Below are 56,055 nucleotides of genomic sequence, written 5' to 3'. Positions count from 1 at the left end.
TGCCCACGACCGACCACAGGGCCGCCGGCACACGCGTGGCGCGGGACGGCGGCGGCAGCGCGTCCCGGCCCCTGCCGCCGACGCCCGGCAGGACGAGTGCCGCCACCAGGAGCGCCACCACGAACAGGTTCGCCCCGACGGCCTGGACGAGCGGTCCCGCCCAGCCCTCCGGATGCAGCCGGGTCAGCTGCGCCTGGGCGACCCCGATCACGAGCGCCGCCCCCACCGCGACCGGCAGCGACCGCATCCGGGCGATCACCGCGACCGCGATCACCTCGACGACCAGCAGCGGCATCCCGAACGGGTCGAGCCGTACGTACGGGGCGAGCAGCACACCCGTGAGCCCGGCCGTGAACGAGCCGAACGCCCAGCCCGCCGCCGCGACCCGGTCCGCGTCGATCCCCGCCAGGACGGCGAGCGGGCGGTTGTCCACGACCGCCCGCAGCTCCCTGCCGAACCGCGTCCACCGGGTCACCGCCCCCACCAGACAGGCAAGCGCCACCACCGCCGCGAGCTGCGCCCACGGATCGTCACCGAGGAGCACGGGCGCGTCGTCCCGGGCCCCCGGGCCCCACAGCAGCACCGCCCCGCCGACCAGGAGGACGAAGACGCCGATCGTCGCCACCAGCGTCTGTGCCGGGCCGGCGCCAAGCAGCGCCAGAGGACGGAAGACACCCCGGTCGAGGATCAGCCCGATGCCCGGGGCGACCAGGAGCAGCGTGACCAGAGCCCCGAGGGGCAGCGGCCAGCCCCAGCCGACCACCAGTTGGCGGAGCACGTACGCGCCGACCATGGCGACGGCACCGTGCGCCAGGTTCAGCACCCCCGTCGCCCGGTAGGTGACGACCAGGCCGATGCCGGTGAGCGCGGCGGCGCTGCCGACCGCGAGGCCGGCGAGCGTCAGCTCGTACGTCAGGGAGGCCACGGCTCACACACCGGACAGGGGGAGAGCTCCGCGTCCCCCGCCTCCACCGCCTCCGCCCTGCCCGCCACCAGCGGGCAGTCCGGGCGGTGCGCGAGGGTCCCGCCCGGAACCCGGAGGAGCGGGCCGTCCGAGGACGGCGGGGGAGGCTCCTCCGCGTCGGGGAGCCGCGGCTCCGGAGGGCGTACGGGAAGCAGCGCACCCGCCCCGACGAGCACCGCGCCCGCCACGAGCAGCGCGGCCCCCGGCACCGTGCACGAGGCCAGATAGGGCAGCTGGCGCTCCGCGAAGCGCTCGCCGGAGATCCCGTACCAGCCGAGCACGCAGAGCACCGCGCCGCCGGCGGCCGCCGCGAGACCGCTCCACAGCAGGATCCGGGCTGTCGGCACGGGGCCTCCCTCGTCTCTTCCTTGCACTATGCCCCGATCCGTCCCACCCTGGAAACACCAGCCGCTCCGGACTGGGCGGGACCCTCGGTGGTGAGCCAGATGGTTGTCGTACGAAGCGGGGGACGCTCCCTGGCGGTCCTCGGGGCCGTCGCCGTCCTGGCCCTGGCGCCCGCCCTCACGAGCTGCTCGGACGACGAGGGGACGAAGGGCGGCGCGACCGTCTCCTCCACCCCGCCGCCCGCCATGACGGCCCAGCCACCGGGAGGCGGCACCCAGCCGGACGACCCCGCGGCGGCACGAGCCGAGATCACCGAGAACTGGACGGCCTTCTTCGACCCGAAGACCCCGACGGCCGAGAAGACCAGGCTGCTGGAGAACGGCGAGCGGATGGCACCCGTCCTCGCGGCCTTCGCCGGTGACAAGAACGCGGCGGCGACGGCGGCCGAGGTCAAGAACATCGACTTCACCTCGCCCGACGGCGCGAACGTGACCTACGACCTGCTCGTCGGCGGCAACCCCGCCCTGCCCGACGCGAAAGGCACGTCCGTCCTCCAGAACGACACCTGGAAGGTGTCCGTGAAGACCCTGTGCGGCCTGGTCGAGTTGAGCGGTGTCACCGTCCCGGGCTGCTGAGGCGGTCGCGGCGCTGCTCCTCGCCGTCCTGCTCGCCCTGCTCGCCGGGTGCGGCAGCCGGCTCCCGGAGCGCGCCTTCGAGACGCGGCCCACCGCCCACCCCTCCGGCGGTGAGCCGCTCCGCGTCGGGATCATCACCAGCGCCACCAGCTCCGTCGGCGGGCAGACCTTCACCGGCCCGCGCGACGGAGCCCGCGCCTGGTTCGACGCCCTCAACGCGCGCGGTGGCCTCGACGGACGCCGGATCGAGGTCGAGACCTGCGACGACGGCGGCAGCGGCGTCGGCAACAACGCGTGCGTGCACCGGCTGATCGACGAGCGCCGGGTCTTCGCCCTCATCGCCACCACCGCCCTGAACTACGCCGGTGCGCCCCTCGTCTCCCGGGCCGGGGTCCCCGACATCGGCGGACAGCCCCTCACCCCCGCCTACGACACCTATCCGCACCTCTACGGCATCTACGGCAGCTCCGCCCCGCGCACCGGCCGCGCGCCCGGCTGGGGCGGCACGCTCTACGGCGGGACCGAGGTCTACCACTGGTTCCGCGAGAAGCTGGGCGCGCGCACCGCAGCCGTCGTCTCCTACAACCAGGCCGCCTCCGCCGCCTACGCCCGGCTGGTCGCCCGCGGGCTGCGAGCCGAGGGCTACCGCGTCGTCGAGGAACAGGTCGACTTCGCCCTGCCCAACTTCCGCGCGGTCGCCGCCGAACTGCTGGCCGAGCACGCCGACCTCCTCTTCGACGCCATGGACACCCACGGCAACGTCCGCCTGTGCGAGGCGATGGAGGCGCTCGGGGTCCACGTCGCCGCCAAGGTGACGAACGCGCAGAACTGGTCCTCGGCCGTCGCCCGCGACTACGCCCGCGCGCCGGGCTGCCGGGCCTCGCTGTGGGTGACGGGCTCCAGCCGGAACCACCAGGACACCGGGCATCCGGCGGTCCGCGCCTTCCGTACGGCGATGGGCGACCGGCCGCTGTCGCAGTGGCAGCTGGAAGGCTGGGCGGCGGCGATGTGGTTCACCGACGCGGCCCGCTCCTGTCTCGCCCGGGGCGCGCTCACCCGCGGCTGCGTCGAGGAGTTCATGAACCGTCCGGAGCCGTACACCGCGCGCGGCCTGCTGCTCCCCGTACGGTTCGAGCACCTGGCGCGGCCGCCCGCCACCCGGAACACCTGTCTGTCCGTGGCCCGTTGGCAGGACGGGCGGGGCTGGGTGAGCCAGGGCGACATGACGGGGAACTGCGCGACCGTCCCCCAGCTCGGCTACCGGCCGTGAACGGCGCCCCCGTACCGGCAGTACAGTCGGGCACCGACCGACTGACTGACTGACCGGGGGGAACCGGCAGCGCGATGCGTATCTCCTTTCTGCTCCACAACGGCTACCACTACGGCGGCACGATCCGGACCACGTTCACGCTCGCCGAGGAACTGGCGGAACGCCACGAGGTCGAGATCGTCTCGGTGTTCCGCCACCGCGACCGCCCGGTCCTCGGCCTCCCCTCGGGGGTGACCCTGCGTCACCTCGTCGACCTGCGCAGGAACAGCCCCGGCTACGACGGCGACCACCCCGACTTCCACCGGCCCGCCGAGGTCTTCCCGCGCGGCGACGGCCGCTGGAAGCAGTACAGCGCGCTCACCGACGCCCGGATCGGGGAGTACCTGCGCGGGGTGGAGGCCGACGTCCTCGTCGCCACCCGCCCCGGGCTCAACGTGCACCTCGCCCGGCAGGCCCGGCGGGGGCCGGTCCTCGTCGGTCAGGAGCACCTGATCCTGGACGGCCACAGCTACCGGCTGCGCCGGGACATCGGCCACGAGTACGCGCTCCTCGACGCCGTCACCACCGTCACCGAGGCCGACGCCCGCGCCTACCGGCGGCTCGGTCTGACCGGCGTACGCGTCGAGGCCGTGCCCAACAGCGTGCCCGCGCCCTCCGTACCGCCCGCGGACCCCGGGTCGAGGAGCATCGTCGCGGCGGGTCGGCTGACCCGGGTCAAGCGGTACGACGTGCTGATCGACGCCTTCGCGTCCGTGGCCGCGGACCATCCCGACTGGACGCTGCGGATCTACGGCTCCGGGGACGCGGTCCAGGACCTCAAGGGCGCGCTGGCCCGGCAGATCAAGGACCGCGGGCTCGAAGGGCGGGCCTTCCTCATGGGGACGGTCACCCCGATGGAACCGGAGTGGGCCAAGGCCTCGATCGCCGCGGTGACCTCGCAGCGGGAGTCCTTCGGCATGACGATCGTCGAAGCGATGCGGTGCGGACTGCCGGTGGTCTCCACCGACTGCCCGCACGGACCGCGCGAGATCATCGAGGACGGGGTCGACGGGCGGCTCGTGCCGGTCGACGACGTGGCCGCCGTCGCGGGCGCGCTGCGTGAGTTCGTCGAGGACGAGGAACTGCGGGCCAAGGCGGGGCGGGCGGCGCTCGCCGCGTCCGAACGCTTCGACCCGTCGCGGGTCGCGGCGCGGCACGAGGCGCTGTGGTCGGAGCTGGTGGCGCGGGGGGCGGGGAGGAAGGTGCACTCGGCGGGGCGGGTCCGCCTTCACCGGGGGGTCGGGCGGGTGCTCGACGCGATCTACACCCAGAAGGCGCGCGCGGGCCGCCTCGCCCGCCGCCTCCGCTGACGGCCGCGTCGCGGGGCCCGCGTGCGCGGGCTGCGCCCGCACCCGGTGGGGCCCGCCCCGCCCCGCCCCGTGCGGGTCGCGCCCGCCCGGTGGGGGCCGCGTCCACGGCCTGCGCGGGCTGCGCCCGCACCCGGTGGGGCCCGCCCCGCCCCGTGCGGGCCGAGCTCACGCCCGTGAGGGCCGCTCACCAGCCCCCGTGCGGGCTGCGCCGCCGCCCCCGTGCGGACCCGCCCCGCCCCGTACGGGCTGCGGCCCCGGCCCATGTGGTCCGTGCCCCCGCCTCGGGCTGGGCGGTGCCCACCTGTCGTGTGGGCAATCGTCCCGCAGGGCGGGACGGGTGGGCACACGGGACGGCGCCCGAGGCGGCGCCTCCGCCTTCCGCGCCTGGACCCGCACCACGAACGGCGGTGCGGCCTGCGCGACTGGGTGCCCCGCGGAACTGCGGGAGGCGCGGGCTCACCCCGTCCCGGCGGTGCGGCGCCCGCGAGGGGGCTGGGAGACTTGGGGGATGTTGGAGACCTCCGCGCGGCTGTTGCGGTTGCTTTCGTTGCTTCAGGCTCACCGCGAGTGGTCCGGTGCCGATCTCGCCGAGCGGCTCGGCGTGACCCCGCGGACCGTGCGGCGGGACGTGGACCGGCTGCGGGAGCTCGGTTATCCCGTGCACGCCAGCCCCGGTACCGGCGGCGGCTACCAGCTCGGGGCCGGCGCCGAGCTCCCCCCGCTGCTGCTCGACGACGAGGAGGCCGTCGCGGTCGCGGTCGGTCTGCGGTCCGCCGCCGGGCAGGGTGTCGAGGGCATCGGCGAGAGTTCCGTACGCGCCCTGGCGAAGCTGGAGCAGGTCCTGCCGGGAAGGCTGCGGCGCCGGATCGGGGCGCTCAACGACTTCACGGTGCCCCTGCTGCGCACCCCGAAGGAGCGGGTCGACCCGGCGGTCCTCACCGAGCTGGCCAACGCCTGCCGGGACAGCGAGCGGCTCCGCTTCGCCTACCGTGACCACGGCGGCACCCCCACCCGCAGGACCGTCGAGCCGCACCGCCTGGTCTGCACCGAGCGGCGCTGGTACCTGGTCGCCTGGGACCTGGACCGGGCCGACTGGCGGACGTTCCGGGCCGACCGGATAGAGCCGGCCCCGCCGCACGGCCCCCGCTTCCCGCCCCGCGAGCCGCCCGCCGAGGACCTGGCCGCCTATGTGGAGAAGGGGGTGTCCCGTACCGCCTACGCGAAGGAGGCGACGGTCCGGCTCTTCGTCCCGCTCGCCGAGGCCGCCGCCGTCGTCGGCCCGCTGGACGGGGTCCTGACGGCGGACGGCGAGGAGGCGTGTCTGCTCAGGACAGGGGCGCACAGCCTCGACGTCATGGTGTTCCACGTGGCGTTCATGGGCTTCGACTTCGAGGTGGTCGACCCGCCGGAGCTCGTGGCGTCGGTGCGGGCGCTCAGGGACCGGCTGTCCCGGGCCCTCGACCGGACGGACGGCGCTCCGGCGGGCCGCTGAGCCCCACCTGCTCGTACTCTGCGGCCTCGAAGTCGTGCCCGGGCGGTGGGCAGAGGTCGCCCATGCGAAGGAGCGCCCGAAGCACACGGCCGCTGCCGCTGCCGCCGTCCCGTTGTCGCCGCCTCCGCCTCGCCCGCGCCCTCGTCCCGGCTCCGCGTCTCCGGGCGTTCGGACGGCGTAAGCATTGTGTAAGGGAAGAGTGCGTGCCTCGCGTGCGCGTCGCCGACGCAATTCGGGACGGGCTTGTGGGAAGAGGGAATTGAACGCGCCTTACCTGCGCTTCCGTACCCTTCGTGCGAACTGATGGCGGCCGTTCTGAATTACTGGAGAAACGACCGGAAACCCTCCCCGCGACGGACCGCGGGCCGGCCAAACATATGTCGAGAACTTGTGACACAAGCGTGACCGCCGAGGGACTAACGTGAGGTTCATGTCACCCACTTCGCGCACTCCCGAACCGCCCCGCGACGCTCCCGAGTCCTATGTGGGGCTCGACGCCGAAGGGGCCGAGCGGCTCGCCAGGGCCCGTGGCTGGAGCGTCGTCCGGTCGCTGCCGCCCGGCTCGATCATCACCATGGAGTACCTGTCCGGGCGCATCAACTTCGAGGTCGAGGACGGTTCCGTCACCCGCTGCTGGCTCGGCTGAGGAGCCGGCCGGGCCGCGGGACCGCATACGAAAGGGCCCCGGCCGCTGTGGCCGGGGCCCTTCCGCGTACGTGTCAGCCGCGGGTCGCGGGGGTGCGCCGGGCCCCGGCCACCCCCACGGGCTCCCGTGCGGGCTCGCGGACCGGTTCCCGGACCGGACGCGGGCCCCCGGAGGCCACGGGCAGCGAGGGCACGAGCCGGCGGCGGTCCCGCAGCCGCTCCCGGGCCCGGTCGCGGGCGGCGAGGATCCAGGCCTCCGCGACGGCCAGGGCCGGCTCGCACCAGGGCAGGGCGAGCAGGACGAGGAGCCCGGCGGCCCAGCCGAGCAGCACGTCGCTCAGCCAGTGCGTGCCCAGGTAGACGGTGGTGAGGCCGACGCCGAGCGCGACCACCGCGGAGAGGGCCGACAGATAGCGCCGGGCCCTCGGGGTGGTCGCCAGGTAGGCGAGGATGCCCCAGGTCACCACCGCGTTGGCGGTGTGGCCCGAGGGAAATATGTCGCCGCCCGCGAAGAGCTCGGCGGAGCCGACCTGCGTCGCGTAGTGAGGTCCGAGGCGGCCGAGTCCGAGCTTGACCGCGCCCACCGAGACGTTGAGCAGCAGAAGGGTGGCGCCGAGGCACAGCAGCGGGCGCAGGGTGTGCTGGCGCCAGGACCGCCATCCCAGCCAGGCGGCGACCATGACGGCCGTGGGGCCGCGCTGCCCGAGGACGACGTAGTAGTCGAGGAAGCCGTGGATCTCGGGCCACTGCTGGTACGGCCGGAAGAGCATGATCTTCCAGTCGAGGGTCACCAGCCACGTCGAGAGCAGCACGGCCACGACGATGGCGAGATAGAACGCCGACGTCCCGCCGAAGAGGGCGAGACGCGTGCGGGTCATCCGCGGGACCTCTATCTTCGGCGGTTCCGGCTCCCGGTCCAGCCGGGCAAAGATGTCGGTACGCACCCAATCGACGTTACAGGGAGTGAGAACCAGACCCGGGCGATCCGCTCCCTTCGTGATGACCATGTGATGTGGAGTAGGTCTCAGTGGCCGGTCCATTCCAGGCGTCCGTCGGGAAATCCGATGACCTTCCGCCCTATTGCCGCAGAGGGTCTTTCCGCAAGCGCGTTTGAACGCGGGGGAATTCCGTCAAACAGACGTCCGTGCGGAATTCCATGCGACGCGCGGCCCGCTCCGAGTGGCGTACGCCACACCGTGAGGCCCGCCGGGGTGAGAGCTGCGCCACGCGCTCGGGCCTTGAACTCGCGTACGCTGACGGCTCACTCGCCCGTCGATGCCGGGCCGCCCCGGGCCATACGCCCTGGTCACAGCCCACCGAGCGCGAGAGCTTCACTGGGAGGTACGGACATGTCGCGGACGAACACCGCCCAAGGGCGACCCCGTGCCGCCGTCGGCGCCAACCGCTGGGTCGTCCTCCTCGTCCTCTGCGTCAGTCTTCTCCTCGTCGCCCTCGACGCGACGATCCTCCACGTCGCCGTCCCCTCGCTCACCGAGGACCTGCGCCCCAGCTCCACCGCGCTCCTCTGGATCGTCGACGCCTACCCCCTGGTCTGCGCGTCGCTGCTGATCCTCTTCGGCACCCTCGGCGACCGGGTCGGCAGACGGAGGATCCTCCTCCTCGGGTACGCGCTCTTCGGCATCGCCTCGGCGGTCGCCGCGCTCGCCACCGAGCCCGCGGTCCTCATCGGGGCCCGCGCGCTGCTCGGCGTCGGCGGCGCGATGATCATGCCCGCCACGCTCTCCATCCTCCGGACCGTCTTCCCCGACCGGAGGGAGCGCGCCACCGCGATCGGCGTCTGGACGGCCACCGCCGCGATCGGGGCCGCCACCGGGCCGGTGCTCGGCGGCTTCCTCGTCGAGAACTACTGGTGGGGCTCCGTCTTCCTCATCAACATCCCGCTGATGGCGCTCGTCCTGCCGCTCGGCCGCCGCCTGCTGCCCGAGTCCCGGGGCGCCGCCGACGGTCCCTGGGACGTGCTCGGCGCGCTCATGGCCGCGGCCGGGGTCCTCGGCAGTGTCCTCGGGGTCAAGCACGCCGGGGCCGGCGACCCGCTGCTCGCCCTCCCGACCGCGGGGCCGCTGCTGCTCGGCGCGGCGCTCCTCGTCCTCTTCGTACGACGCCAGAAGCGGCGTCCGCACCCGCTGATCGACATCCGGCTCTTCTCCCGCGCCGCCTTCACCACCTCGGTCGGCTGCATCGTCATCGGCATGCTGGCCCTGGTCGGCCTGGAGCTCATCGCCATCCAGTACCTCCAGCTCGTCCTCGGCCTCAGCCCCCTGGAGACCGGGCTCCGGCTCCTCCCGCTGACCTTCGCCGCCATGGCGGCCGGCGCCACCGGCTCGTACACCCTGCGCAGGGTCGGGCCGCGCCGGATGGTCGGCTGGGGCTTCGTGCTCACCGCCGCCGCGGTGCTGCTGCTCACGCTCATGGGCCAGCACGACCGGCCGCTGCTGCTCACGGTCGGCTTCGTGCTGCTCGGCTTCGGTCTGCAGACCACGCTCTTCTCGGCGTACGAGTCGATGCTCAGCGAGGCGCCGCAGGGGAGCGCGGGCGGCGCGGCCGCGATCGGCGAGACCTCGTACCAGCTCGGCGCGGGCATGGGCATCGCGCTGCTCGGCAGCGTGATGAACGCGGCGTACGCCCCCGGGCTCGCCTCGGTCCCCGGAGTGCCCGCGGAGGCGAGCCGGGCCGCCGCGAACTCGCTCGGCGAGGCCTACAAGGTGGCCGACCAGCTCGGCGGCACGGCCGGTGACACCCTGCACGCGGCCGCCCGGCATTCCTTCGTGGCCGGTCTGCACCTCACGCTCGGTGTGAGCGCCGCGCTGCTCCTCGTCGGCGCGCTGATGGCCCGGCGGCTGCCGAAGGTCATGGAGTGCCCGGTGGACCCGGCGGATGCCTACGACGCGCTGGGAGCCGAGGGGACTCTCGTGGCCCCGGCGGGCCCCGAGCGGGATGTGGAGGCCCGGGGCGCGGCGGAGCCGCTCGCCCCGTCGGCTTCCCCGGAAGGGGCGGGGCCGCCGCGGGTGCCCGTGACGCGGGAAGCGGTCGAGTCCGCGGGCTCGGGACGCCCGGCGCACTGACCCGTCCCGGCGGACCCGCTCAGCTCTGGTTGAAGAAACCGTCCTGCCGACGGCGTCCCGAGTCCCCGGTGACGATCTGGGTGTCCGCGGGGGTCAGCAGGAATACCCGGGTCGCGACGCGCTCGATCGAGCCGCGCAGACCGAAGGCGAGACCTGCGGCGAAGTCGACGACGCGCTTGGCGTCGTTCGGCTCCATGGCGGTCAGGTTCACGATCACCGGAACCCCGTCCCGGAAGAGCTCGCCGATGCCCCGGGCGTCCCGGAAGCCGTCCGGGGAGACGGTGGCGATCCGGCGGCCCCGCTCCTCGGCGGTGTCCGTGGCCACCCGGACCCGGGGGTCCGTCACCCAGGCGTCGCCACCCTCGGCACCGTCGGCGTACTCGTCGTCGTAGTAACGCTCGTCGTTGTCCTCGACGAGTCCCAGCCAGGCACTCGCCTTGCGCACCGAACCCATGGACGCCTCCTTTCAACGCGGTCACTTGTGGTTCCGCATGTCCCTATCGTCGTCCATGATGCGGATCGCGCGCCAAGCAGATAGCCGCCGCGCAGGAGATTCGTGACGGTACTGGTGCAGAACGTGAGGGCCGTTTGCTGGCGATTCGTCAGGAAACTTGCGGTATGAGGGGCCTGACGGGGGGCCATGTAGCTGAAAATATGAAAGTCGGGCTGGAAGGGTGACGATGGGCGCGTACGGGTGAACGAACCCAGTCGCTACGATGCCGCGAGGCCGCTCGGCGGACCTTCACCCGCCACAGCCCACGACTCACGGGGGAGTCCTTGTTCGGAATCGTCAGACCCTGCACCCACCGCCTCACCGACGGACTCAAGACCGAGTGGATGGCCCACCTCTGCGGCCTCTGCCTGGCACTCCGCGCCGACCACGGGCAGTTCGCCCGCGTCGTCACCAACTACGACGGACTCATCGTCTCCGTCCTGACGGAGGCTCAGACCGGCGTGACCGCGGCGGGCCGCCGCACGGCCGGGCCCTGCGCGCTGCGCGCCATGAGGACCGCCCCCGTCGCCCGCGGCGAGGGAGCCAGGCTCGCCGCCGCCGTCTCGCTCGTTCTCGCCTCGGCGAAGGTACGGGACCACGTCGCCGACCGGGACGGCCTGTTGGCCCGTCGGCCCGTCGCCGCCGCGGCCCGCCGCGTCGCCCGCTCCTGGGACAGGGCCGGCGCCAGGACCGGCCGCGACCTCGGCTTCGACACCGCCGTCCTCGTCGACGCCGTCGACCGCCAGACCGGCATCGAGGCCCTCGCCGGACCCGGCACCCCCCTGCTCACCGTCACCGAGCCGACCGAGACGGCGACCGCCGCCGCCTTCGCGCACACCGCCGTCCTCGCGGGACGGCCGGAGAACGCGGCGCCGCTCGCCGAGGCGGGTCGCCTCTTCGGCCGCCTCGCCCACCTCCTGGACGCCGTCGAGGACCAGGCCGCCGACGCCGAGGCCGGTGCGTGGAACCCGCTCACCGCCACCGGCACCTCCCGCGCGGAGGCCCGGCGGCTCGCTGACGACGCCCTCCACGGCATCCGCCTCGCGCTGAAGGACGCCGAGTTCGCCGACGGCAAGCTCGCCCACGTCCTCCTCGCCCACGAGCTGCGCACCTCGGTCGACCGCGCCTTCGGCACGACCAGCTGCTCGCACGGGGCGCCGGGCGCGCCGCACGGTCACGGCCCGGTGCCCGGCAACCCGTACGCCCCCAACGGGCCGGTGCCCGGCAACCCGTACGCCCCCAACGGGCCGGTGCCCGGCAACCCGTACGCCCCCGGCGGACCCGGCGGCCCGGGCGGGCCCTACGTCCCCGGCCCCGGCGGTCCGGGCGGACCCGGCGGGCCGCTCCCGCCCGAGCCGCCGAACCGGCGACGCGGCCTGATAGCCGGCTGCGCCCTCTGGATCGGCCTGGCCTGCACCTGCCAGATGTGCTGCGGGAGCTTCGAGGACCCCTGGAGCCGCCAGCGGCGCGAGGGTCTGTGCCAGCAGTGCGACCCCGGCAGCTGCTGCGACTGCTGTGACTGCTGCAGCAACTGCTCCTCCTGTTGCGAGGGTGACGGCTGCTGCGGCGACTGCGGGGGCTGCGACTGCGGCTGCGACTGCTGACGGGCCGTCGGGGCCCCGGCGCCGCTACTTCTTCGGCGCCGGGATCTCCGGCGGGGAGATCCGCGAGGTCTCGATCCCGGAGGCCGTCACCCCCCACTTCCTCAGGATCCGGTCATACGTGCCGTCGGCCTTCAGACCGTTCACCGCGGCCTGGAAGGCCGGCGCGAGCGGAGTGCCCTTCTTGAAGGCGAAGCCGACGTCGAGGCGCCGGTACTCGTTGAGGAACTTCACGTTCTTCTGCTGCGTCACCGCGTACCGCACGCCGTTGATCGTGTTCATCACGACGTCGCTGCGGCCCTGCTGGAGCGACATCCAGATCGCCCCGGTCTCGCTGTAGACGTTCACCTCGTACGCCGGCTTCCCGGCCTGCGCGCACCGGCCCTTGTTCTTCTCCAGGGTCCGTTCGAAGGTGGTGCCGGCGTTCACGGCCACCTTCAGGCCGCACAGCTGCGTGAGGTCGGTGACCGCCTTCAGCGAGCTGTCGGCGCGGGCCGCGAAGCCCTGCCCGTCGTTGACGTAGGTCACGAAGTCGATGGTCCTGCGCCGCTCCTCGGTCACACCGAAGTTCCCGGTGCCGACGTCGTACTTGCCGCTGCCGAGCGCCGGCAGGATCGCCTCGAAGCCGACCACCTCGCGCTTCAGCTCCAGACCGAGGGCCTTCGCGACGGCGGCCGAGAAGTCGGCGTCCACGCCCACGACGGTCCTGCCGTCCGGCAGATAGGCCGAACTGGGCGGGGTCCCCACCGAGGCGGCGAGCGTCAGACTTCCACGCTGCCGCACGTCGGCGGGGAGCAGCTTCGCCGCCGCCTCGTTCTTCCTCACCGCCGCCACCACGTCCTCGGCCGGGAGCGCGCCCTTCGCCGCGCCCGGTGCTCCCGAGGCCCCGGCCGGGGCGGTCGCGGGCTCGCCGCCCGCGCAGGCGGTGAGGCCGAGCGTGGCCGCGGTGATCAGGGCGAAGGCGAGGGCGGTGCGTGTGGTGCCGGAACTCGTGCGCGTACTCATGGCTTCGGGGTCTCCAGGAATTTCTCGAACGGCAGCGGGCCGATCGACTCGGGATCGGCGGACACGTCGAAGAGCGGGCGGTAGCCGCTCGCCAGGTAGAGGCCCTTGGCCTCGGGCTGGCGCGGCCCCGTCGTCAGGTAGAGGCGGGAGTAGCCGCGGGCGGCGGCCTCCCGTTCGAGCACGGTGAGGACACGGCGGGCGAGGCCGCGCCTGCGGTGCGCCGAGTGCGTCCAGATCCGCTTCAGCTCGGCGGTGTCCTCGTCGTAGCGGCGGTAGGCACCGCCCGCGACGGGCCGGCCCTGCTCCAGGAGGAGCAGGAAGGCGCCGTGCGGCGGGGTGAACTCCGCCGCCGGGTAGCGGCTCAGATCGTGCGCGGAGCCGTACCGGGTCGTGTACTCGTACGCCAGTTCGTCGAGCAGCGGGCGTGCCAGGGGATCGGTGGTCGTGGTCCGGTGCACGGACAACGCAAAGGTCATGACGGTCCTTCAGGGCGAAGGAGGAAAGGAGAAGGCAGGGAGGGGCGAGGGGAGGGGAGAGCTCAGGCGCTCAGCGAGGGCCTGGGTGTGAAGGCGCCGCGGAAGACAGCACGCGGGCGGGGTGAAGCAGCGAGTCGGCTCAACAGGAAGAGGACCACACGCGACCGAAGTCGATGTGGGAGCGCGTGACCAGCTGCTGGGGATGCATGGCCCCAGTGGAACAGGCATCCGTTCCGGCGTCAACCACGATGAGACGTACGGCTCACAGTGCGGACACCCTTGACAGCGGGCCGTGTTGACCGCATAGCCTCGAAGGGCGGATAGGGCTGAGGGGCCCGGATCCGCGTTCAGCGCGTGTGAAGGCGCACCCCCGTGTTCGATCCGCCCCCTGGCATCCACGGAGCCCTCGCATGTCCGCGACCCTCGTGAAAACCCCTTCCACGGCCCCGCCGGCCGAACCGCCCCCGCGTATCGTCCCCGCCCGCCGCACCGGCCAGTGGACCGCGGCCGGCGCCGTCCTCGTCCTGCTCGCGCTCGCGCTCGTCTCGGTCGTCCGCAACAAGGCCTTCCAGTGGGACGTCGTCGCCGAGTACTTCACCTCGGCGTCCGTCCTGCGCGGCCTCGGCCTCACCCTGTGGCTGACCGCCCTCGTGATGGCCCTCGGCTTCGCGTTCGGCACCCTGCTCGCCGTCCTCAGGCTCTCCGCCAACCCCGTTCTCGGCGCCGTCAGTTGGGGCTACGTCTGGTTCTTCCGGTCGACCCCGATCCTGGTCCAGCTGCTCTTCTGGTTCAACATCGGCGTGCTCTACCCCCAGATCCTCGGCGTGAACACGGTCAACCTCCTCGGCCCCGTCGCCGTCGCCGTCATCGGCCTCACCCTGCACGAGGCCGCCTACGCCGCCGAAGTCGTCCGCGGCGGCATCCTCTCCGTCGACCGGGGCCAGACCGAGGCCGCCCAGTCCCTCGGCCTCGGCCGGTGGCGCCGGCTCTCCCGGATCGTGCTGCCGCAGGCCATGCGGGCGATCGTCCCGCCCGCCGGGAACATGCTGATCGGCACCCTCAAGGGCACCTCGATCGTCTCCGTGATCGCCGTGCAGGACCTGCTCTACTCGACCCAGCTCGTCTACCACCGCACGTACGAGATCATCCCGCTGCTGCTCGTCGCCACCCTCTGGTACGTCGCCGTCACCTCGGTACTCGGCGTCGGCCAGTACTACGTCGAGCGGCACTACGCCCGCGGAACGGCCGGTGCGCGATGAGTCCGCGCCCCTCCCTGGTGATCGTGGGCGCCGGGCCGCGGGGGACCGGCTTCCTCGAACGGCTCGCCGCCAACCTGCCCGGGCTGTACGGCGACGAGCCCCTCGACGTCCACCTCGTCGACCCGCACCCGGCGGGCCCCGGCCGGATCTGGCGCACCGCGCAGTCCCCGCTGCTCTGGATGAACTCCCAGGCCGAGGACGTCACCATGTTCACCGACGAGACCGTCGCCCTGGAAGGGCCCGTCCGCCCCGGACCCACCCTCGCCGAATGGGCCGGCATCGACGGCCGCGCCTTCCCCACCCGCACCCAGCAGGGCGCCTATCTGCGCTGGGTGTACGAGCGGGCCCGCGCCGCCCTGCCCGCCTCCGTCACCCTCCACGAGCACCGCACCACCGCCCTGCGGATCAGCGGCCCCCGCGACGGCCGCCAGCGGGTCCGGCTGGAGGGCACCGCCGTCCCCCTCCTCGCCGACCTCGTCGTCCTCACCGTCGGCCACCTCGACGCGGAACCCGACCGGGAGCAGCGGGAGCTGGCCGGCTTCGCCGCCCGCCACGGGCTCGTCCACCTCCCGCCCGACTTCACCGCCGACACCGACCTCGCCGCCCTCCCCGCCGGCGAGCCGGTCCTCGTCCGCGGCTTCGGCCTCGCCTTCGTCGACCTGATGGTGCTGCTCACCGAGGGCCGCGGCGGACGGTACGAGGGCGAGGGCGACGACCTCGTCTACGTGCCCTCCGGCAAGGAGCCGGTGCTGCACGTCGGATCGCGCCGCGGCGTCCCGTACCACTCGAAGATCGGCTACGTCCTCGACGGCGAACGGCCCCCGCTGCCCCGCTTCTTCGGCCCCGAGCAGACCGACGCCCTGCTCAGGCGGTCCGGGCCGGTCGACTTCCGGCGCGACGTGTGGCCGCTCATCGACAAGGAACTCGGCTGGGCCCACTACCACCGGCTCTTCTCCACCCACCCCGAGCGGACCGCGCTCCCCTGGAGCGACTTCGAGCAGGCCTACGAGAAAGCCCCGCCGCGCGGGGCCGAACTCGCCGCGGTCGTCGCCGCCGCCGTCCCCGACCCCGCCGACCGGCTCGACCTCGACGCCCTCGACCAGCCCCTGGCCGGCCTGCGCTACGACTCCGCCGAAGCCCTCCAGGACGGCCTGCGCCACTACATCACCGAGGACCTGACCCGCCGCCACGACCCCGCCCACAGCCCCGACGCCGCCGTCTTCGCCGGCCTGCTCTCCGTCTACGGCCAGCTCCTGCGCCTCGGCAAGCGCCTGGACCCGGGCAGCTGGTGGCACGGCTTCTTCAGCTATCTCGCCTCCGGGCCGCCCGGCCCCCGGCTCCGCCAGCTCCTCGCGCTCTCCCGCGCCGGCGTCGTCCGCTTCCTCGGACCCCAGGTCACCCTCGAGACCGACGAGGAACGCGGCCTCTTCCGCGCCGCCTCCGCCGCCCTGCCGGGGGAGTGGACCGAGGCCCGCGCCCTCGTCGAGGCCCGGATCCCCGACCCCACCCTGGAGCTCACCGGCAGCCCGCTGCTGCGCGCCCTGTACGAGGAGGGCACCAGGGCCACCAGCGGGGGTCTCCTCGTCGTCGACCCCGTCGACGGCCGGCTCCTGGAGCACGACGGGCGCCCGCACCCGCGCCGCTTCGCCCTCGGCCCGCACACCACCGCCCGCACCGGGAGCGCCTTCACCAGGCCCCGTACCGGCGGGGTCGCCTTCGGGCAGAACGACGCCACCGCGCGGGCCGCCCTGGCCTTCCTGCGCGACCGGGAGTGTCGGCTCCCCGCCCGGCTGAGCGCCTGACCCCGCGCCGCTCCTCCCGCCGCCCGACCCCTTCCCGAGGAACCGCCATGTCTCTCACCAGTACCGAAGCCGGTGTGAAGGACCCACCCGCCGCTCCCACCACGTCACCACCCGCCGCACTCGTGGTCGTCCCCGTGCGCCACCCCTGGCGCTGGGTGGCCGTCGCCGCTACCGCCGTCCTGCTCGTCCAGTTCGTCCACGGGCTCGTCACCAACCCCGGCTGGGAATGGGACGTCTTCGCCGCCTTCTTCACCACCGAGACGATCCTGCACGCCGTCTGGGTCACCCTCCAGCTCACCTTCTACGGCACCGCGCTCGGCTTCGCCATCGGCATCGTGCTCGCCTTCATGCGGCTGTCCGCCAGCCCGTTCCTGCGGTCGGTCGCCTTCGGCTACATCTGGGCCTTCCGCTCCATCCCGCTCATCGTCCAGCTGCTCTTCTGGTTCAACCTGGCCTACCTCTACAAGGAGCTGAGCATCGGCATCCCCTTCGGGCCGAGCTTCCTCTCCTTCGACACGATGGGCCTCGTCGGCGAGATGAGCGCCGCCGTCCTCGGGCTCGCCCTGCACCAGGCGGCCTACGCGGCGGAGATCGTCCGGGGCGGCGTACTCGCCGTCGACGAAGGCCAGTTGGAGGCGGCGGCCTCCCTCGGCATCCCCAGGCTCCGCCAGGTGCGGCGGGTCGTGCTGCCGCAGGCGATGCGCTCGATCCTGCCCAACGCCGCCAACGAGATCATCTCGCTCTTCAAGGGCACCTCGATCGTCTCCGTCATGGCGATCGGCGAACTCTTCTACCAGGTCCAGGTCGTCTACGGCCGCAACGGACGGGTCGTCCCGCTCCTCATGGTCGCCACCGCCTGGTACGTCCTGCTCACCACCGCGCTCTCCGTCGTCCAGCACTACGTCGAACGCCACTACGCGAAGGGGAGCGTCCGATGAGCTCCGTCACCAAGACCGCCGGCCGCGCCGCCGGCTCCGCCGAGGAGCCCGCCGAGGGGTCCGTCACCACGGCCAAGGTCGAGATCCGGGGCGTCCACAAGCGCTTCGGCGCCCTCCACGTCCTGCGCGGCATCGACCTCGACGTGCGGGCCGGCGAGGTCACCGTCGTCCTCGGCCCCTCGGGCTCCGGCAAGTCCACCCTGCTGCGGACCATCAACCACCTGGAGAAGGTCGACAGCGGCACGGTCGGCGTGGACGGCGTCCTCGTCGGCTACCGCCGCTCCGGGAACAAGCTCTACGAGCTGCGCGAACGCGAGATCCTCAAGCAGCGCACCCGGATCGGCTTCGTCTTCCAGAACTTCCACCTCTTCCCGCACCTCACCGTCCTGGAGAACATCGTCGAGGCGCCCGTCTCGGCCCTCAAGCGCCCCCGCAAGGACGCCGAGGCCGCGGCCCGGAAGCTGCTGACGCGCGTCGGACTCGCCGACAAGGCGGAGGCGTACCCCAAGCAGCTCTCCGGCGGGCAGCAGCAGCGGGTCGCCATCGCCCGCGCGCTCGCCCTGGAACCGAGCCTGCTCCTCTTCGACGAGCCGACCTCCGCGCTCGACCCCGAACTCGTCGGCGAGGTCCTCGACGTCATCAAGGACCTGGCCGCCTCCGGCACCACCATGATCGTCGTCACCCACGAGATCGGCTTCGCCCGCGAGGTCGCCGACACCGTGGTCTTCATGGACGAGGGCCGGATCGTCGAGCAGGGGCCGCCCGCCGAGGTGCTCGACAACCCGCGCCACGAGCGGACCCGCGCCTTTCTCTCCAAGGTTCTCTGACCTCTTCTCTCACACACCCATCAGGAGCACGCCATGAAGACCCGTCGCGCCGTCCTCACCGCCCTCGCCTCGCTCACCGCCCTCGGAGTCCTCACCGCCTGCGGCTCCGGCGACGCCGCCATCGGCGAGATCAAGCCGGAGGGCCAGAAGGACACCGGCATCAACGTCGGCCCGAACCAGAACCGCGTCCACACCGCCAAGGTCGACGCGATCGCGGGCAAGCTGCCCGAGTCCGTCCGCAAGAGAGGCACCCTCGTCCTCGGCGTCTCCGCCAAGAGCAACCCGCCGCTCGCCTTCCGCGCCACCGACGACAAGACGCTGATCGGCGTCGAGGTCGACCTCGCCACCCTCGTCGCCGACACCCTCGGCCTGAAGCCCGAGTTCAACCCGGTCTCCTGGGAGAACCTCTTCGTCGGCCTGGACAGCGGCAAGTACGACGCCGTCTTCTCCAACGTCACCGTCACCGAGGAGCGCAAGGACAAGTACGACTTCGCGACCTACCGGCTCGACGACCTCGCCTTCGAGGCGAAGAAGGGCTCCGGCTGGACCGTGAAGGGACCCGAGGACGTGTCGGGCAAGCGGATCGCCGTCGGCAGCGGCACCAACCAGGAGAAGATCCTCGTCGACTGGTCCCGGCAGAACGAGAAGGCCGGCCGCAAGGGCGTCGACATCAAGTACTACGACAACACCACCGACTACTACCTCGCCCTCCAGTCCGGCCGGATCGACGGCTACCTCGGCCCCAACCCCACCGTCGCCTACCACGTGGCCTCCGCCGGCCAGACCGAGGCCGTGGGCAAGTTCTCCGGAGCGGGCGCCGGGCTCCAGGGCAAGATCGCCGCCACCACCAAGAAGGACAGCGGCCTGGTCGCCGCCTACGCGGCCGCGATCGACCACATCGTCGAGAACGGCACCTACGCGCAGGTCCTCAAGCGGTGGGGGCTGGGCAGCGAGGCCGTGGCGAAGTCCGAGATCAACCCGCCCGGTCTGCCCCGCACCAAGAACTGACCGCCGCGGGCCGTCCCGTCCCGGGTGCGGGTCGCGTTCCGCACCCGGGCCGTGCCGGGGCCGCACCCGGCCCGCGCCGGTTCCGCCGGGGCCGGGGCCTCCGCGGGGGAGGTGGTGTCCGGACTGCGTCTCACCGCGCTTCGCGCGAGTTCAAGACGCTTTTACGTCCGGACACCACCTCCCCCGCTCCGGCCCCGTCCCCTCCCGCCGTCGTTGTCCACCGGCCCGTACCGAGCCCTGTATGGAGAGACCCGTATGACCCGCACCCGACAACTCCACCTCGCCGCCGAGATCGCTCCCGGCTCCCGGCGGGCCGGGCCCGGCACCGCCGGCCGTACCGTCGCGCTCGCCCGGCTCGCCGAGGGCGCCGCGCTCGACTTCGTCACCCACGACGACTCCTTCGCCGGACCCGGCCTCGACGCGCTCGCCGTCCTCGCCCGGATCGCCCCCGAGACCCGCTCCGTCGGTCTCGTGCCGACCGTCACCACCACCCACACCGAGCCCTTCCACGTCCAGGCCGCCGTCGCCACCCTCGACTGGGTCAGCCGGGGCCGGGCGGGCTGGCGGATCGCCGTCTCACCGACGGGGGCCGAGGCCCGGCTCGTCGGCCGCCGGTCCGCGCCGCCCACCGCCGAGCTCTGGCAGGAGGCGGGCGAGGTCGCCGAGGTCTCCCGGAAGTTGTGGGACAGCTGGGAGGACGACGCCGAGATACGGGACGTGGCGACCGGACGGTTCATCGACCGCCGCAAGCTGCACCATGTGAACTTCCAAGGGGCGACCTTCTCGGTCAAGGGCCCCTCGATCGTGCCCCGGCCCCCGCAGGGCCATCCGGTGACCGTCGTCGACGCCACCCGCCCGGCCGCCCGGGAGACCGCGGCCCACCACGCCGACGTGGCCCTGATCAGGGCCGCCTCCGCCGAGGAGGCCGCCGCCCTCCGCGCCGAACTGCGCCAAGGGGCCCGCGCCCACGGCCGGGACCCCGGGCAGCTGCGCGTCCTGCTCTCGCTGACCGTTGATCTCGACGCGTACGAGGGCGGGCCCGGGGCGCTCGCCGCGCTGATCGACGGCTGGCACGGGGGCGGCGCGGTCGACGGCTTCCACCTGGTACCGGCCGTGCCGGAGCGGGACCTGGAGCGGTTCGCCGGGGAGACCGTGCCCCGGCTCAGGGAGCGTGGGCTGTTCCGTGCCGCCTACGAGGGCGCCACCCTCCGCGGTCATCTGGGACTCGCCCGGCCGGTCAGTCAGTACGCGACGACGGGGGCAGGCGTATGAGCCGGGGCAGGAAGCAGGTTCATCTCGCCGCGCATTTTCCCGGCGTCAACTCCACGACGGTCTGGGCCGATCCGCGGTCCGGGTCGCAGATCGACTTCTCTTCGTTCGAGCATCTGGCGAGGACCGCCGAGCGGGGTCTTTTCGACTTCTTCTTCCTGGCAGAGGGGCTGCGGCTGCGCGAGCACGCGGGGCGCATCCACGACCTGGACGTCGTCGGCCGGCCCGAGTCCATCACCGTCCTGAACGCCCTCGCGGCCGTCACCGACCGGCTCGGTCTGGCCGCCACGGTCAACGCCACCTTCAACGAGCCGTACGAACTGGCCCGGCGGTTCGCCTCGCTCGACCACCTGAGCGGGGGTCGGGCCGCCTGGAACGTGGTCACCTCGTCCGACGCCTTCACCGGCGAGAACTTCCGGCGCGGCGGCTACCTGGACCGGGCCGAGAGGTACACGCGGGCCGCCGAATTCCTTGCCACCGCACGTGAGTTGTGGGACTCCTGGACCCCAGGCGGCGAGCAGAGGCCCTTCGCGCACAGCGGGCCGCAGTTCCGGATCGAGGGCGAGTTCCCCGTATCCCGCTCCCCGCAGGGGCAGCCGGTCGTCATCCAGGCCGGGGACTCGGCCGAGGGGCGGGAGTTCGCGGCCTCGGCCGCCGATGTGATCTTCACCCGGCACTCGACGCCGGAGGCCGGCCGGGAGTTCTACGCCGACGTCAAGGGGCGGCTCGCCCGGTACGGAAGGGACCCCGGCGACCTGAAGATCATGCCGGGAGTGACGTACGTCCTCGGCGACACCGACGCCGACGCGCAGGAGGCGGCGGCCGAGATCCGCCGTCAGCAGGTCTCCCCGCAGAACGCGATCCTCGCGCTCGAACAGGTCTGGGGCCGCGACCTGTCCGGCTACGACCCCGACGGGCCGCTTCCGGACGTCGACCCTGACCCGGACTCCACACTCGTCCAGGGCCGGGTACGGGTCGCCGACCCGGTCGGGGTGGCGAGAAAGTGGCGGGCGCTCTCCGAGGCCAAGGGCCTGTCGATCCGTCAGACGGTCATCGAGTCCGGCAGCCGGCAGTCCTTCGTCGGCTCCCCGGCCACGGTCGCGGCGGCCCTGGAGGAGTCCGTCGCCACCGACGCGGCCGACGGCTTCATCCTCGTCCCCCACCTCACCCCCGGCGGCCTCGACGACTTCGTCGACCGGGTCGTCCCGCTGCTCCAGGAGCGCGGGGTCTTCCGTACGGAGTACGCGGGCACCACGCTGCGGTCGCATCTCGGGCTTCCCGAGCCCGTATGGAAAGGTTGAACACCATGAGCACGGATCCACAGCAGGACTGGCAGCACTGGCACGAGCAGCGCGAGGCCGCGGTCGCCTCCTCGTACGGCCCGCTCTCCCTCACGGGCACCCACTGGCTCGCGGACCACCCCGAGGGGCGCGTTCCGGCCATTCCCGGCGAGTGGCGGGAGGACGGCGACGAGGTGGTCCTGACGGCGGGCGCCGAGGACGGACTCACCGTCGACGGCAAGCCCTTCACCGGCACGGTCCGGCTCACCGCCGACCACGGCCCGATCCACGAGTCCCGGGTCGAGTCGGCGGGCCGGCGGCTCGTGGTGCTGCGCCGCGAAGGGCTGTGGGCCGTGCGGGACTTCGACCCGGACGCGGAGGCGCGCCGCGCCTTCCGGGGCATCGAGGCCACCCCGTACGACGCGCGCTGGGTGGTGCCCGGTGTGTTCCGTCCGTACGCGCGGACGCGCAGCGTACGGGTGGAGAACGCCGACGGCCGGGAGCGCGGCCTCGGCCTCGCCGGGGAGCTGCTCTTCGAGCTGGACGGCGGCGAGCTCGTCCTCCAGGTGGCCGTCGAGGAGGACGGTTCCCTCTGGGCGGTCTTCGCGGACGCCACCAGCGGCCGGGACAGCTACCGCTTCCGTTTCCTGCGGCCTCCGGCGCCGGCGGCGGACGGCTCGGTGACGGTGGACTTCAACCGCGCGCTGCTGCCGCCGTGCGCCTTCGCCGACCACTTCATCTGCCCCTTCCCGCCGCCAGGGAACACGCTCCACACCGCGGTGGCGGCGGGGGAGCGGCGATTGAACCCGGCCTGAACAGGCCGTTTCCCCCGGTCGTACGGAGGAGGGGCGCCCCCTGCCACCACGGCCGGGGGCGTCCCCGCGTGCGGCGGTCTTGTGCGTCCGCTCCGGGAGGGCCACTATCACAGGCGGTGCATGTCAGGAACACGTCACCTGATGGCGCCTCACGGGCCTGCCACCCACGGGCCCCTCCGCTTTTCCCAGAAGGAGAACAGTGAGGAGCACAGTGAGGAACACCCGCACCCGCCTGCTCGCCGTCGCCGTCGGTCTCGCCGCCGCGACCGCCCTCGGACTCCCCGGCGCCCAGGCCGCCCCCGTACCCGGCCCCGCCGCAGCCGCCCAGCTCGCCCGCGCCGACGCCGCCGTCGAGGCCGCCGGGGTCGGCGGCACCGCCTGGTACGTGGACAGAGCCGCGGGCCGCGTCGTCGTCACCGCCGACTCCACCGTCACCGACGCCGGTCTCGCGAAGATCAGACGTCAGGCCGGCGCCGACGCGGCAGCCCTCCGCGTCGAGCGCGCACCCGGCGTCTTCAAGCCCCTGCTCGCGGCAGGGGACGCCATCTACGGCAACGGCTACCGGTGCTCGCTCGGCTTCAACGTCCGCAGCGGCAGCACGTACTACTTCCTCACCGCCGGCCACTGCGGCAACGTGGTGAACACCTGGTACGCCAACTCGGCGCAGTCCACCCTGATCGGCGCCACCGTCGGGTCCAGCTTCCCCGGCAACGACTACGCCCTCGTCCGCTACGACAACGCCTCGCTCGCCCACACCGGCGGCTTCACCGCCGCCGACGCCTACGTGGGCGAGTCCGTCAAGCGCTCCGGTTCCACCACCGGCACCCGCGGCGGCACGGTCACCGGGCTCAACGCCACCGTCCACTACTCCAGCGGCGGCACGGTCAAGGGCCTGATCCAGACCAACGTCTGCGCCGAGCCCGGCGACTCCGGCGGCGCGCTCTACGACGGCACCAAGGCGCTCGGCCTCACCTCCGGCGGCAGCGGCAACTGCTCCACCGGCGGCACCACCTTCTTCCAGCCGGTGCCCGAGGCCCTCGCCAAGTACAACGTCAGTCTCCTCTGATCCCGCACGGACACCGCTGATCCCCCACCCCCACAGGAGGAACAAGAAGTGACCACCCCCACCAAGAAGTTCCGGCTGCTCGCCCTCACCGCCGGCCTCGTCGCCGCCGCCGCGACGCTCGGCGTCCCCACCGCGAGCGCCGGCACCGCGCAGACGTTCAGCGCCACCCAGCTCTCCGCCGCGAGCGACGCCGTCCTCGCCGCCGACGTGGCCGGCACCGCCTGGCGCGTCGACACCGCCACCGGCGAACTCGTCGTCACGGCCGACTCCACCGTCTCCCAGGCCGAGATCGCCAAGATCAAGCGCCAGGCCGGGGCCAACGCCGGCGCACTGCGCATCGAGCGCACCCCGGGCACCTTCAACAAGCTGATCTCCGGCGGCGACGCCATCTACGCGAGCAGCTGGCGCTGCTCGCTCGGCTTCAACGTCAAGGACAGCGCGGGGAACTACTACTTCCTCACCGCCGGCCACTGCACCGACGGCGCGGGCACCTGGTGGTCCAACTCCTCGCACACCACCGTGCTCGGGAGCACCGCCGGGTCGAGCTTCCCGACCAACGACTACGGCATCGTGCGCTACACCAACACCTCGGTGACCAAGTCGGGCACGGTCGGCAGCGTCGACATCACCAGCGCCGCCAACGCCACCGTCGGCATGTCCGTCACCCGCCGCGGCTCCACCACCGGCATCCACAGCGGCACGGTGACCGGCCTGAACGCCACCGTGAACTACGGCGGCGGCGACATCGTCTACGGCATGATCCAGACCAACGTCTGCGCCGAGCCCGGCGACTCCGGCGGCCCGCTCTACTCCGGGAGCCGGGCGATCGGTCTCACCTCGGGCGGCAGCGGCAACTGCTCCTCGGGCGGGACGACCTTCTTCCAGCCCGTGACGGAGGCGCTGAGCGCCTACGGGGTCAACGTCTTCTGATCCCGGCCCACGCCGAGCAGGCCCCCGCCCTCCGGCGGGGGCCTGCTCCGTGGGTGGCCCTACGCGCGGACCTCGCCCACCTCCTCGGCGATCGGCTCCGCCTCCGGCCTCCGCTTCGGGTTCAGCGAGGACAGCACCAGGGTGACCGCGGAGCCGACCACCGCCCAGGCCGAGAGGACCAGCATCGAGGCGGTCATGTCGTTGCCCTTGAAGTACGCGATCGAGCGCGCCGCCCAGGTGCCCGCGCCCGGCGGCAGGGCGGGCCCGATCGCCCGCCAGAAGGGGGGCAGCATCGGCGCCGGGAACGCGCCGCCCGCGCTCGGGTTGCCCGCGATCACGATGAGCAGGATCGCCAGGCCGATGCCGACGATCCCGAACACCGACTGCAGGGCGAGGGTGGCGGCGCCCACCGCGAAGACCACCAGGGTCCCCAGCCCCCACAGGGCCGCGACGCTGCCGGGCAGGGCGCCGAGGACGGGGCCGACGATGAGCGCGCCGCCGAGACCGCCGAGGGCCGAGTAGAGCGCCAGGACCCCGAGGCGGATGATCGCGCGCTCCCGGTTCGCGGGCCGGGAGCCCGCGCTGATCGCCAGGATCGCGGCGCAGATGTACCCGCCGACGCACCACCCCACGACCAGGTAGAAGGCCGAGAGTCCGTCGAAGTCCTGCGCCGAGGCGGGGGCCACGTCGACCGTCCGTACCGTGCGCCCCTGGGCCCCCTCCACCTTGGTGAAGATCGCGCCGAGGGCGGAGGAGAGCACGGTGCCGCCACCGGAGGCGATGAGCAGGGTGTCCGTGCGGCCGGCGGGGTCGACGACCAGGGCGCCGTCGATGTCCCGGTTCATGATCTGCTTCCGCGCCTCGGCCTCGTCGGCGACCGCGCGGGGGTCGACGGGCGTGCCGGGGAGCCGCTCCAGCCGCCCGACGAGCTGGGCCGAGACTTGCTGCGGGGCGACGACGCCGAAGGGCACGTCCTTCGGCTTCGGATGGTGCAGGGCCCCGACGTACGAGGCGATGAACAGGAGCTGGAGGGCGAAGACGCCCACGACGAGCAGGGCGGCTCGGGGGGTGACGGCGCTTTTCAGTTCATCGACGAGACTCATGCCCCCACGCTCCGGGGCGGAGGACGTTTCCGCAGGTGGGATGGGGCCGAACGGGTTATCGCACGAACGTTCGAAAGTGAGCTAAGGTGGAAGCGAGGGGGTGGGAACGTACGTACGAATTCGATGCGAGTGCGGGAGGTGCACCGGCCATGCCAGGGTTCACGCACCTGCACACCGCCTCGGGCTACTCCCTCCGCTACGGCGCCTCGCACCCCGAGCGTCTCGCCGCCCGCGCCGCCGAGCGGGGCATGGACGCGCTCGCCCTGACCGACCGCGACACCCTCTCCGGCACCATCCGCTTCGCCAAGGCGTGCGAGAAGGAGGGTGTCCGCCCGCTGTTCGGCGTGGACCTGGCGTACGAGGCCCACGAGGCCCCCGTCGAGCGGGGGTCCGCCCGCCGGGTGCCCGTCCGGGGCGGGGCCTTCGTCGACGAGTCCGCGCCCCGCGCCCTCTTCCTCGCCCGCTCCCGCACCGGCTGGGCCACCCTCTGTGCACTGGTCACCGCCGCCCACGCCGGGGGAGGGGAACACCCCCTGCTGCCCCGGGCCGCCCTGGACGGCGACGGCGTGTCCGTCCTGCTCGGTCCCGCCTCCGACGTCGGCCGCGCCCTCGCCGCCGGCCGCCCCGACCGGGCCGCCCGGCTGCTCGCCCCCTGGCGCGAGCGGTACGGCGACGCCCTGTGCCTGGAGGCCGTCCACCACGGTCGCGCCGGCGCCGGACCCGGCTCCCTGCGGCTCGCCGCCCGCACCGTCGGCTTCGCCGCCGAGCAGGGCGTCCGGCCCGTCATCGCCAACGCCGTCCGCTACGCCGACCCCGGCCAGGGGCCGGTCGCCGACGTCCTCGACTCCGCCCGCCGCCTCGTCCCCGTCGACCCCCGCAAGGAGCTGGACAGCGGAGAGGCCTGGCTCAAGGGCGCCGACGGCCCCGAGGGCATGCTGGCCGCCGCCGAGCGGATCGTCGAGGCCGCCGGCTTCCGCCGGGACGCCGCCCACCGGCTGCTCGACCGGACCGCGGAGGTCGCCGCCGCGTGCCTGGTCGACCCCGAGGACGACCTCGGCATCGGCTCCGCGCACTTCCCGGAGCCGTACCTCGTCGGCGCGGAGTACCGCACCGCCCAGCGCGTCCTCGCCTCCCGGGCCGCCGCCGGCATGGTCCTCAAGGGGTACGAGAAGCGGCGCGACTACTGGGACCGGATGCACCGAGAGCTGGACGTCATCGCCCACCACGGCTTCGCCACCTACTTCCTGACGGTCGCTCAGGTCGTCGACGACGTCCGGTCCATGGGCATCCGCGTCGCCGCCCGCGGCTCCGGCGCCGGCTCCCTCGTCAACCACCTCCTCGGCATCGCCCACGCCGACCCCGTCGAGCACGGCCTGCTGATGGAGCGGTTCCTCTCCAAGCGCCGCACCGCCCTGCCCGACATCGACATCGACGTGGAGTCCGCCCGCCGCCTGGAGGTCTACCGGGCGATCATCGACCGCTTCGGCGCCGAACGGGTCGCCACCGTCTCCATGCCCGAGACCTACCGGGTCCGCCACGCGGTACGGGACGTGGGTGCGGCCCTCTCCCTGGACCCGGCCGAGACCGACCGGATCGCCAAGGCCTTCCCGCACATCCGCGCCCGGGACGCCCTCGCCGCCCTCGACGAACTGCCCGAACTGCGCGAACTCGCGGGCGAGAAGCAGAAGTACGGGAAGCTCTGGGAGCTGGTCGAGGCGCTCGACGCGCTGCCGCGCGGAATCGCCATGCACCCCTGCGGAGTGCTGCTCTCGGACGCCTCGCTGCTCACCCGTACCCCCGTGGTGCCCACCAGTGGCGAGGGGTTCCCCATGTCCCAGTTCGACAAGGAGGACGTGGAGGACCTCGGACTGCTCAAGCTCGACGTCCTCGGCGTCCGCATGCAGTCGGCGATGGCGCACGCCGTCGCCGAGGTCGAGCGCGCCACCGGGACCCGGCCCGACATCGACGCCGTCCCGGACGGCGACCCCGAGACGTACCGCCTCATCCGCTCCACCGAGACCCTCGGCTGCTTCCAGATCGAGTCCCCGGGCCAGCGCGACCTGGTCGGCCGGCTCCAGCCCGCGACCTTCCACGACCTCGTCGTCGACATCTCGCTCTTCCGGCCGGGACCGGTCGCCGCCGACATGGTCCGCCCCTTCATCGAGGCCCGGCACGGCCGCGCCCCCGTCCGCTATCCGCACCCCGACCTGGAGGAGACCCTGAGGGAGACGTACGGCGTGGTCGTCTTCCACGAGCAGATCATCGAGATCGTACGGATCATGACCGGCTGCGACCGGGCCGAGGCCGACCAGGCCAGGCGCGGGCTCTCGGACCCCGGGTCGCAGGGCCGGATCAAGCTCTGGTTCGCCGCGCGGGCCTCGGCCCGGGGGTACGCCGACGAGGTTGTCGCCCGCACCTGGGAGATCGTCGAGGCCTTCGGCTCGTACGGCTTCTGCAAGGCGCACGCGGTCGCCTTCGCCGTGCCGACGTACCAGTCGGCCTGGCTCAAGGCGCACCACCCGGCCGCCTTCTACGCGGGGCTGCTCACCCACGATCCCGGCATGTACCCCAAGCGGCTGCTGCTCGCGGACGCCCGGCGGCGGGGGGTGCCGGTGCTGCCGCTCGACGTGAACCGCTCGGCGGTCGCCCACCGTATCGAACTGGTGTCTGAATCACCGGTGCTCTGGGGGCTGCGGCTCGGCCTCGGCGACGTCCACGGCATCAGCGAGGCCGAGAGCGCCCGCATCGAGAACGGACAGCCCTACGCCTCCCTGCTCGACTTCTGGGAGCGGGCCCGCCCCCGCACCCCCGTCGCCGAACGGCTCGCCCAGGTCGGCGCGCTCGACGCCTTCGGCGCCAACCGCCGCGACCTGCTGCTCCACCTCACCGAACTCCGCCGCGTCCACCGGGGAGCAGCCTCCCACGGCGGTCAACTCCCGCTCGCCCAGGGCGGGAAGACCGCCCCCGTCGGCCTGCCCGACCTCGACGAGACCGAACGGCTCAGCGCCGAACTCGGCATCCTCGGCATGGACGCCTCCCGCCACCTCATGAGCGACCACCACGCCTTCCTCCGCGAACTCGGCGTCGTCTCCGCCCAGCGGCTGCGCTCCGCCACCCACGGCCAGACCGTCCTCGTCGCGGGAGCCAAGGCCGCCACCCAGACCCCGCCCATCCGCTCCGGGAAACGCGTCATCTTCACCACCCTCGACGACGGCACCGGCCTGGTCGACCTCGCCTTCTTCGACGACGCCCACGCGGCGTGCGCCCACACCATCTTCCACTCCTGGCTGCTGCTCGTCCGGGGCGTGGTCCAGCGCCGCGGCCCGCGCAGCCTCAGCGTCGTCGGCTCCGCCGCCTGGAACCTCGCCGAACTGGTCGAACTGCGCGCCTCCGGCGGCCTGGACGCGGTGGGGGAGCGGCTCGCCGAAACGGCACCCGTCGCCGGAAGCACCGACAACGGCCGTCGCATCACGATGTCCACCGGCTACGAGATGAACCCCTGGGCCGACCTCCAGCCGGCCGGGGAAGGCACCACCACGCCGGCGCGGAAGCTCTGGCACAGCAGCCCCGGGAGCGCGGGATGATCCTCTGCGTACGATTCCGGCTGGAATCCACGGACGAAGCGGTACTGCCCCGACTGGTCGACCTGCTCCGCGAGTTCACCCCCGTCGTCGAGGCGGCCCCGCCCTGCGAGGCGCTCGCCGACGTGCGCGGCGCACTGCGCTACTTCGGCCGGACCCCCGCCGAACTCGCCTCGGTCATCCGGGTCCGCGCGCTCGCCCTGTACGGCGTCGACTGCGTCATCGGCGCCGGACCCAACCCGATGCTGGCCCGGCTCGCGGCCCGTGAGGCCCGGCCCGGTGCCACCCTGGTCGTCGAGGACCCGGCCGCCTTCCTGCGCGACCGGCCGGTCGTCGCCCTCGACGGCGTCGGCCGCGCCACCGCCCGTACCCTCTGCGGCTACGGACTCGACTCGGCGGGCCGCGTCGCCGACGCGCCGCTCGCCGTGCTCCAGCGGCTCGTCGGCGCGAAGGCCGGCCGTGAGCTGTGGGAAAGGGCGCGGGGCATCGACCGCACCGCCGTCGTCCCGAACGCGGTCTCCCGGTCGATGGCCGCCGAGCGCTCCTTCCCGCGCGACGAGACCGACCGGACCGAGCAGCGCAGGGCCCTCCTCTCGCTCGCCGGCGAGCTGGGCGCCCGGCTGCGGACCGAGGGCCAGGTCTGCCGCTCGCTCGCGGTCACCGTGCGGTACGCCGACCGCAGCACCACGACCCGGAGCCGTACCCTGCCCGAAGCGACCGCCCACTCGGCCGCGCTCACCGCTCTCGCATACGCGATCCACGACTCCCTCGGCCTCCAGCGGGCCCGGGTCCGGGGCATCGCCCTGCGCGCCGAGGGCCTGGCGGACGCCGAGGGGGCCGCGCACCAGCTGTCCCTGGACCCGGCGGACGAGAAGACCCGGCGGATCGAGGCGGTGGCGGACCGGGCACGGGCGAAGTTCGGCCCGCGGGCGATCCTCCCGGGCTCGCTGGCGGCCTGACCGCCCGCTCGTCGACGTCTCGTGACGACACATCAGTTTTTTACCGACGCGTAACTTCCCAGCCGTGGCTACCGGTGCGTAGCTTGGCTGGAGAGCATCCCCACTTGTGGTCCGGACCGCAGGGCACAGCACCCCCACTTTCCCCTTGAGCCGCAAGGAGATCGCCCGATGCTGTCCGCGAAGTCCTGGAAACGCGCCGTCAGAGCGCTGTCCGTCCTCCTGCTGACCGCCGCCGCCACCCTCGCCCCCACCGCCGCCGCGCAGGCCGACGCCGCCTCCAGCCGTGGCTGGAACGACTTCTCCTGCAAGCCGTCCGCCGCCCACCCCCGCCCCGTCGTCCTCGTCCACGGCACCTTCGGGAACTCGTGGGACAACTGGCTCACCCTCGCCCCCTATCTGGTCGACCGGGGGTACTGCGTCTTCTCGCTCGACTACGGCCAGCTGCCCGGTGTGCCCCTCTTCCACGGGCTCGGCCCCATCGCCGCGTCCGCCGGCCAGCTCGGCACCTACGTCGACCGGGTCCTCGCCGCCACCGGCGCCCCCGAGGCCGACCTCGTCGGACACTCGCAGGGCGGCATGATGCCCCGCTGGTACCTCAAGTTCCTCGGCGGGGCCGACAAGGTGAACACGCTCGTCGGCATCGCCCCCGACAACCACGGCACCACCCTGCTCGGCCTCACCAAGCTCCTGCCGTACTTCCCCGGCGCCGAGGACGTCATCAGCTCCACGACCCCCGGCCTCGCCGACCAGATCGCCGGCTCGGCCTTCATCACCAAGCTCAACGAGGGCGGGGACACCGTGCCGGGGGTCCGCTACCACGTCATCGCGAGCCAGTACGACGAGGTCGTCACCCCGTACCGCTCCCAGTTCCTGACCGGCCCGAACGTCACCAACGTCCTCATCCAGGACAAGTGCGCGCTCGACCTCTCCGAGCACGTGGCGATCGGCACGGTGGACCGGGTCGCCTTCCACGAGGTGGCCAACGCCCTCGACCCGGCCCACGCGACCCCGACCACCTGTCTGTCGGTGGTGGGCTAGCCCCGGGTCCGGCGCCGCCGGGCCGTCCCGAAGAGCACTGCCGCACCGAGCGCGAGCACGGCGGCGCCACCGACCGCGAGGTACGGGGTGGTGGCGTCGCCGCCCGTCTCCGCCAGCTCCACACCCGGGGCCGAACCGGCGTCGGGGGCGGGCGCGTTGGCGGACGGCTTGTGGGTGGGCGGCGCGGTGGTCACCGCCGCGTCACCGCCCTCGCCACCCCCGTGGCCGCTGTGCCCGCCGTGCTCGACCGTGGACTTGTCCGCGCCGTCCTCGACCTGCTCCTCGGTCGGCGCGGAGGCGGTCGGGGCGGGAGCGGCCGATGTCGGGGCCGTACCACCGCCGTCCTGCCCGAACACGACATCGGAGCAGGTGTAGAACGCCTCGGGGGAGTCGGAGCGCTGCCAGATCGAGTAGATGAGATGACGGCCGGACTTCACGGGCACGGTCCCCCGGAACACGTACTCGCCGTCCCGCATCTCCGGATCGGTCACCGTCGCGAACGGCTCGTCCTCCAGGTCCGACCACGTCAGCGGCTTCGTCGGGTCGTAGCCGTCCTTCGTCACGTACAGCGCGAAGGTCCCCCTGTGCGGGGCGGTCCCCTTGTACCGGAAGGTGTGCGCACCGGACGTCATGCCGCTCGCCGGCCAGTCGGCCCGCGCCAGATCGAGCCCCCGGTACTTGTCGTTGCCCGCGCTGCACAGCTTGCCGTCCGGGATCAACCGCCTGTGCTGCCCCGCCGCGTCGGCGATGTTCACCGCGTTCCAGTCGTAGAACGCCTGCGCCCCGCTCGCCGCCACGGCCGCCTTGCACGCCGCCGACTTCGGCGCCTCGGGCCCCTCCGCGTAACAGGCCGCGACCCGGCTCACCGGATCCGTCATCGACCCGTGCGCGAAGGCACCGGGCGCGACGGCGAGCCCGGACAGGACCAGGGCGGCTGTGGCGGCGGCCGTGGCCGTACGGCGAGAGGTCATGGGGGGACAACTCCTTCATGAGGGTGCGTGTGGGGTTGCCGAGCAAACTAGCCCCGGGAGAAGCGCGGACGACGGCCTTTAGGGCCGCGTTAAGGCGGGCGTAAGAGGAGGCTGAGGAACAGCCGGGGCCTGCCCGCCGGATCGCGGCCGGACAGGCCCTGCCCCAGCCCTCGGTAGCGGTGTTCCGGGCGACCCGTGCCGCCGTGGCGGAGGGTGACTTCCGCGCGGCCCGTCTCCGCGAAGTACTCCAGGCGGCGGCGGGCGCTCACGGGGGAGAGGGGCTTCGGCGCACTCCGTGGCCGAGAGGTCCTCCGGATGGGCCCGGAGGACGGAGTCGGCCAGGTCGGCCGGGTGGGCGGTCCTGCCGGCCCGGCCGTTGGTGAGGGAACACGGCGAGCCGTCGCGCGGCGGCGTGAGGACCGTACGACCGTATGCGCGGCGACTGCCTCAACTCGCCCCCGATGGGGTGAGATTCGGCCCGTAGGCGGCCGGATCCGGTATGCCTGGCGGGCAGCACCTTCCCCCCACCCCCCGAAGGGACCCCCACCCATGCGCGTCCGACTCGTCCTCGCCGCAGCAGCCCTGCTCAGCGCCGCCGTCGCCCCTCTCGCCCACGCGGGAGGGGCCGACGGCCTCACCGTCGACGAGTACGGCACCCTCGCCACCGACGCGACGGTCACCGTCTCCGGCACGTACCGCTGCCTCGACGACAGTGAGGGCCCCGTCTTCGTGACCGCCACCCTTGAGCAGGGGAACCGTTCCGCCGGGATCGGCGGCACCCGCGCCGTCTGCGACGGACACCTCCACACCTGGACGAACAGCGCCGTCGTGAAGGAGCCCGGCTACCGTCCGGGCGCCGCCCGGGTGGAGGCCGCCCTCATGCAGCTCACGGCCGGGGAGTCGGGCCTGCCGCTGCCCGGCTTCCTCGCCGCCGAGGAAGCCGACGTCGAACTGCGCTAGGCGTAGCCCCTAGCCCTGCCGCAGCAGGTCGATCAGGCCCTCCCGGCCGAGTACCTCCAGCTCGTCGAGGGCCACCACCGCACGGGCCGCCGCCTCCGGGTCGGAGGCGGCGAGACCGCTCGCCGCGAACTCGTCCTCGTCGAGCCGCAGCACCTCGCTGCCGTCCGCCGACACCCACAGGTCCAGGTCCAGGTCCTCGACCACCACCCCGGAGCCCTCGATCACGGCCGGCCGGGTGATGTCGCAGTACCAGCCCTTCAGGGCGCCGTCGGCCGACCACACCTCCTTGACCGTGAACCAGCGGTCGCGCCAGTAGTGCTCCACGAACACGTCACCCGGCTCGAACCGCACGAAGCCGAAGTCCCGCACCCCCTCGGCCGCCCACGGGGCACGCACCGAGAGCCTGGCGCCCTCGTCCGTCAGCACCTCGGCCGGGTAACGGATCTTCGTCCGGCCCGCCTTCGTCAGGGTGACCTCAACCGATCGTCCGGACATGGCGCACCTCCGTCGCCCCGATCTCGTAACCGAACCACTCGTTGATCGCCAGCATCGGCCCGTTCCCCGCGTCGTTCCCCGTGAACGCCTCCACACAGCCCGCGGCCCTGGCCCGGTGCAGGGACGTGTTCTTGGCGAGCTTCGCGAGCCCACGGCCCCGGAACGCCGGCGCGGTGCCGGTCATCCCCGAGGCGTACCGGCCCAGACCGTCCGTCTGCGCCGCGGTGAAGGCCGCCGGTACGCCGTCCACCACCGCGACCGTCGTCAGCGCCCGGTCGAGCAGCGGATGCTCCCAGGTGGTCTCCCGCCAGTGCGCGTAGTCGTCCAGCTCCACGCCCACGTCGCCCGGCTCGTCCGCCGACGTCACCGCGTCCAGCTCGAAGAGCGGCCGGGGATCGGCCGCGAAGTCCTCCGCCGTGCGCAGTTCGACACCGGCCGGCGGCTCCTGCAGCGGCGGCAGCTCCGCCGTCGCCAGATCGAGCCGGAGGAAGTGCGCGGAACGGCTGGGCGCGTAGCCCCGGCGCTCGGCCCACGCGCGGTTCGCCGGCTCGTCCAGGACCCAGCTGTACAGCGTCCGCGCGCCCCGCTCCGCGAGGTACTCCTCGGCGGCGCGCAGCAGCAGCGTCCCCGCGCCGAGACCCAGGTGCGCGGGATCCACATACACGTTGGCGTAGCCGATGCCGGGCTTCGCGGCCTCGTGGGCGATGCCCACCTGGGCGGTCCCGACGACCAGGCCGTCCCCGGTCACGGCGACCAGCGGGCGGTTGTGGCCGTCGGGGTGGGCGTGTGCCCAGTCGAAGGTGAGCTGCTCGGCGGTGGCGAGCATGAAGGGGAGCGCTGCCCGGCGGACCCGGGCGAAGCCCTGGGCGTCCTGGGGCCGTACATCACGGACGATCACAGTCATGTGGGCGCACGCTACGGGCGCGGGGCGCACCGCCGCCTCCCATTTTCCGGTGGGGTGGGGGCAGAATCGGCGGGGTGACACTCACCATCGCTGTGGACCATGGATCCACTACCGCTCCCTACGAACAACTGCGTGCCCAGATCTCCGAGCGGGCCCGATCGGGCGGACTGCCGGTCGGATACAAGCTGCCGACGGTACGGGGGCTCGCGGAGCAGCTGGGCCTCGCCGCGAACACGGTCGCCAAGGCGTACAAGGCGCTGGAGGCGGACGGAGTCATCGAGACGCGCGGGCGCCACGGCACCTTCGTCGCCGCCGCCGGTGACGCGGCGACCCGCCGGGCCGCCACCGCCGCCGCCCAGTACGCCGAGGAGGCCCGCCGGCTGGGCCTCAGCCGCGAGGCCGCGGAGGCGGCGCTGAACGAGGCCCTGCGGGCGGCGTACGACGACTGACGGCCGCTACAGGTAGAGCCCCGCACCCGCCGTGCGGGGCTCCGGGAGGTCCGCCGAGGGCGTGCCGCGGCGCAGTGCGAACAGTTCCGCCAGCGTCGCGCCCTCGCGCGGCACACCCTCCTCGCGGCCGAGCCACTCCACCGACTCGGCCCGGCTCAGCGGCCCGACCTCGATGCGCGCCAGGCAGCGGCCCGGCCGGACCACCGCCGGATGCAGCCGCTCCAGGTCCTCGTTGGTGGTGACCCCGACCAGGACGTTGCGCCCCTGGCCGAGCAGTCCGTCCGTCAGGTTCAGGAGCCGAGACAGGGCCTGCCCCGCCGTGTGCTTCGCCCCGCCTCGGATCAGCTCGTCGCAGTCCTCCAGGAGCAGCAGCCGCCAGCGCTCCTTCGGCGTGCCGTCGTCCTCGCCGATGGCGATGTCCATCAGATAGCCGATGTCGTTGAAGAGCCGCTCCGGGTCGAGCACGCAGTCCACCTGGCACCAGTCCTGCCACGCCCGCGCCAGCGTCCGCAGCGCCGAGGTCTTCCCCGTGCCCGGCGGGCCGTGCAGCAGCAGGAGCCGGCCGGTGACGTCCTCCGGGGTCACCTTCATCAGCCGGTCCATCGACTCGGCCACCGGCGCCGCGTAGTTGGGCCGGACCTCCTCCCAGGTCCCGGCGCTGATCCTGCGGGTCATACGACGCGGACCGCGCTGCGGAGCCACGTACCAGAAGCCCATCGTCACGTCGTCGGGCTCCGGCTCGGGCTCGTCCTTCGCCCCGGCCGTGGCCTCGGTGAGGATCCGCCGCGCCAGTTCCGGGTCGGTCGCCGTGACGGTCACGTGCGCACGCGCGTTCCAGCGGGAGGAGAGGAGCGTCCAGCCCTCGCCCTCGGCGAGCACCGAGCTGCGGTCGTCGTCCTTCGCGGCCCGCAGCACCCGCGCCCCCTCCGGGAGCAGCGTCGCGTCGGCCTTCGCCCGGTCGAGGGTGGTGCTGTGCGCGTGCGGCTGCTCCCCGGTCGCGAAGCGGTCGAGGAACAGCGCGTCCAGGACGTCCCCGGGCGAATCGCCGTCGTCGAGGTTGACGACGACGGGGAGCGACGCGGGCTGCCGCTGGGGGGAGATGACGGAGGGGGTCTCGGACATGGCGCCCATGATCCGGCAAGCGCAGGGGCGGCGCACGGGGTTTTGCGGGCCGCCCGGGACCCGTCGTCGCGGCCGCCCGGAGTGGCTTGATATCGACGGTCCCTGACGGAGGATCGGAGGGTCTTCACCCCCAGTTTTGACATGAACACTTCCGGTGGGCCGGATCCGATGCTACTACCTGGTAGCGCAGAGGTTCTGCTACAGGGAGGTTCCATGAGACTGTCCCGAATTGCCGCCCTTTCGTCCTCTCTCCTGCTCGGCGCCGTCCTCGCCTTCACCGGAGCGGGCGCGGCCCAGGCCGCCGAGACCGCCGCACTCGACTACGTGGCCCTGGGGGACTCGTACTCCTCCGGTGTCGGCTCCGGGAGCTACGACAGCGCGAGCGGCGACTGCAAGCGCTCCACGAAGGCGTATCCGGTGCTGTGGAAGAACGCGAACGCCCCGTCCTCGTTCGCCTTCACCGCCTGCTCGGGCGCCCGAACGGGTGATGTGACCGCGAATCAGCTCGGACCCCTGTCGGCCGCCACTGACCTGGTGTCCATCACGATCGGGGGAAATGACGCCGGTTTCGCCGACGTCATGACGACCTGTGTGCTTCAGTCCGAGGCCACCTGCATCAACCGCGTGAATCAGGCCAAGGCCTACGTCGACACCACGCTCCCCGGCAAGCTCGACTCCGTCTACGACGCCATCAGCGGCAAGGCGCCCGCCGCCCACGTCGTCGTCCTCGGCTACCCGCGCTTCTACCAGATGAGCGGCAGCTGCATCGCCGGCCTGAGCGAGAACGAGCGCAGCGCCATCAACGGCGCCTCCGACTACCTCAACGCGGCCGTCGCCAAGCGCGCCGCCGACCACGGCTTCACCTTCGCCAGCGTCGTCCCCGCCTTCACCGGACACGAGATCTGCTCGGGCTCCGCCTGGCTCCACAGCGTCAACTGGCTCAACATCGGCGAGTCGTACCACCCGACCGCCGCCGGCCAGTCCGGCGGCTACCTGCCCTCCTTCAGGAGCGTGGTGTAACCGGCCCGCCGCCGGCGCCCGGGGCACCGGTCCCCGCCGGAGCGGTGCTCGTGACACCGCCCGGCCCCGGCCCGGTACCCGGCCCCTCGTCCCGTACCGCCTGATACGTCAGCACACCCGCGATCAGCAGCGCCCCGACGACCCCGGCCACCAGGACGGGCCCCCGGCGGGGCGCTGCCCGCGTCGGCCCCGCCTCGCGGGACGGCGCCGGCGGCGGCCCGGACCGCGTACCGGTGTCGCCATCGTCGCCGTGCCCGGTCCGGGGAGGGGCGGAAGCCCCCACCGGCTCCGCCTCCGTCCGCCGCGTGCCACCCCCGGCCAGCCGGCGCAGCTCCCGTTCAAGCTGATCGAACGTCATGGTCGGCTCTGCGTGGCGCAGTTGGTCGATCACTTGCCCCAGAGGCCCCGACCGGTCGTCGGCCGCCGCCTCCAGGAGCGCCCCGAGGGAGCGCAGGTCCGCCTCCGGATCCGTACCGTCGTCGTCCGGTCCGCCGCCGAAGCCGGTCACGACGACCCGCCCGTCGTTCGCGAGGATCACCTGTCCCGGCCCGACCCCCCGGTGCGGTACGCCCGCCTCCCGGGCGGCCCGCAGACCGGCGAGGACCTCCGCGCCGACGCGAGCGGCCTCGCGCGCGGGCAGCGGACCGCCCGCGTCCAGGGTCTCGGCGAGGGTCAGACCGCGCACCAGCTCCGTCACGACCCAGGGCCGGCCGTCCTCGGTGGCGACGGCGAGGACCCGTACGACAGAGGGGTGGGAGATCCGGGCGGCGGCGCGCGCCTCGCGCTCCCGCCGCGCGTACAACAGGGGAACGTCGTCCGCCGGCAGTCCGGCGGGGGCGCGGAACTCCTTGAGCGCCACCTCGCGGCGGTCCGTCTCGTCCAGGGCACGCCAGACGGTGTCTGTCGCCCCCTCGGCGAGGACGTCGAGAAGCCGGTAACGACCCGCGATCACCGTCATGGACCCACGGTAGCCGAGGGGCGTCCCCGGGGCTCCGGTTCCGCGCGGTTCCGGCGGGAGGCCGGTCCGGACGATCTTGGTGGCGGAGATCACATCGGTCCGCGTGTCCGTGCACGGCGGTCCGGGGTGCAGGATGGTTCGTGATGGTTCGGCAGGTGTTCGAGCGCTGTCCAACTCGCCCTGGAATCAGATGGATTCGGACAGTGACCGTCAACCCCCGTACGAGTGCGTGGAATCGCGCAGGCGGGATACACGGGTGTCACTGTGGAGCGATAGGGTTAACCTGCCCGGGCCGGGTGCCCTTGTACGGGTGGGGAGTGACATGGAACAGATAGCAATGCGCAGCAGGCCGCGAGTGCCTGCCATCACCTGCGGGAGCAGCGCGACCAGTTCGCGACTCGACCGCCATCTCGCGGTGCTCGGCGGCCCCGCCGTGCCCCAGCGCGAGGTGGCCGAGGCGACGCTGCTCATGCGGGAACTGACGACGCGTACGCACGAGGTGCCGGTGCACGGTCACCGCAGCCGCAGCGCGCGGGTCTCGCTCTTCGCCCCGCTCCGCCGACTGCGCCGCTCGCTCTTCGGCACGCGCCGCTAAGGCCGCCCGCAGGCCCCGGATCGCGACCTCGCCGGACGTGTCCCCACCCGTCCGGCGTTCAGTCGTACCCGGAGCGCCGTCGTCCCGCTCGCCTCAGGCGATCACGCCCGCATCCCGCAGCTCCTTCACCTCCGCCTCCGGTACGCCCAGCTCGGCGAGCACCTCGTCCGTGTCCTGTCCAAGGGCCGGGATCCGGTCCATCCGGGGCTCCGGCGCGTCCGGGAACACGATCGGCGGCAGCAGCGCACGCAGCGGCCCCACCGGGGACTCCACCGCCCGCCAGCGGTCCCGCGCCGTCAGCTGCGGGTGGTCCGCGAGCTCCGCGACCGAGTTGAGCCGGGCACAGGCGATGCCCGCCGCGTCGAGCCGGGCCAGCGCCTCGGCCCCCGTCAGCGGGGCGAGCGCCGCCGCGACCACCGCGTCCGTCGCCGCGCGCCCCGCCACCCGCGCCGTGTTCGTGGCGAACTCGGGGGCGTCGGCCAGCTCGGGCCGCCCCAGGACCTGCTCGGCGAGCCGCCGCCACTCCCGGTCGTTCTGCACGGAGAGCAGGACGAGACCGTCCGTCGTCGGGTAGGCGTCGTACGGGGCGATCACCGCGTGCGCGAGCCCCGTGCGCGCCGGGGCCGTGCCCCCGTGCATCCCGTGGTGCAGCGGATGCCCCATCCACTCGGCGAGCGAGTCGAGCAGGGAGACCTCCACCGGGCCGCCCCGGCCGGTCGTGCCGCGCCGGACGAGGGCGGCGAGGACGCCGGAGAAGGCGTACATCCCGGCGGCGATGTCGGCGGCCGGGATCCCCGACTTGACCGGCTGCTCCGGCGTGCCGGTCACCGACACGAGGGCCGCCTCGCACTGGACGAGCATGTCGTAGGCCCGCTTGTGCGCGTACGGTCCCTCCGCCCCGTACCCCGAGACGTCCACGGCGATCAGCCACGGGTGCGCGGCGCAGAGGGTGGCGGCGTCGAGGCCGAGGCGGGCCGCCGCGCCCTGCGCCAGGTTCTGGACGAAGACGTCGGCGCCGGCCACCATCCGCCGCACGAGCGCCAGGCCCCGGGGGTCCTTGAGGTCGACCGCCACGGACTCCTTGCCGCGGTTGCACCACACGAAGTGGGAGGCGAGCCCCTGAGCGGCCGTGTCGTAGCCCCGGGCGAAGTCGCCGCCGTCGGGGCGCTCGATCTTGACGACGCGGGCGCCGAGATCGGCGAGCTGGCGGGTGGCGAAGGGCGCGGCGACGGCCTGCTCGACGGCGACGACCGTGACCCCGGCGAGGGGGAGTGGCTGAGTGCTCATGACCCCTCTGCCTACCGTGCGCGTACTCCTCCTGTCATCAGGGGGTGCGTCACCCCCGTCCGATCACCGGCCGGTCACCCCCGGGCGTACTTGCGCACCGCGAGCGGGGCGAAGACGGCGACCAGACCCAGCGACCAGAGCAGCGCGCCCGCGACCGGGTGGGCCACCGGCCAGGCCGCGTCCGCCGGGACCCGTGCGTTGCCGAACAGTTCGCGCACCGCCGTGGTGACCGCCGAGATCGGGTTCCATTCGGAGACCGTACGCAGCCAGCCGGGCATGCCGTCGGTCGGGATGTACGCGTTGGAGAGCAGCGGCAGCATGAAGGAGGCGCTGCCCAGCTGCCCGGCCGCCTCCTCGCTCTTCGAGACCAGACCGAGCAGGATGCCGACCCAGGTCGTCGCGAAGCGGAAGAGGAGCAGCAGGGCGAAGCCGCCCAGGGCCTCGGGGAGCGTGCCTCCGATCCGCCAGCCCATGGCGAGGCCGACCAGGACCAGCGGGACGGTGCCGACGGCGCTCGCGAGGAGGTCGGCGAGGGCCTGCCCGAGGGGGACGGCGGCCCGGCTCACGGGCAGGGTCCGGAAGCGGTCCGTGACGCCCCGGTGCGAGTCCTGCGCGGCCTGGAACATGCCGGTCACCAGGCCGCCCGCCGCCGTCGCCACGAGCATGCCGGGCACCAGGAAGGCCCGGTACTCGGCCCCGGGGGCGGCGAGCGCGCTGCCGAAGACGTACCCGAAGAAGAGCAGGAAGACGATCGGCATCGTCTGGGTCATGACCGTGATCGCGGGCGCGTGCCCGATCCGCCGGAGGTGGCGGCCGAGGAGGGCGGTCCCGTCGTGCACGAGGGCGCTCACGCGGCGAGCTCCTTCCGGCCGGTGAGGCGCAGGAACACCTCGTCGAGGGTGGGCGGGCGCAGGGAGGCGTCGAGGAGGAGGACCCCGGCGGCGTCGAGCTCGCGGACGACCCGGGGGAGGGTGAGCGTGGTGTCCGTGGTCACCGCGCCGACCGTGCGCCGGTCGGCGTCGAGGACCGGCGCCGAACCGGTCAGGTGGTCGAGGACGGCCGCGGCCGCTTCGAGGGAGGACGGTTCGGCGACGACGACCTCGGCGTAACTGCCGACGAGCGCCTTCAGTTCGGCCGGGGTGCCGCGCTGCGCGGCCCGCCCCTCGTCGATCAGCACGATGTCGTCGGCGAGCCGGTCGGCCTCCTCCAGGTACTGGGTGGTCAGCAGAACGGTGGTGCCCTGGTCGGCCAACTCCCTTACGGCGTCCCAGATCCCGTTGCGGCTGTGGGGGTCGAGGCCGGTGGTGGGCTCGTCGAGGAAGAGCACCCCCGGCGGCACGATCAGGCTCGCGGCCAGGTCGAGCCGGCGCCGCATGCCGCCGGAGTAGGTGCGGGCGGGGCGTCCGGCCGCCGCGGTGAGGTCGAAGCGCTCCAGGAGCTCGTCGGCGCGGGAGCGCGGGGCGCGCAGGAGCCGGGCGAAGAGCCGCAGGTTCTCGGCGCCGGTGAGGTCGCCGTCCACGGAGGCGTACTGCCCGGTGACGGCGATCCGCTTCCGTACCCCCGCCGGGTCGCGCACCACGTCGTGGCCCATGACGAGCGCGCTGCCCGCGTCGGGCGTGGCCAGGGTGGTGAGGACGCGGACGGCGGTGGTCTTCCCGGCGCCGTTGGGGCCGAGGACGCCGCAGACCGTGCCCTCGGGGACGGCGAGGTCGAGGCCGCGGAGGGCGTGGACGTCGCCGTAACGCTTCCGCAGACCTTCACTAAGTACAGCGTACGCAGTAGTCATGGCGTGACCATACCCCACTACGTACGGCGTACGTAACTACGATGGGGAGCGAGGTGATGATCCATGGCGGGCCGAGCGGCCGAACCGGAAGTGATCTGGGCGCGGCCCGAGCGCGCGGGCCGCGGCCCGAAACCGGCCTACAGCCGGCGGGACATCGTGGACGCGGCCGTCCGCATCGCCGACGCCGACGGCATCGACGCGGTCTCCATGCGCCGCGTCGCCGCCGAACTCGGCTGCGGCACCATGTCGCTCTACAACTACGTCCCCCGCAAGGAGGACCTGCACGAGCTGATGGTCGACGCGGTCAGCGGCGAGTACGAGTTCCCCGACGAGCCCAGCGGCGACTGGCGCGCCGACATGACCGCGATCGCCCACCAGGGCCGCGCGATCATGTACCGCCACCCCTGGCTGCCCCGGGTGATGACCACCGCCTACGGCTTCAGCCCCAACGCCCTCCGCTTCCTGGAGTGGTGCCTCGGCTGCCTCGCCCCCCTGGACCAGCCCCCGGGGCTCAAGATGCAGCTGATCGCCATGGTCAACGGCACGGTCATGGCCACCGTCGCCAACGAACAGGCCATCGCCGAACGGGCCCGCGGACTGCCCTGGTCCGAGGCGGAGGAGCAGGCGGTGCGCGGCGCCTACCTCAGGGGACAGATGGCGAGCGGCCGCTACCCGCACCTCGCCGCGCTGCTCGCCGAGGCCCCCGCCGCCCCCGTCGACGCGGACGAGATCTTCGCGATGACCGTCGCACGCCTCCTGGAGTCCTTCGCGCCCCCCGTCACAGGAGCATGAACTGCCCCTCCGGGCCCTCCTCCTGATGGTCCAGTACGGACGCGGGGCGGCGGGCCCGGGCCGGCGGCGGCAGCACCCCGGCCCGCCGGAGCTCGGTCCCGCCGATCCCCCCGCCGGTCAGCGCCGCCCGTTCCGGCTCCCGGGCCCCGAGCAGCGCGAGCACCGTGACCAGCTCCAACAGCTCCGAGGTCCACTCCTGCGGCCAGGCGGCCGGGCCGATCGCCTCCAGGGAGCCGGGCTCCGCCGGGGCCGTCCGGTGCGCGAACCACTGCTCCAGGACCCGCACCCCGCCGACCCGGTACTCCCAGGCCTCCGCCGGTACGGGGGAGATCAGACCGCCGCCGACGTCGAGCGCCTCGCCCTCGGGGTCGTACGACATCGTGGTCGGACGCGCCGGAACCGCCGCCCGCACATAGGGCCGGCGCCCGCCCGGCAGCCGGGGCCTCGCCCCGCTCAGGGCGCCCCGCAGCTGCACATCGGCCAGCTCCCGGCCGAGCGCCACGCCCGCCGCCCACGCCTCCGGGTCGCCGGGCAGCGGGACGCGGCACCCGGCGGGGGAGGGGAGGGCCGCCGCCACCGTCCACGCCAGCCAGTCACGGGCGTCGACCTCGCACCCGTACCGCTTCCCGAGGAAGGACAGGAGACCGGGCGCGAGATTGGGCTCCCGGCCTCCCGGGCGCCGGAACAGCGGCCGGATGCGGCCCGGCCGGCCCGCCGGGGAGCGGCCCTCCGGCAGCGCCGCCGTCACCAGGAGCGCGGGCCCCGCCGCCCCCGGTACGTACCCCTGCTCGATGGCGAAGAGCTGCGGCTGTCCGGCGACCCGCCACAGCTCCGGGCGGGCGGTGTCGATCAGCCGGTGGTCCGGCAGCAGCCACTGCTCGTCGAACGGCCCGTGCGCCACCCGCACCGGCTCCGGGCACGGCCCCGACTCGCGCGCGAAACGCGTCGTCCCGGTCCGCTGGCCGGGGAGCGCGCCCACCGCGCTCGCCGGGGTCCGCGCCCGGCTCGGCCGGAACAGCGCCTCCCGCTCGGCGCCCTCGGCGGCCACGAGCCGGTCCCAGCGGGCCCGCAGGGTGCGGGCGTCGGGGGCGACGATCCAGGACCGCCCGAAACGCAGCGGGGCCACGGACCACGGCATCAGCTCGTCGAGGAGGGGCGGCTCGTCGGGACGTACGTCTTCCGTCACGCCCCGCATGCTAACGACGGCCCTCGGCGCGCTTCCACCGTCGGCGTGCGGCGACCGGCCCGGTGCGCTTCGAGGACAGTGCGCCTCGACCGTCTCAGTGCGCTTCGGCGATCAGTGCGCTTCGACGGTGACCGTGAAGGAGAAGCGGTCACCGCGGTAGCGGATGCGGGCCACGTCGACGACCCGGCCGTCCTCGTCGTAGGTCACGCCCGTGTAGTGGAGGATCGGGGAGAGCAGCGGGACCTGGAGCAGCGCCGCCGTCTCCGGGTCCGCGAGCCGGGCCTCGACCGTGTCCGTGATGCGGCTGATCCGTACCCCGACGACGTCCCGCAGCACCTTCGTCATCGGCCAGCGCTCCAGATCCGCCGGGTCGATCGCGGCCGCGAGCTCGGGCCGGACCGCGTTCTCCGCCCAGTTCGTCGGCTCGCCGCTCTCCCCGTCGCTGCGCAGCCGCCGGTACGCCACGACCTCCGGCACGTCCGGGAAGTACTCGGCGAGCTCCCCGGGAACCGGCTCGGTGCCGTGCCCGAGGACCGTCGTCCGCTCGCCGGACTGCTGGGCCACGATCGCGTCGATCGAACCGAGCAGCCGGCGCGGGGTGGACCGCCGGGCGCCCGGCTCGATGAAGGTCCCGCGCCGCCGGTGCCGGCTGATCAGGCCCTCCTCCTCCAGTTCCTTGAGAGCCTGCCGCATGGTCAGCACGCTCACGCCGTAGTGGGCCGCGAGCTGCTCCTCGGTGGGCAGCCGCAGCGAGGCGTCGGGCGTGCGGCCCAGTATCGAGGCGCGCAGCGACTGCGAGACCTGATACCAGAGCGGCAGCTTGCGGTTCAGGACCAGCGAGTCGGGAGCGAAGGCGGTCACGGGTTCTCCGTACGAAGGCTACGGGCTTACGGCCGAGACATTACGGCCGGAAGTGGCGCTCAAGACCCTGCCATACGTCGTCGTACCCCTTCTGCAGATGTCCGGCGCTCGCGGCCCGCGCGGTCGTCGCCACCGGCCAGCGGGTCTCGAACATGAAGGCAAGACCGTCGTCGATCTTCTGCGGCTTCAGCTCGGCGGCGCTGGCCCGGTCGAAGGTCTCCCGGTCGGGGCCGTGCGCGGACATCATGTTGTGCAGCGAGCCGCCGCCCGGCACGAAGCCTTCGGCCTTGGCGTCGTACGCGCCCTCGATGAGGCCCATGTACTCGCTCATCACGTTCCGGTGGAAGTACGGCGGCCGGAAGGTGTCCTCGCCGACCAGCCAGCGCGGGGCGAACACCACGAAGTCGACGCCCGCGAGCCCCGGGGTGTCGGAGGGCGCCGTGAGGACCGTGAAGATCGAGGGGTCGGGGTGGTCGTAGGAGATCGTCCCGATGACGTTGAAGCGGCGCAGGTCGTAGACGTACGGGGTGTGGTTGCCGTGCCAGGCGACGACGTCCAGCGGCGAGTGGCCGTACGTCGCGGACCAGAGGTTCCCGCAGTACTTGTTGACCACCTCGACCGGGCCCTCGACGTCCTCGTAGGCGGCGACCGGGGCGCGGAAGTCGCGGGCGTTGGCGAGGCCGTTGGCGCCGATCGGGCCGAGGTCCGGGAGCTGGAAGGGGGCGCCGTAGTTCTCGCAGACGTAGCCGCGGGCGGTCTCGTCCAGGAGCTCGACGCGGAACCGCACGCCGCGCGGGATCAGCGCCACCTCGCCCGGGCGGGCGGCGAGGAGCCCCAGCTCGGTGCGGAGGAGGAGGCCGCCGCGCTCCGGGACGATCAGCAGCTCACCGTCGGCGTCGCCGAAGACCCGCTCCATGGAGGTGTTGGCGTGGTAGAGGTGCACGGCCATGCCGGTGCGCTGCGTCACGTCGCCGTTGCCGCCGAGGGTCCACAGGCCGGCCAGCCAGTCGGTGCCGGGCGCCGGGTCGGGCAGCGGGTTCCAGCGCAGCCGGTTGGGGTCGGGCACGGTCTCGGTGAAGGGGGCGCCGGCGAGGTTGCCGTTGTCGACGCGGGTGAACGGCGGGTGCGCGGCCGAGGGGCGGATCCGGTAGAGCCAGGAGCGGCGGTTGTGGGCCCGCGGCTCGGTGAAGGCGCTGCCGCTGAGCTGCTCGGCGTAGAGCCCGAGGGGTGCGCGCTGCGGCGAGTTGCGGCCGTCCGGCAACGCCCCGGGGACCGCCTCCGAGCTGTGCTCGTTGCCGAAACCGGTGCTGTAGGTGAGCGCCTCGGCCGTCTTCCTGGCCTGCTCCGTGGTCATCGCCCGCTCCTGTCCTGAGCCCGCAAGGGAATCCTATGGATGACCGTAGGATTCCGCGCGGCCTACGTCAACGGGGCACCGGCGGCCATCGCCCGGATCGACGCGCGCCCACCCGTCGGCGGCATCGGACTGCTGATCGCATGATCCCGATCGGAGCGGCATCATGGACCCCGTGTCCCAGAGCCGTCCCCGAAACCCGCCGGCGCTCCGCCGGATCCCCGTGCAGCAGCGCAGCGCCGAGCGGCTGGCCCGGATCCTCGACGCCTGTGCCGTGCTCCTCGACGAGACCGGGTACGAGCAGTTGAGCACCCGTGCCGTCGCCGCCCGCGCCGGCGTTCCCATCGGCTCCGTCTACCGCTTCTTCGGCAACAAGCGGGCGATGGTCGCCGCCCTCGCCCACCGCAATCTGGACCGTTACGCCGAGCGGGTGTCGGACCGGCTCGCGGGGGCGCCGGTCCTCGACGCGCAGGGCGCCCTCGACGGTGTCCTCGACGAGTTCATCGAGATGAAGCGGACCGTCCCGGGGTTCGCGCTCGTGGACTTCGGGGTGCCCGCCGCCGCGGCCGGAGAAGCCGCGACGGACCCCGGGGCGGAGGGGCCGGGCGGAGGGGCGGGCGAGGCCGTGGCCGAGGGGCCGGGCGAGGGGGCGGCCGCGGTCCTGGCAGAGGATCCCAACCGGCTCGTCGCCGAGCGGATCTGCGCGCTCCTCGCCACCCATCTGGGCCGCGCCGCCGACGAGGAGCTGCACCGGAAGGTCCTCGTCGGGGTCGAGGCCGCCGACGCCCTGGTCCGGCTCGCCTTCCGCGTGGACCCCGCCGGAGATCCGGCGCTCGTCGCCGAGACGCGCTGCCTCCTGCACGCGTACCTGGCGCCCTCGCTCTCGTGACCTCACGCGTACCCCTCCCGTACGTGCCTACCGGTCGGTAGGCTCGGCGTCATCCGACGCCCTCAGGGAGACGCCATGCCCACCGCCCTGCGCATCTGCCCCCTCTGCGAAGCGACCTGCGGACTGACCCTGACGCTGGACGGGAGTCGCGTCACCGGGGCGCGCGGCAACCGCGACGACGTCTTCAGCCGGGGGTTCATCTGCCCCAAGGGCGCTTCCTTCCCGGAGATCGACGCCGACCCCGACCGGCTCCGCACCCCGCTGGTCCGCAAGGACGGCCGCCTCCAGGAGGCCACCTGGACCGAGGCGTTCGACACGATCGCCGCCCGCATCCGGCCGATCATCGTGGAGCACGGACCGGACTCCGTGGGAATCGTCCTGGGCAACCCCAACGCGCACACGATCGCCGGCGCGCTCTACCCGCCCCTGCTGATCGGCGCGCTGCGCACCCGGAACCTCTTCACCGCCTCCACGCTCGACCAGATGCCCAAGCACGTCTCCAGCGGACTCCTCTTCGGGGACCCCTTCGCCGTCCCCGTGCCGGATCTGGACCGCACCGACCACCTGCTGATCCTCGGAGCCAACCCGCTGGACTCCAACGGAAGTCTGTGCACCGCCCCCGACTTCCCCGGCAGGCTGAAGGCGCTGCGCCGGCGCGGCGGCACCCTCACCGTCGTCGACCCCCGGCGCACCCGCACCGCCCGCCTCGCCGACCGGCACGTCGCCATCCGCCCCGGCGCCGACGCCCTGCTCCTCGCCGCCCTCGTCCACACCCTCTTCGACGAGGAGCTCACCGACCTCGGCCCGCTCGCCGCCCAGGTGGAGGGAGTCGAGGAGGTACGGGCCGCGGTGCGGGAGTTCAGCCCCGAGGCGGTCGCCGCCGCCTGTGACGTGGACGCGGACACCATCCGCGCCCTCGCCCGGGAACTCGCCGCCGCGCCCACCGCCGCCGTCTACGGGCGGATGGGCAGCTCCACCGTGGCGTACGGCACCCTCGCCAACTGGCTCGTCGACGTCCTCAACGTCCTCACCGGCAACCTCGACCGGCCCGGCGGCGCGCTCTTCCCGCTCTCCGCCACCGCGCCCGCCCCGCGCCCCGCCGGGCCCGGCAGGGGCTTCGCCCTCGGCCGCCGGCACAGCAGGGTCTCGCACCACCCGGAGGCCAAGGGCGAGTTGCCGCTCGTCGCCCTCGCCGAGGAGATCGAGACGCCGGGGGAGGGGCGCATCCGCGCGGTGATCACCGTCGCCGCCAACCCCGTCCTGTCCGCGCCCGACGGTGACCGCCTCGACGCCGCGCTCGGCTCCCTCGACCTGATGGTCGCCGTCGACCCGTACCTCAACGAGACCACCCGCCACGCCGACGTCCTGCTGCCCCCGCCGCCGCCCTCCCGGAGCGCGCACTTCGACTTCGCCTTCAACGCGTTCGCCGTCCGCGACCAGGCCCGCTACACCCCTGCGGCCGTCCCCCTCGAAGCGGACCGCATGGACGAGTGCGAGATCCACGCCCGGCTGATCCTCGCCGTGTCCGGGATGCACGGCGCTCCGCCGTCGGCCGTCGACGACCTCGCCATCGACACGACCCTCGCCAAGGCGGTGACGCAGGAGCACTCGCCGGCGTACGGCGCGGATCCCAAGGAGTTCGCCGCCCGGCTCTCCGGAGCCACCGGAGCCGAGCGGCGACTCGACCTGATGCTGCGGCTCGGCCCGTACGGCCTCACCCTCGACGAGCTGAAGGCGCACCCGCACGGGATCGACCTCGGGCCGCTGAAGCCGCGCCTGCCGGCGGTCCTCAAGACCCGCAGCGGGCGGATCGAACTGTTCCCGGCGCCGCTCGCCGCCGACCTTCCCCGAATGCGCGCCGCCCTCGACGCCGTACCGGAGCCGGGGACCCTCCAGCTCGTCGGGCGCAGGCACCTGCGCTCCAACAACAGCTGGCTGCACAACACGCCCGCTCTGGGCGGCGGTTCGAACCGCTGCACCCTCCAGGTGCACCCCCAGGACGCGGAGCGGCTGCGGCTGACCGACGGCGCGGTCGCCCGGGTGAAGGGGGAGGGCGGGGAGCTGGAGGTGCCGGTGGAGGTCACCGACGGTGTACGGCCGGGCGTCGTCAGCCTCCCGCACGGCTGGGGTCACGACCGGCCGGGCACCCGGCTCGCGGTCGCGTCCGCGCGCCCCGGCGTCAACGTCAACCAGCTGCTCGACGGGACCCGGATCGACCCCCTCTCCGGCACCGCCGTCCTGAACGGTTTCCCCGTGGAGGTATCGCCCCTCTAGGCCGCCCCTGATCATGAACCCCGTCGTGACCTGGGGTTTTGCTCGTATTGCTCACGCGTCAACGTCTTGTTAACGGCGGAAGAGGGCACCTACCGTCATCCGGACCGCCGCTCGGCGGCAGTTCAAGGGTGAACGTGAGGTGTCCTCCATGCTGACCGTCCTCGGCTTCGCCATGATCGCGACCTTCCTGGTCCTGATCATGCTGAAGAAGATGTCGCCGATCGCGGCGCTCGTACTGATTCCCGCGCTGTTCTGCGTAGCGGTCGGGCAGGGGGCGCAGCTCGGCGAGTACGTCATCGAAGGCGTCGGCAAGCTGGCGCCGACCGCCGCGATGCTGATGTTCGCGATCGTCTACTTCGGCGTCATGATCGACGTCGGCCTCTTCGACCCGATCGTGCGGGGCATCCTGCGCTTCTGCAAGGCGGACCCCGTGCGGGTCGTCGTGGGTACGGCGGTGCTCGCCGCGATCGTCTCGCTGGACGGCGACGGCTCCACCACCTTCATGATCACCGTCTCGGCGATGTATCCGCTCTACAAGCGGCTCAAGATGAGCATGGTGGTCATGACGGGTGTCGCCGCCACGGCCAACGGCGTCATGAACACCCTTCCGTGGGGCGGCCCCACCGCCCGCGCCGCGACCGCGCTCAAGCTGGACGCCGCCGACATCTTCGTGCCGATGATCCCCGCGCTCGGCGCGGGCCTGCTCTTCGTCTTCGCCCTGGCGTACGTGCTCGGGCGTCGCGAGCGCAAGCGCATCGGCTACCTGACCCTCGACGAGGTCCTGGTCCCGGCGACCGACACGGTGCTGGTCACGGCGGGCGGCGGCACGGGCGGGGACGCGGACGCCGGCACGGGCGGGAGGGCGACGGGCTCCGGCGGCGGTGCCTCCGGTACGGTCGCCGTCGTCGGCTCCGGCGAGGGTGACGGGTTCCAGGGGCTCGACCCGAAGCGTGCGACGCTCCGTCCCCGGCTGTACTGGTTCAACGCCGGCCTCACGGTCGCGCTGCTCGCCGCGATGATCCTCGAACTGCTGCCGATCCCGGTGCTGTTCCTCCTCGGCGCCGCCCTCGCGCTCACCGTCAACTACCCGAAGATGGCCGAGCAGAAGGAGCGCGTCGCCGCTCACGCGGACAACGTCCTCAACGTCGCCGGCATGGTCTTCGCCGCCGCCGTCTTCACCGGCGTCCTCACCGGCACGGGCATGGTCAAGCACATGGCCGACTGGCTCGTGGGCGCGATCCCCGAGGGCATGGGCCCGCACATGGCCCTGGTCACCGGTGTGCTGAGCCTGCCCCTCACGTACTTCATGTCGAACGACGGCTTCTACTTCGGCGTGCTGCCCGTCCTCGCCGAGGCGGGCGCGGCCCACGGCGTGTCGCCCCTGGAGATCGCCCGGGCCTCGCTGGTCGGCCAGGCCCTGCACATGTCGAGCCCGCTGGTGCCCGCCGTGTACGTGCTCGTCGGCATGGCGAAGGTGGAGTTCGGCGACCACACCAGGTTCACGGTGAAGTGGGCCGCGCTGACCTCGCTGGTCGTGCTGGCGGCCGGGATCCTCTTCGGGATCATCTGAACCGGCCCGGAGCGCCCCGCCGTCACTCGTGACGGCGGGGAATGAGCCGGACGGGTGGAAGTCGGAGGGCGCACGCCGGGTCGCCACCCTCCGTGGCCATGTCGTGACAGATAGTCGGATTATCGCAGTAGCGCCCGATGTGCTCACGACTGGAGGACTTTCCACCATGACGACTCCCCCCACCCGCGCCCTGCTCCGCGCGACGCTCGCCACCCTGGCGCTCGGCGCCGTGACCCTCGGGGGCGCCCAGGCGGCCTTCGCCGCACCCGGCGACGACGGTGACGTCAAGGTTCACCAGTCGACCACGGCCGACAGCAGCCCGGTCAACGAGCCGCGCGTCGACTGCCCGTTCCGCCTCGCCGCCCTCAACTTCGACGGCCTGCCGAGCATCAACTACGAGATCTTCCCGCAGCCGGGCCGGCCGGGTAACCAGGACGACCCGGTGAGGGCCGGGACCGTCGTCCTCAACGCCAACGGCGACGGGGCCGCGGGACCGATCCGCCTGCCGGTCGGCATGTACAAGGTCGAGTGGACGTGGGAGGGCAAGCTCGGCGCCCCCAAGTCCAAGGTCTTCAACGTCATCTCCGCCTGCCAGGACAACGGTAACGGCGGCCCGGGCGGTGGCCCCGGCGGTCACGGCAGGCCCCCGCACGGTCCGGTCGGCGCCGGTGGCGGCGGCAGCGCGCAGCTCGCCGCCGAGGACTCCTCCGCGTTCGGCGTCGGGGCGGCCGTCGCCGCCGGCCTCGCCGGCACGGCCGGACTCGTCCTGATCCGCCGCTCGCGCCGCCGCGCCAATGGCGCCGCGTAGGTCCCGTCTCACCCGCAGGCAGCGGCGCCTGCTCCGGCTCACCAGGACCGTGGCCGCGACCGTGGTCCTGGTGGGCGGGAGCGCCTGGTGGGCCGGTGACGGGGAGCCGGCAGACCCGCCGCTCGCCTCCGGCCCGGCCGTCTCCGCGCCGCCCGCCTCCGGCCCCGCCGCCTCCGGCCGGGCCGGGGCGGCGGCCGGGGCGCCCGCCGCCCTGGAAAAGCCGAAGCTCCGGGCCGCGCCCAAGGCCAAGCCTTCGCCCCGGCCCGCACCGCCCCCCGCGCCGCTGGCCCGCTCACGCCCCGTCACCGTCGCCGTCCCGGCGATCACCGTCGAGGCCCCCGTGATCGAGCTCGGCCTCGACGCCACGGGCCGGCTCGGCACACCGCCCGCCGACGACCCGCGCGTCGTCGGCTGGTACGCCAAGGGGCCCACCCCCGGCGAGCGCGGGACCGCCGTCGTCGTCGGCCACCGCGACACCCGCACCGGGCCCGCCGTCTTCCTCAACCTCAACTCGCTCAGCGCCGGCAACACCGTCCGGGTCGCCCGCGCCGACGGGAAGGTCGCCGTCTTCACGGTCGACCGCGTCCGGACGTACGCCAAGAGCGACTTCCCCGACAAGGAGGTGTACGGAGCGAGCGGGCGGCCCGAACTCCGGCTCCTCACCTGCGGCGGGACCTTCGACCGCGGCAAGGGGTACGAGGCGAACATCGTGGTCTTCGCCCACCTCACCGAGCTCGCCCAGAAGATCTGATCCCCGGTTCTCGGGCCCGACGGGCCCGGCCGACCGTCCCGCACGCCCCTCGCACCACGGCACGCCCCGGCCGACGGACCCACCGGTCCGTCGGCCGGGGCGTGCCGTGGTGCGGGGTGAGGCCGGGCCATGGCACGCCGGAGCGGCTGCGCTCGGTCCGGGGCCGACGTCGCCCGCCCGCAAGGCGGTTTCCGCCAGTTCCCCGCCCGTACGCCTGTCCGGGACCGATGTGGACAGGTGCCGGGCCGGAGCGGCACGATCGAGCGGTGCCGTGGCGCTGCCGCCGGGTGAGACCTGGGGCACTCCCGCGGACCCTGGCGCCGAAAAACTAACGGCGCTAGTTTGGGTCGGGACCACGACCGCAGGCACGTGAGGAGACAGCGGATGAAGGCCCACGACGCGATGTACATCGGCGGGGAGTGGCGCCCCGCCTCCTCCACAAACACCATCCCGGTGATCGACCCGGCCGACGAGCAGGTCATCGCCCACGTCCCGGCGGGCAACGCCGAGGACGTCGACGCCGCCGTACGCGCCGCCCGTGCCGCGCTCCCCGGCTGGGCCGCCACCCCGCCCGCAGAGCGCGGAGCCAGGATCGCCGCCCTCCGCGACGCGCTCGCCGCCCGCGCGGAGGAGATCGCCGCCACGGTGACCGCCGAACTCGGCGCCCCGCCGCAGCTCGCCGCCGCCGTCCACGTCGGGCTGCCGGTCGCCGTCGCCGGCTCGTACGCCGAACTCGCCGCCACCCACCCCTTCGAGGAGAAGGTCGGCAACTCCACCGTCTACGCCGAGCCCGTGGGCGTCGTCGCCGCCATCACCCCCTGGAACTACCCGCTCCACCAGATCGTCGCCAAGGTCGCCCCGGCCCTCGCCGCCGGCTGCACCACGGTCCTCAAGCCCGCCGAGGACACCCCGCTCACCGCGCAGCTCTTCGCCGAGGCCGTCCACGAGGCCGGTCTGCCCGCCGGCGTCTTCAACCTGGTCACCGGCCTCGGCCCGATCGCCGGGCAGGCGCTCGCCGAGCACCCCGACGTGGACCTCGTCTCCTTCACCGGCTCCACCGCCGTCGGCCGCCGCATCGGCGCCCTGGCGGGCGGCGCGGTCAAGCGGGTCGCGCTCGAACTCGGCGGCAAGTCCGCCAACGTGATCCTGCCGAGCGCCGACCTCCCCAAGGCCGTCGCCGTCGGCATCGCCAACGTCATGTCCAACTCCGGCCAGACGTGCAGCGCCTGGACCCGGATGCTGGTCCCCGCCGACCGGTACGAGGAGGCGGTGGCGCTCGCCGCCGAGGCCGTCGCCAAGTACGTCCCCGGCGAGCGCGTCGGCCCCCTCGTCAACGCCAAGCAGCAGCAGCGCGTGCGCGGCTACATCGAGAAGGGGATCGAGGAGGGCGCCCGGCTCGTCGTCGGCGGCCCCGAGGCTCCGCGCGAGACCGGCTACTACGTCTCCCCGACCGTCTTCGCCGACGTCACCCCGGACATGACCATCGCCCAGGAGGAGATCTTCGGCCCGGTCGTCTCGCTCCTCCGGTACGAGGACGAGGCCGAGGCGCTCGCCATCGCCAACGGCACCGTCTACGGCCTCGCCGGCGCCGTCTGGGGCGAGCCCGAGGAGGCCGTCGCCTTCGCCCGCCGCATGGACACCGGCCAGGTCGACATCAACGGCGGCCGCTTCAACCCGCTGGCTCCCTTCGGCGGGTACAAGCAGTCCGGCGTCGGCCGGGAGCTCGGCGCCCACGGCCTCGCCGAGTACCTCCAGACCAAGTCCCTGCAGTTCTAGGCATTCCGAGGAGAGACGCGTGATCCGCGCCGCCGTCCTGCCCGCCGTCGGCTCTCCGCTGGAGATCACCGGCATCGAACTCCCCGAGCCCGGACCCGGCCAGGTCCGGATCCGGCTCGCCGCCGCCGGGGTCTGCCACTCCGACCTCTCCCTCTCCAACGGCACCATGCGCGTGCCCGTCCCGGCCGTCCTCGGCCACGAGGGAGCGGGCACCGTCGTCTCCGTCGGCGAGGGCGTCACCCACGTCGCCCCCGGCGACGGCGTCGTCCTCAACTGGGCGCCGTCCTGCGGCAGCTGCCACCCCTGCTCGCTCGGCGAGGTCTGGCTCTGCGCCGACGCCCTGACCGGCGCGGCCAACGTCCACGCCCGTACCGAGGACGGCACCGAGCTCCACCCCGGCCTCAACGTCGCCGCCTTCGCCGAGGAGACGGTCGTCGCCGCGAACTGCGTCCTGCCGGCCCCCGACGGCGTGCCGCTCACCGACGCGGCCCTGCTCGGCTGCGCGGTCCTCACCGGCTGGGGCGCGGTCCACCACTCCGCCCGGGTCCGCCAGGGCGAGACCGTCGCCGTCTTCGGCGTCGGCGGCGTGGGCCTCGCGACGCTCCAGGCCGCCCGGATCGCGGGCGCCTCGACGATCGTCGCCGTGGACGTCTCCCCGGAGAAGGAGGCACTGGCGCGGGCCGCCGGGGCCACCGAGTACGTCGTCGCCTCCGAGACCACGGCCAGGGAGATCCGGAAGCTGACCGGGGGTCAGGGCGTCGACGTGGCCGTCGAGTGCGTCGGCCGCGCCGTCACCATCCGGTCCGCGTGGGACTCCACCCGGCGCGGCGGCCGCACCACGGTCGTCGGCATCGGCGGCAAGGACCAGCAGGTCACCTTCAACGCGCTGGAACTCTTCCACTGGGGCCGCACCCTGGCCGGCTGCGTCTACGGCAACTCGAACCCGGCGGAGGACCTGCCGGTGCTCGCCGAGCACATCCGGGCCGGTCGCTTCGACCTCGGCGCCCTCGTCACGGAGCGGATCACCCTGGACGGCATCCCCGGCGCCTTCGAGAACATGCTCGCGGGCAAGGGCGGCCGGGCGCTGGTGGTCTTCGACTGACCCCACGCGGAGGCCCGTACCGCCCCACCGGCCGGTACGGGCCTCCGCGTGTCCGTCAGAGGTCCAGCACGAGACGCGGCCCGCACGACCGCCCCACGCAGATCATCATCGTCGTCCCCGAGGCCTTCTCCTCCTCGCTGAGGACCGAGTCGTGGTGCTCGGGCGTCCCGGCGATCACCTTCGTCTCACAGGTGCCGCACCAGCCCTCCTCACAGGAGTACGCGACACCCGGCACCACCTCCCGCACGGTGTCGAGCAGGCTTCGGCCGGACGCCACGCGCAGAGTCCGCCCGGTCCGCCGGAGCTCGACCTCGAACCCGCCCGACGCCGGGGCCACCTCGGAGGAGCCCGCACCGAACCGTTCCGTGTGCAGGGGACCCGGCCACCGCTCCTCCACCGCCCGCAGCAGCCCCTCCGGGCCGCAGCAGTACACGGCGGTCCTGGCGGGCAGCCCGGCCAGGACCCCGTCCAGATCGGGCAGTCCCGCCGTGTCCTGCGGGACGAGCGTGACGCCGGGGAGCCCGGCGAGCTCCTCGCGGTACGCCATGGACGCCAGGCTCCGGCCGCCGTACAGCAGGGACCACGAACCCGGCGGCAGCGAGCGGATCATCGGAAGCAGCGGGGTGATGCCGATGCCGCCCGCGACGAAGAGGTACCGCTCGGCGGGCACCAGCGGGAACCGGTTGAACGGGCCCCGGACGCCCAGGACCGTGCCCTCCGCGACGGAGGTGTGCACCTCCTCGGAGCCGCCCCGGCCCGCCGGTTCACGCAGCACCCCGAGCCGGTACGTGCTCCGGTCCGCCGGGTCGCCGCACAGCGAGTAGTGGCGGACCGCCCCGGACGGCAGGGTCACCTCCAGGTGGGCGCCCGGCTCCCACGGGGCGAGCTCGGCGCCCGACGGGTCGGCGAGCAGCA

At 73.5% G+C, this 56,055-nt stretch carries 50 protein-coding genes and 2 pseudogenes (2 of these 52 running past the window's edge); 32 read left to right on the top strand and 20 right to left on the bottom strand.

The window, feature by feature from the left end:
- Both ACZ51I_RS26675 and ACZ51I_RS26670 read right to left on the bottom strand, forming a co-directional pair.
- Positions 1-925: pseudogene (locus ACZ51I_RS26675) on the bottom strand (ABC transporter permease subunit); it reaches 1,645 nt to the left of the window's first position.
- Positions 913-1,311, bottom strand: a complete 399-nt coding sequence (locus ACZ51I_RS26670) for a hypothetical protein (RefSeq protein ID WP_468880512.1) — start codon at positions 1,309-1,311, stop codon at positions 913-915. Before ACZ51I_RS26670 ends, ACZ51I_RS26675 begins: the two are co-directional and overlap by 13 nt.
- A 99-nt stretch (positions 1,312-1,410) precedes the next feature.
- Here ACZ51I_RS26670 and ACZ51I_RS26665 point away from each other — a divergent pair, with 99 nt between their 5' ends.
- The 5 genes from ACZ51I_RS26665 (at position 1,411) to ACZ51I_RS26645 (ending at position 6,701) form a co-directional block, all read left to right on the top strand.
- A complete protein-coding gene (locus ACZ51I_RS26665) occupies positions 1,411-1,944 on the top strand; it encodes an MTB12 C-terminal domain-containing protein (protein ID WP_468880509.1) in 534 nt (177 codons plus the stop codon).
- Positions 1,922-3,214 (top strand): ABC transporter substrate-binding protein, encoded by a 1,293-nt coding sequence (locus tag ACZ51I_RS26660; RefSeq protein ID WP_468880507.1) that lies wholly within the window; start codon positions 1,922-1,924, stop codon positions 3,212-3,214. Before ACZ51I_RS26665 ends, ACZ51I_RS26660 begins: the two co-directional genes overlap by 23 nt.
- Positions 3,215-3,288: 74 nt before the next feature.
- A complete protein-coding gene (locus tag ACZ51I_RS26655) occupies positions 3,289-4,563 on the top strand; it encodes a glycosyltransferase family 4 protein (protein WP_468880504.1) in 1,275 nt (424 codons plus the stop codon).
- A gap of 508 nt (positions 4,564-5,071) precedes the next feature.
- Positions 5,072-6,055 (top strand): helix-turn-helix transcriptional regulator, encoded by a 984-nt coding sequence (locus ACZ51I_RS26650; protein ID WP_468880501.1) that lies wholly within the window; start codon positions 5,072-5,074, stop codon positions 6,053-6,055.
- 430 nt (positions 6,056-6,485) lie between these two features.
- The gene (locus tag ACZ51I_RS26645; protein WP_468880498.1) at positions 6,486-6,701 is read left to right on the top strand and encodes an I78 family peptidase inhibitor; all 216 of its coding nucleotides are present in this window, start codon (positions 6,486-6,488) and stop codon (positions 6,699-6,701) included.
- 73 nt (positions 6,702-6,774) lie between these two features.
- Here ACZ51I_RS26645 and ACZ51I_RS26640 read toward each other — a convergent pair whose 3' ends face one another.
- Entirely contained in the window at positions 6,775-7,578 is an 804-nt protein-coding gene (locus ACZ51I_RS26640) for a phosphatase PAP2 family protein (protein ID WP_468880495.1), read from the bottom strand.
- A gap of 471 nt (positions 7,579-8,049) precedes the next feature.
- On the opposite strand from ACZ51I_RS26640, the gene ACZ51I_RS26635 reads away from it, so the two are divergent.
- The gene (locus tag ACZ51I_RS26635) at positions 8,050-9,783 is read left to right on the top strand and encodes an MFS transporter (protein WP_468880492.1); all 1,734 of its coding nucleotides are present in this window, start codon (positions 8,050-8,052) and stop codon (positions 9,781-9,783) included.
- A gap of 19 nt (positions 9,784-9,802) precedes the next feature.
- On the opposite strand, the gene ACZ51I_RS26630 is transcribed toward ACZ51I_RS26635, so the two are convergent.
- A complete protein-coding gene (locus ACZ51I_RS26630) occupies positions 9,803-10,237 on the bottom strand; it encodes a cell division protein SepF (RefSeq protein ID WP_468880489.1) in 435 nt (144 codons plus the stop codon).
- A 323-nt stretch (positions 10,238-10,560) separates the two neighbouring features.
- Between ACZ51I_RS26630 and ACZ51I_RS26625 the strand changes: the two genes are divergently transcribed.
- Positions 10,561-11,880 (top strand): DUF5685 family protein, encoded by a 1,320-nt coding sequence (locus tag ACZ51I_RS26625; RefSeq protein WP_468880486.1) that lies wholly within the window; start codon positions 10,561-10,563, stop codon positions 11,878-11,880.
- A gap of 24 nt (positions 11,881-11,904) precedes the next feature.
- On the opposite strand, the gene ACZ51I_RS26620 is transcribed toward ACZ51I_RS26625, so the two are convergent.
- Positions 11,905-12,882 carry an ABC transporter substrate-binding protein gene (locus tag ACZ51I_RS26620; RefSeq protein WP_468880483.1) on the bottom strand — a complete coding sequence of 326 codons (978 nt, stop codon included), beginning with the start codon at positions 12,880-12,882 and terminating at the stop codon, positions 11,905-11,907.
- The gene (locus tag ACZ51I_RS26615; protein ID WP_468880481.1) at positions 12,879-13,358 is read right to left on the bottom strand and encodes a GNAT family N-acetyltransferase; all 480 of its coding nucleotides are present in this window, start codon (positions 13,356-13,358) and stop codon (positions 12,879-12,881) included. Before ACZ51I_RS26615 ends, ACZ51I_RS26620 begins: the two co-directional genes overlap by 4 nt.
- 410 nt (positions 13,359-13,768) lie before the next feature.
- Between ACZ51I_RS26615 and ACZ51I_RS26610 the strand changes: the two genes are divergently transcribed.
- The 10 genes from ACZ51I_RS26610 (at position 13,769) to ACZ51I_RS26565 (ending at position 24,552) form a co-directional block, all read left to right on the top strand.
- Positions 13,769-14,617 (top strand): amino acid ABC transporter permease, encoded by an 849-nt coding sequence (locus tag ACZ51I_RS26610; RefSeq protein ID WP_468880479.1) that lies wholly within the window; start codon positions 13,769-13,771, stop codon positions 14,615-14,617.
- Entirely contained in the window at positions 14,614-16,419 is a 1,806-nt protein-coding gene (locus tag ACZ51I_RS26605; RefSeq protein WP_468880477.1) for an FAD/NAD(P)-binding protein, read from the top strand. Before ACZ51I_RS26610 ends, ACZ51I_RS26605 begins: the two co-directional genes overlap by 4 nt.
- A 47-nt stretch (positions 16,420-16,466) precedes the next feature.
- Positions 16,467-17,357 (top strand): amino acid ABC transporter permease, encoded by an 891-nt coding sequence (locus ACZ51I_RS26600; protein WP_468880474.1) that lies wholly within the window; start codon positions 16,467-16,469, stop codon positions 17,355-17,357.
- Positions 17,354-18,184, top strand: coding sequence for an amino acid ABC transporter ATP-binding protein (locus ACZ51I_RS26595; RefSeq protein WP_468880471.1), 831 nt, complete (start codon positions 17,354-17,356; stop codon positions 18,182-18,184). The genes ACZ51I_RS26600 and ACZ51I_RS26595 overlap by 4 nt, the downstream gene beginning before the upstream one ends.
- A 33-nt stretch (positions 18,185-18,217) precedes the next feature.
- Complete coding sequence (locus tag ACZ51I_RS26590; RefSeq protein ID WP_468880469.1) at positions 18,218-19,192, top strand: ABC transporter substrate-binding protein; 975 nt, start codon at positions 18,218-18,220, stop codon at positions 19,190-19,192.
- A 255-nt stretch (positions 19,193-19,447) separates the two neighbouring features.
- The gene (locus tag ACZ51I_RS26585; RefSeq protein WP_468880467.1) at positions 19,448-20,464 is read left to right on the top strand and encodes an LLM class flavin-dependent oxidoreductase; all 1,017 of its coding nucleotides are present in this window, start codon (positions 19,448-19,450) and stop codon (positions 20,462-20,464) included.
- Positions 20,461-21,762, top strand: a complete 1,302-nt coding sequence (locus ACZ51I_RS26580; protein WP_468880465.1) for an NtaA/DmoA family FMN-dependent monooxygenase — start codon at positions 20,461-20,463, stop codon at positions 21,760-21,762. Before ACZ51I_RS26585 ends, ACZ51I_RS26580 begins: the two co-directional genes overlap by 4 nt.
- 5 nt (positions 21,763-21,767) lie before the next feature.
- A complete protein-coding gene (locus tag ACZ51I_RS26575; protein ID WP_468880462.1) occupies positions 21,768-22,556 on the top strand; it encodes a DUF1684 domain-containing protein in 789 nt (262 codons plus the stop codon).
- Positions 22,557-22,767: 211 nt separating this feature from the next.
- Positions 22,768-23,622: a S1 family peptidase gene (locus ACZ51I_RS26570; protein ID WP_468880459.1), complete on the top strand. Its 855-nt coding sequence runs from the start codon at positions 22,768-22,770 to the stop codon at positions 23,620-23,622.
- A 48-nt stretch (positions 23,623-23,670) separates the two neighbouring features.
- Positions 23,671-24,552, top strand: coding sequence for a S1 family peptidase (locus ACZ51I_RS26565; RefSeq protein WP_468880456.1), 882 nt, complete (start codon positions 23,671-23,673; stop codon positions 24,550-24,552).
- Positions 24,553-24,611: 59 nt separating this feature from the next.
- On the opposite strand, the gene ACZ51I_RS26560 is transcribed toward ACZ51I_RS26565, so the two are convergent.
- On the bottom strand, positions 24,612-25,655 hold the full coding sequence (locus tag ACZ51I_RS26560) for an ABC transporter permease (protein WP_468880453.1): 1,044 nt from the start codon (positions 25,653-25,655) through the stop codon (positions 24,612-24,614).
- Positions 25,656-25,804: 149 nt separating this feature from the next.
- On the opposite strand from ACZ51I_RS26560, the gene ACZ51I_RS26555 reads away from it, so the two are divergent.
- From ACZ51I_RS26555 to ACZ51I_RS26545, 3 genes are all read left to right on the top strand, one after another.
- Entirely contained in the window at positions 25,805-29,239 is a 3,435-nt protein-coding gene (locus tag ACZ51I_RS26555) for a DNA polymerase III subunit alpha (protein WP_468880450.1), read from the top strand.
- Positions 29,236-30,195, top strand: a complete 960-nt coding sequence (locus ACZ51I_RS26550) for a DNA polymerase Y family protein (protein WP_468880447.1) — start codon at positions 29,236-29,238, stop codon at positions 30,193-30,195. The genes ACZ51I_RS26555 and ACZ51I_RS26550 overlap by 4 nt, the downstream gene beginning before the upstream one ends.
- A gap of 168 nt (positions 30,196-30,363) precedes the next feature.
- Positions 30,364-31,233, top strand: coding sequence for an esterase/lipase family protein (locus ACZ51I_RS26545; RefSeq protein ID WP_468880445.1), 870 nt, complete (start codon positions 30,364-30,366; stop codon positions 31,231-31,233).
- Here ACZ51I_RS26545 and ACZ51I_RS26540 read toward each other — a convergent pair.
- Together ACZ51I_RS26540 and ACZ51I_RS26535 are read right to left on the bottom strand one after the other, a co-directional pair.
- Positions 31,230-32,204 carry a lytic polysaccharide monooxygenase auxiliary activity family 9 protein gene (locus tag ACZ51I_RS26540; protein ID WP_468880442.1) on the bottom strand — a complete coding sequence of 325 codons (975 nt, stop codon included), beginning with the start codon at positions 32,202-32,204 and terminating at the stop codon, positions 31,230-31,232. The two genes, ACZ51I_RS26545 and ACZ51I_RS26540, sit on opposite strands and share 4 nt — an antisense overlap.
- A 161-nt stretch (positions 32,205-32,365) precedes the next feature.
- Positions 32,366-32,570: pseudogene (locus tag ACZ51I_RS26535) on the bottom strand (two-component system response regulator); the annotation flags it as partial.
- 183 nt (positions 32,571-32,753) lie between these two features.
- Here ACZ51I_RS26535 and ACZ51I_RS26530 point away from each other — a divergent pair.
- Complete coding sequence (locus tag ACZ51I_RS26530; protein WP_468880440.1) at positions 32,754-33,164, top strand: DUF6299 family protein; 411 nt, start codon at positions 32,754-32,756, stop codon at positions 33,162-33,164.
- Positions 33,165-33,173: 9 nt separating this feature from the next.
- Here ACZ51I_RS26530 and ACZ51I_RS26525 read toward each other — a convergent pair whose 3' ends face one another.
- Together ACZ51I_RS26525 and ACZ51I_RS26520 are read right to left on the bottom strand one after the other, a co-directional pair.
- Entirely contained in the window at positions 33,174-33,659 is a 486-nt protein-coding gene (locus ACZ51I_RS26525; protein WP_468880437.1) for a ribonuclease FAU-1 family protein, read from the bottom strand.
- Positions 33,640-34,563 carry a GNAT family N-acetyltransferase gene (locus ACZ51I_RS26520; RefSeq protein ID WP_468880435.1) on the bottom strand — a complete coding sequence of 308 codons (924 nt, stop codon included), beginning with the start codon at positions 34,561-34,563 and terminating at the stop codon, positions 33,640-33,642. The genes ACZ51I_RS26525 and ACZ51I_RS26520 overlap by 20 nt, the downstream gene beginning before the upstream one ends.
- A 74-nt stretch (positions 34,564-34,637) precedes the next feature.
- Between ACZ51I_RS26520 and ACZ51I_RS26515 the strand changes: the two genes are divergently transcribed.
- Positions 34,638-35,012, top strand: a complete 375-nt coding sequence (locus ACZ51I_RS26515) for a GntR family transcriptional regulator (protein WP_468880433.1) — start codon at positions 34,638-34,640, stop codon at positions 35,010-35,012.
- 6 nt (positions 35,013-35,018) lie between these two features.
- Here the strand turns inward: ACZ51I_RS26515 and ACZ51I_RS26510 are convergent, their stop codons facing one another.
- On the bottom strand, positions 35,019-36,143 hold the full coding sequence (locus tag ACZ51I_RS26510; RefSeq protein WP_468880430.1) for a DUF5925 domain-containing protein: 1,125 nt from the start codon (positions 36,141-36,143) through the stop codon (positions 35,019-35,021).
- 204 nt (positions 36,144-36,347) lie between these two features.
- On the opposite strand from ACZ51I_RS26510, the gene ACZ51I_RS26505 reads away from it, so the two are divergent.
- Positions 36,348-37,154: an SGNH/GDSL hydrolase family protein gene (locus ACZ51I_RS26505; protein ID WP_468880428.1), complete on the top strand. Its 807-nt coding sequence runs from the start codon at positions 36,348-36,350 to the stop codon at positions 37,152-37,154.
- Here ACZ51I_RS26505 and ACZ51I_RS26500 read toward each other — a convergent pair.
- Positions 37,138-38,112, bottom strand: coding sequence for a protein kinase domain-containing protein (locus ACZ51I_RS26500; RefSeq protein ID WP_468880426.1), 975 nt, complete (start codon positions 38,110-38,112; stop codon positions 37,138-37,140). The genes ACZ51I_RS26505 and ACZ51I_RS26500 overlap by 17 nt on opposite strands.
- Positions 38,113-38,434: 322 nt before the next feature.
- Here ACZ51I_RS26500 and ACZ51I_RS26495 point away from each other — a divergent pair, with 322 nt between their 5' ends.
- Positions 38,435-38,707 (top strand): hypothetical protein, encoded by a 273-nt coding sequence (locus tag ACZ51I_RS26495; RefSeq protein WP_468880424.1) that lies wholly within the window; start codon positions 38,435-38,437, stop codon positions 38,705-38,707.
- Positions 38,708-38,800: 93 nt separating this feature from the next.
- Here the strand turns inward: ACZ51I_RS26495 and ACZ51I_RS26490 are convergent, their stop codons facing one another.
- The 3 genes from ACZ51I_RS26490 to ACZ51I_RS26480 all read right to left on the bottom strand — a co-directional run bounded on the left by ACZ51I_RS26490 (position 38,801) and on the right by ACZ51I_RS26480 (position 41,780).
- Entirely contained in the window at positions 38,801-39,994 is a 1,194-nt protein-coding gene (locus ACZ51I_RS26490) for a CaiB/BaiF CoA transferase family protein (protein WP_468880421.1), read from the bottom strand.
- A 74-nt stretch (positions 39,995-40,068) separates the two neighbouring features.
- Complete coding sequence (locus ACZ51I_RS26485) at positions 40,069-40,845, bottom strand: ABC transporter permease (RefSeq protein ID WP_468880418.1); 777 nt, start codon at positions 40,843-40,845, stop codon at positions 40,069-40,071.
- Positions 40,842-41,780, bottom strand: coding sequence for an ATP-binding cassette domain-containing protein (locus tag ACZ51I_RS26480; protein ID WP_468880415.1), 939 nt, complete (start codon positions 41,778-41,780; stop codon positions 40,842-40,844). Before ACZ51I_RS26480 ends, ACZ51I_RS26485 begins: the two co-directional genes overlap by 4 nt.
- A gap of 63 nt (positions 41,781-41,843) precedes the next feature.
- Here ACZ51I_RS26480 and ACZ51I_RS26475 point away from each other — a divergent pair, with 63 nt between their 5' ends.
- Positions 41,844-42,572 (top strand): TetR/AcrR family transcriptional regulator, encoded by a 729-nt coding sequence (locus ACZ51I_RS26475; RefSeq protein WP_468880413.1) that lies wholly within the window; start codon positions 41,844-41,846, stop codon positions 42,570-42,572.
- Here ACZ51I_RS26475 and ACZ51I_RS26470 read toward each other — a convergent pair.
- From ACZ51I_RS26470 to hmgA, 3 genes are all read right to left on the bottom strand, one after another.
- Positions 42,559-43,767 carry a type ISP restriction/modification enzyme gene (locus tag ACZ51I_RS26470; protein ID WP_468880410.1) on the bottom strand — a complete coding sequence of 403 codons (1,209 nt, stop codon included), beginning with the start codon at positions 43,765-43,767 and terminating at the stop codon, positions 42,559-42,561. The genes ACZ51I_RS26475 and ACZ51I_RS26470 overlap by 14 nt on opposite strands.
- A gap of 102 nt (positions 43,768-43,869) precedes the next feature.
- Entirely contained in the window at positions 43,870-44,619 is a 750-nt protein-coding gene (locus ACZ51I_RS26465; protein ID WP_468880407.1) for a GntR family transcriptional regulator, read from the bottom strand.
- A 40-nt stretch (positions 44,620-44,659) separates the two neighbouring features.
- Positions 44,660-45,973 carry a homogentisate 1,2-dioxygenase gene (gene hmgA / locus ACZ51I_RS26460; protein WP_468880404.1) on the bottom strand — a complete coding sequence of 438 codons (1,314 nt, stop codon included), beginning with the start codon at positions 45,971-45,973 and terminating at the stop codon, positions 44,660-44,662.
- A gap of 163 nt (positions 45,974-46,136) precedes the next feature.
- On the opposite strand from hmgA, the gene ACZ51I_RS26455 reads away from it, so the two are divergent.
- The 7 genes from ACZ51I_RS26455 (at position 46,137) to ACZ51I_RS26425 (ending at position 55,140) form a co-directional block, all read left to right on the top strand.
- A complete protein-coding gene (locus tag ACZ51I_RS26455) occupies positions 46,137-46,859 on the top strand; it encodes a TetR/AcrR family transcriptional regulator (protein ID WP_468880402.1) in 723 nt (240 codons plus the stop codon).
- A 75-nt stretch (positions 46,860-46,934) separates the two neighbouring features.
- Positions 46,935-49,133 carry a molybdopterin oxidoreductase family protein gene (locus ACZ51I_RS26450; RefSeq protein WP_468880399.1) on the top strand — a complete coding sequence of 733 codons (2,199 nt, stop codon included), beginning with the start codon at positions 46,935-46,937 and terminating at the stop codon, positions 49,131-49,133.
- Between the two features lie 148 nt (positions 49,134-49,281).
- Positions 49,282-50,703, top strand: a complete 1,422-nt coding sequence (locus tag ACZ51I_RS26445; protein WP_468880396.1) for a CitMHS family transporter — start codon at positions 49,282-49,284, stop codon at positions 50,701-50,703.
- Between the two features lie 166 nt (positions 50,704-50,869).
- The gene (locus ACZ51I_RS26440; protein ID WP_468880394.1) at positions 50,870-51,511 is read left to right on the top strand and encodes a hypothetical protein; all 642 of its coding nucleotides are present in this window, start codon (positions 50,870-50,872) and stop codon (positions 51,509-51,511) included.
- Entirely contained in the window at positions 51,498-52,262 is a 765-nt protein-coding gene (locus ACZ51I_RS26435; protein ID WP_468880392.1) for a class F sortase, read from the top strand. Before ACZ51I_RS26440 ends, ACZ51I_RS26435 begins: the two co-directional genes overlap by 14 nt.
- Before the next feature lie 384 nt (positions 52,263-52,646).
- The gene (locus tag ACZ51I_RS26430) at positions 52,647-54,038 is read left to right on the top strand and encodes an aldehyde dehydrogenase family protein (protein ID WP_468880389.1); all 1,392 of its coding nucleotides are present in this window, start codon (positions 52,647-52,649) and stop codon (positions 54,036-54,038) included.
- A gap of 19 nt (positions 54,039-54,057) precedes the next feature.
- Positions 54,058-55,140, top strand: a complete 1,083-nt coding sequence (locus ACZ51I_RS26425; RefSeq protein WP_468880386.1) for a Zn-dependent alcohol dehydrogenase — start codon at positions 54,058-54,060, stop codon at positions 55,138-55,140.
- 55 nt (positions 55,141-55,195) lie between these two features.
- Here the strand turns inward: ACZ51I_RS26425 and ACZ51I_RS26420 are convergent, their stop codons facing one another.
- Positions 55,196-56,055, bottom strand: the 3' portion of a protein-coding gene (locus ACZ51I_RS26420) for a PDR/VanB family oxidoreductase (RefSeq protein ID WP_468880383.1). Its footprint extends 61 nt past the window's final position; only the last 860 of its 921 coding nucleotides appear in the window; its start codon lies off the right edge, out of view; its stop codon occupies positions 55,196-55,198.

Source organism: Streptomyces sp. NPDC034084 (assembly GCF_055575535.1).
This window is presented reverse-complemented; position numbering and strand designations above follow the sequence as displayed.

Bases quoted from the DNA above. Each gene is read 5' to 3' on its own strand.
- ACZ51I_RS26665 (WP_468880509.1), top strand. From the start codon at position 1,411: ATGGTTGTCGTACGAAGCGGGGGACGCTCCCTGGCGGTCCTCGGGGCC.
- ACZ51I_RS26655 (WP_468880504.1), top strand. From the start codon at position 3,289: ATGCGTATCTCCTTTCTGCTCCACAACGGCTACCACTACGGCGGCACG.
- ACZ51I_RS26650 (WP_468880501.1), top strand. From the start codon at position 5,072: ATGTTGGAGACCTCCGCGCGGCTGTTGCGGTTGCTTTCGTTGCTTCAG.
- ACZ51I_RS26645 (WP_468880498.1), top strand. From the start codon at position 6,486: ATGTCACCCACTTCGCGCACTCCCGAACCGCCCCGCGACGCTCCCGAG.
- ACZ51I_RS26640 (WP_468880495.1), bottom strand. From the start codon at position 7,578: ATGACCCGCACGCGTCTCGCCCTCTTCGGCGGGACGTCGGCGTTCTAT.
- ACZ51I_RS26635 (WP_468880492.1), top strand. From the start codon at position 8,050: ATGTCGCGGACGAACACCGCCCAAGGGCGACCCCGTGCCGCCGTCGGC.
- ACZ51I_RS26630 (WP_468880489.1), bottom strand. From the start codon at position 10,237: ATGGGTTCGGTGCGCAAGGCGAGTGCCTGGCTGGGACTCGTCGAGGAC.
- ACZ51I_RS26620 (WP_468880483.1), bottom strand. From the start codon at position 12,882: ATGAGTACGCGCACGAGTTCCGGCACCACACGCACCGCCCTCGCCTTC.
- ACZ51I_RS26615 (WP_468880481.1), bottom strand. From the start codon at position 13,358: ATGACCTTTGCGTTGTCCGTGCACCGGACCACGACCACCGATCCCCTG.
- ACZ51I_RS26610 (WP_468880479.1), top strand. From the start codon at position 13,769: ATGTCCGCGACCCTCGTGAAAACCCCTTCCACGGCCCCGCCGGCCGAA.
- ACZ51I_RS26605 (WP_468880477.1), top strand. From the start codon at position 14,614: ATGAGTCCGCGCCCCTCCCTGGTGATCGTGGGCGCCGGGCCGCGGGGG.
- ACZ51I_RS26600 (WP_468880474.1), top strand. From the start codon at position 16,467: ATGTCTCTCACCAGTACCGAAGCCGGTGTGAAGGACCCACCCGCCGCT.
- ACZ51I_RS26595 (WP_468880471.1), top strand. From the start codon at position 17,354: ATGAGCTCCGTCACCAAGACCGCCGGCCGCGCCGCCGGCTCCGCCGAG.
- ACZ51I_RS26590 (WP_468880469.1), top strand. From the start codon at position 18,218: ATGAAGACCCGTCGCGCCGTCCTCACCGCCCTCGCCTCGCTCACCGCC.
- ACZ51I_RS26585 (WP_468880467.1), top strand. From the start codon at position 19,448: ATGACCCGCACCCGACAACTCCACCTCGCCGCCGAGATCGCTCCCGGC.
- ACZ51I_RS26580 (WP_468880465.1), top strand. From the start codon at position 20,461: ATGAGCCGGGGCAGGAAGCAGGTTCATCTCGCCGCGCATTTTCCCGGC.
- ACZ51I_RS26575 (WP_468880462.1), top strand. From the start codon at position 21,768: ATGAGCACGGATCCACAGCAGGACTGGCAGCACTGGCACGAGCAGCGC.
- ACZ51I_RS26560 (WP_468880453.1), bottom strand. From the start codon at position 25,655: ATGAGTCTCGTCGATGAACTGAAAAGCGCCGTCACCCCCCGAGCCGCC.
- ACZ51I_RS26555 (WP_468880450.1), top strand. From the start codon at position 25,805: ATGCCAGGGTTCACGCACCTGCACACCGCCTCGGGCTACTCCCTCCGC.
- ACZ51I_RS26550 (WP_468880447.1), top strand. From the start codon at position 29,236: ATGATCCTCTGCGTACGATTCCGGCTGGAATCCACGGACGAAGCGGTA.
- ACZ51I_RS26545 (WP_468880445.1), top strand. From the start codon at position 30,364: ATGCTGTCCGCGAAGTCCTGGAAACGCGCCGTCAGAGCGCTGTCCGTC.
- ACZ51I_RS26540 (WP_468880442.1), bottom strand. From the start codon at position 32,204: ATGACCTCTCGCCGTACGGCCACGGCCGCCGCCACAGCCGCCCTGGTC.
- ACZ51I_RS26530 (WP_468880440.1), top strand. From the start codon at position 32,754: ATGCGCGTCCGACTCGTCCTCGCCGCAGCAGCCCTGCTCAGCGCCGCC.
- ACZ51I_RS26525 (WP_468880437.1), bottom strand. From the start codon at position 33,659: ATGTCCGGACGATCGGTTGAGGTCACCCTGACGAAGGCGGGCCGGACG.
- ACZ51I_RS26520 (WP_468880435.1), bottom strand. From the start codon at position 34,563: ATGACTGTGATCGTCCGTGATGTACGGCCCCAGGACGCCCAGGGCTTC.
- ACZ51I_RS26510 (WP_468880430.1), bottom strand. From the start codon at position 36,143: ATGGGCGCCATGTCCGAGACCCCCTCCGTCATCTCCCCCCAGCGGCAG.
- ACZ51I_RS26505 (WP_468880428.1), top strand. From the start codon at position 36,348: ATGAGACTGTCCCGAATTGCCGCCCTTTCGTCCTCTCTCCTGCTCGGC.
- ACZ51I_RS26500 (WP_468880426.1), bottom strand. From the start codon at position 38,112: ATGACGGTGATCGCGGGTCGTTACCGGCTTCTCGACGTCCTCGCCGAG.
- ACZ51I_RS26495 (WP_468880424.1), top strand. From the start codon at position 38,435: ATGGAACAGATAGCAATGCGCAGCAGGCCGCGAGTGCCTGCCATCACC.
- ACZ51I_RS26490 (WP_468880421.1), bottom strand. From the start codon at position 39,994: ATGAGCACTCAGCCACTCCCCCTCGCCGGGGTCACGGTCGTCGCCGTC.
- ACZ51I_RS26480 (WP_468880415.1), bottom strand. From the start codon at position 41,780: ATGACTACTGCGTACGCTGTACTTAGTGAAGGTCTGCGGAAGCGTTAC.
- ACZ51I_RS26475 (WP_468880413.1), top strand. From the start codon at position 41,844: ATGGCGGGCCGAGCGGCCGAACCGGAAGTGATCTGGGCGCGGCCCGAG.
- ACZ51I_RS26470 (WP_468880410.1), bottom strand. From the start codon at position 43,767: ATGCGGGGCGTGACGGAAGACGTACGTCCCGACGAGCCGCCCCTCCTC.
- hmgA (WP_468880404.1), bottom strand. From the start codon at position 45,973: ATGACCACGGAGCAGGCCAGGAAGACGGCCGAGGCGCTCACCTACAGC.
- ACZ51I_RS26455 (WP_468880402.1), top strand. From the start codon at position 46,137: ATGGACCCCGTGTCCCAGAGCCGTCCCCGAAACCCGCCGGCGCTCCGC.
- ACZ51I_RS26450 (WP_468880399.1), top strand. From the start codon at position 46,935: ATGCCCACCGCCCTGCGCATCTGCCCCCTCTGCGAAGCGACCTGCGGA.
- ACZ51I_RS26445 (WP_468880396.1), top strand. From the start codon at position 49,282: ATGCTGACCGTCCTCGGCTTCGCCATGATCGCGACCTTCCTGGTCCTG.
- ACZ51I_RS26440 (WP_468880394.1), top strand. From the start codon at position 50,870: ATGACGACTCCCCCCACCCGCGCCCTGCTCCGCGCGACGCTCGCCACC.
- ACZ51I_RS26435 (WP_468880392.1), top strand. From the start codon at position 51,498: ATGGCGCCGCGTAGGTCCCGTCTCACCCGCAGGCAGCGGCGCCTGCTC.
- ACZ51I_RS26430 (WP_468880389.1), top strand. From the start codon at position 52,647: ATGAAGGCCCACGACGCGATGTACATCGGCGGGGAGTGGCGCCCCGCC.